This is a genomic window from Shewanella sp. 10B, from assembly GCF_023475885.1.
Lineage (GTDB): Bacteria > Pseudomonadota > Gammaproteobacteria > Enterobacterales > Shewanellaceae > Shewanella > Shewanella mangrovisoli.
Genome location: NZ_JAMDJO010000002.1, coordinates 1038084 through 1089182 on the forward strand (window position 1 = coordinate 1038084; position 51099 = coordinate 1089182).

Annotated in this window: 52 protein-coding genes (1 of these 52 cut by a window edge); 33 read left to right on the top strand and 19 right to left on the bottom strand. The window is 46.7% G+C overall.

Annotated features, from left to right (window positions below; all coding sequences use genetic code 11):
* From pilB to M0415_RS12085, 8 genes are all read left to right on the top strand, one after another.
* Nucleotides 1–1120 carry the 3' portion of a type IV-A pilus assembly ATPase PilB gene (pilB, locus tag M0415_RS12050; RefSeq protein ID WP_249553358.1) on the top strand. 590 nt of this gene lie to the left of the window's left edge, so the window shows 1120 of its 1710 coding nt (coding positions 591–1710); the start codon falls outside the window, past its left edge; it ends in the stop codon at nucleotides 1118–1120.
* Between the two features lie 129 nt (nucleotides 1121–1249).
* Nucleotides 1250–2515 carry a type II secretion system F family protein gene (locus M0415_RS12055; protein ID WP_249553356.1) on the top strand — a complete coding sequence of 422 codons (1266 nt, stop codon included), beginning with the start codon at nucleotides 1250–1252 and terminating at the stop codon, nucleotides 2513–2515.
* Between the two features lie 59 nt (nucleotides 2516–2574).
* Nucleotides 2575–3501, top strand: coding sequence for a prepilin peptidase (locus tag M0415_RS12060; RefSeq protein WP_126512317.1), 927 nt, complete (start codon nucleotides 2575–2577; stop codon nucleotides 3499–3501).
* A 90-nt stretch (nucleotides 3502–3591) separates the two neighbouring features.
* Nucleotides 3592–4209 carry a dephospho-CoA kinase gene (gene coaE, locus M0415_RS12065; protein WP_249553355.1) on the top strand — a complete coding sequence of 206 codons (618 nt, stop codon included), beginning with the start codon at nucleotides 3592–3594 and terminating at the stop codon, nucleotides 4207–4209.
* Complete coding sequence (zapD, locus tag M0415_RS12070) at nucleotides 4202–4936, top strand: cell division protein ZapD (RefSeq protein WP_249553353.1); 735 nt, start codon at nucleotides 4202–4204, stop codon at nucleotides 4934–4936. Before coaE ends, zapD begins: the two co-directional genes overlap by 8 nt.
* Nucleotides 4937–5059: 123 nt before the next feature.
* Complete coding sequence (gene yacG / locus M0415_RS12075) at nucleotides 5060–5269, top strand: DNA gyrase inhibitor YacG (protein WP_249553352.1); 210 nt, start codon at nucleotides 5060–5062, stop codon at nucleotides 5267–5269.
* Between the two features lie 34 nt (nucleotides 5270–5303).
* Nucleotides 5304–5702: an 8-oxo-dGTP diphosphatase MutT gene (gene mutT, locus M0415_RS12080; protein WP_011715628.1), complete on the top strand. Its 399-nt coding sequence runs from the start codon at nucleotides 5304–5306 to the stop codon at nucleotides 5700–5702.
* Nucleotides 5703–5849: 147 nt separating this feature from the next.
* Nucleotides 5850–6386 carry a thioredoxin family protein gene (locus tag M0415_RS12085; protein WP_089068631.1) on the top strand — a complete coding sequence of 179 codons (537 nt, stop codon included), beginning with the start codon at nucleotides 5850–5852 and terminating at the stop codon, nucleotides 6384–6386.
* A 74-nt stretch (nucleotides 6387–6460) separates the two neighbouring features.
* Here the strand turns inward: M0415_RS12085 and M0415_RS12090 are convergent, their stop codons facing one another.
* Together M0415_RS12090 and rhlB are read right to left on the bottom strand one after the other, a co-directional pair.
* Nucleotides 6461–7387: a Ppx/GppA phosphatase family protein gene (locus M0415_RS12090; RefSeq protein ID WP_089068632.1), complete on the bottom strand. Its 927-nt coding sequence runs from the start codon at nucleotides 7385–7387 to the stop codon at nucleotides 6461–6463.
* Nucleotides 7388–8707 (bottom strand): ATP-dependent RNA helicase RhlB, encoded by a 1320-nt coding sequence (gene rhlB / locus M0415_RS12095; RefSeq protein WP_086903875.1) that lies wholly within the window; start codon nucleotides 8705–8707, stop codon nucleotides 7388–7390.
* 152 nt (nucleotides 8708–8859) lie between these two features.
* Here rhlB and trxA point away from each other — a divergent pair, with 152 nt between their 5' ends.
* Both trxA and rho read left to right on the top strand, forming a co-directional pair.
* Complete coding sequence (gene trxA, locus M0415_RS12100) at nucleotides 8860–9186, top strand: thioredoxin TrxA (RefSeq protein WP_011070766.1); 327 nt, start codon at nucleotides 8860–8862, stop codon at nucleotides 9184–9186.
* A gap of 211 nt (nucleotides 9187–9397) precedes the next feature.
* Complete coding sequence (gene rho / locus M0415_RS12105) at nucleotides 9398–10663, top strand: transcription termination factor Rho (protein WP_011621213.1); 1266 nt, start codon at nucleotides 9398–9400, stop codon at nucleotides 10661–10663.
* A gap of 174 nt (nucleotides 10664–10837) precedes the next feature.
* Here rho and M0415_RS12110 read toward each other — a convergent pair whose 3' ends face one another.
* Nucleotides 10838–11770, bottom strand: coding sequence for a LysR family transcriptional regulator (locus M0415_RS12110; protein WP_249553346.1), 933 nt, complete (start codon nucleotides 11768–11770; stop codon nucleotides 10838–10840).
* A gap of 119 nt (nucleotides 11771–11889) precedes the next feature.
* Between M0415_RS12110 and M0415_RS12115 the strand changes: the two genes are divergently transcribed.
* Nucleotides 11890–12912 carry a zinc-binding alcohol dehydrogenase family protein gene (locus M0415_RS12115; protein ID WP_249553344.1) on the top strand — a complete coding sequence of 341 codons (1023 nt, stop codon included), beginning with the start codon at nucleotides 11890–11892 and terminating at the stop codon, nucleotides 12910–12912.
* Nucleotides 12909–13193 carry a putative quinol monooxygenase gene (locus M0415_RS12120; RefSeq protein ID WP_249553342.1) on the top strand — a complete coding sequence of 95 codons (285 nt, stop codon included), beginning with the start codon at nucleotides 12909–12911 and terminating at the stop codon, nucleotides 13191–13193. The genes M0415_RS12115 and M0415_RS12120 overlap by 4 nt, the downstream gene beginning before the upstream one ends.
* A gap of 60 nt (nucleotides 13194–13253) precedes the next feature.
* Here M0415_RS12120 and M0415_RS12125 read toward each other — a convergent pair whose 3' ends face one another.
* From M0415_RS12125 to M0415_RS12140, 4 genes are all read right to left on the bottom strand, one after another.
* The gene (locus tag M0415_RS12125; RefSeq protein WP_086903871.1) at nucleotides 13254–13985 is read right to left on the bottom strand and encodes a fumarate reductase iron-sulfur subunit; all 732 of its coding nucleotides are present in this window, start codon (nucleotides 13983–13985) and stop codon (nucleotides 13254–13256) included.
* Nucleotides 13985–15991, bottom strand: coding sequence for a fumarate reductase flavoprotein subunit (locus M0415_RS12130; RefSeq protein ID WP_249553340.1), 2007 nt, complete (start codon nucleotides 15989–15991; stop codon nucleotides 13985–13987). The genes M0415_RS12125 and M0415_RS12130 overlap by 1 nt, the downstream gene beginning before the upstream one ends.
* 63 nt (nucleotides 15992–16054) lie before the next feature.
* Nucleotides 16055–16726 carry a fumarate reductase cytochrome b subunit gene (locus tag M0415_RS12135; RefSeq protein WP_249553339.1) on the bottom strand — a complete coding sequence of 224 codons (672 nt, stop codon included), beginning with the start codon at nucleotides 16724–16726 and terminating at the stop codon, nucleotides 16055–16057.
* Nucleotides 16727–16930: 204 nt separating this feature from the next.
* Nucleotides 16931–17656, bottom strand: coding sequence for a fumarate reductase cytochrome b subunit (locus tag M0415_RS12140; RefSeq protein ID WP_249553337.1), 726 nt, complete (start codon nucleotides 17654–17656; stop codon nucleotides 16931–16933).
* Between the two features lie 442 nt (nucleotides 17657–18098).
* On the opposite strand from M0415_RS12140, the gene prmA reads away from it, so the two are divergent.
* From prmA to M0415_RS12190, 11 genes are all read left to right on the top strand, one after another.
* Nucleotides 18099–18980 (top strand): 50S ribosomal protein L11 methyltransferase, encoded by an 882-nt coding sequence (gene prmA, locus M0415_RS12145; protein ID WP_023268963.1) that lies wholly within the window; start codon nucleotides 18099–18101, stop codon nucleotides 18978–18980.
* A gap of 174 nt (nucleotides 18981–19154) precedes the next feature.
* Nucleotides 19155–20123, top strand: coding sequence for a tRNA dihydrouridine synthase DusB (dusB, locus tag M0415_RS12150; RefSeq protein ID WP_088211921.1), 969 nt, complete (start codon nucleotides 19155–19157; stop codon nucleotides 20121–20123).
* A 16-nt stretch (nucleotides 20124–20139) separates the two neighbouring features.
* The gene (fis, locus tag M0415_RS12155) at nucleotides 20140–20445 is read left to right on the top strand and encodes a DNA-binding transcriptional regulator Fis (RefSeq protein ID WP_006083371.1); all 306 of its coding nucleotides are present in this window, start codon (nucleotides 20140–20142) and stop codon (nucleotides 20443–20445) included.
* 115 nt (nucleotides 20446–20560) lie between these two features.
* Nucleotides 20561–21385 (top strand): DUF6387 family protein, encoded by an 825-nt coding sequence (locus tag M0415_RS12160; protein WP_249553335.1) that lies wholly within the window; start codon nucleotides 20561–20563, stop codon nucleotides 21383–21385.
* A 107-nt stretch (nucleotides 21386–21492) separates the two neighbouring features.
* Complete coding sequence (locus tag M0415_RS12165) at nucleotides 21493–21741, top strand: AlpA family phage regulatory protein (RefSeq protein ID WP_011070746.1); 249 nt, start codon at nucleotides 21493–21495, stop codon at nucleotides 21739–21741.
* A gap of 40 nt (nucleotides 21742–21781) precedes the next feature.
* On the top strand, nucleotides 21782–21952 hold the full coding sequence (locus M0415_RS21525; protein ID WP_446694962.1) for a helix-turn-helix transcriptional regulator: 171 nt from the start codon (nucleotides 21782–21784) through the stop codon (nucleotides 21950–21952).
* 83 nt (nucleotides 21953–22035) lie between these two features.
* The gene (locus tag M0415_RS12170) at nucleotides 22036–22731 is read left to right on the top strand and encodes a YagK/YfjJ domain-containing protein (RefSeq protein WP_249553333.1); all 696 of its coding nucleotides are present in this window, start codon (nucleotides 22036–22038) and stop codon (nucleotides 22729–22731) included.
* Between the two features lie 429 nt (nucleotides 22732–23160).
* A complete protein-coding gene (locus M0415_RS12175) occupies nucleotides 23161–24897 on the top strand; it encodes a type I restriction-modification system subunit M (protein WP_220054500.1) in 1737 nt (578 codons plus the stop codon).
* A complete protein-coding gene (locus tag M0415_RS12180; protein ID WP_249553331.1) occupies nucleotides 24890–26170 on the top strand; it encodes a restriction endonuclease subunit S in 1281 nt (426 codons plus the stop codon). The genes M0415_RS12175 and M0415_RS12180 overlap by 8 nt, the downstream gene beginning before the upstream one ends.
* Nucleotides 26171–26256: 86 nt before the next feature.
* Nucleotides 26257–27249 carry a virulence RhuM family protein/type II toxin-antitoxin system death-on-curing family toxin gene (locus M0415_RS12185; protein ID WP_249553329.1) on the top strand — a complete coding sequence of 331 codons (993 nt, stop codon included), beginning with the start codon at nucleotides 26257–26259 and terminating at the stop codon, nucleotides 27247–27249.
* Nucleotides 27250–27363: 114 nt separating this feature from the next.
* Nucleotides 27364–28557 (top strand): hypothetical protein, encoded by a 1194-nt coding sequence (locus tag M0415_RS12190; RefSeq protein WP_249553327.1) that lies wholly within the window; start codon nucleotides 27364–27366, stop codon nucleotides 28555–28557.
* Nucleotides 28558–28673: 116 nt separating this feature from the next.
* Here the strand turns inward: M0415_RS12190 and M0415_RS21465 are convergent, their stop codons facing one another.
* Nucleotides 28674–28796 carry a hypothetical protein gene (locus M0415_RS21465; protein WP_258405884.1) on the bottom strand — a complete coding sequence of 41 codons (123 nt, stop codon included), beginning with the start codon at nucleotides 28794–28796 and terminating at the stop codon, nucleotides 28674–28676.
* A 2-nt stretch (nucleotides 28797–28798) separates the two neighbouring features.
* Nucleotides 28799–28957 carry a hypothetical protein gene (locus tag M0415_RS12195; protein ID WP_249553325.1) on the bottom strand — a complete coding sequence of 53 codons (159 nt, stop codon included), beginning with the start codon at nucleotides 28955–28957 and terminating at the stop codon, nucleotides 28799–28801.
* Between the two features lie 253 nt (nucleotides 28958–29210).
* Between M0415_RS12195 and M0415_RS12200 the strand changes: the two genes are divergently transcribed.
* Complete coding sequence (locus tag M0415_RS12200; protein WP_249560478.1) at nucleotides 29211–32318, top strand: type I restriction endonuclease subunit R; 3108 nt, start codon at nucleotides 29211–29213, stop codon at nucleotides 32316–32318.
* A gap of 8 nt (nucleotides 32319–32326) precedes the next feature.
* The gene (locus M0415_RS12205; RefSeq protein WP_249553321.1) at nucleotides 32327–33034 is read left to right on the top strand and encodes a M48 family metallopeptidase; all 708 of its coding nucleotides are present in this window, start codon (nucleotides 32327–32329) and stop codon (nucleotides 33032–33034) included.
* Nucleotides 33035–33080: 46 nt separating this feature from the next.
* On the opposite strand, the gene M0415_RS12210 is transcribed toward M0415_RS12205, so the two are convergent.
* Together M0415_RS12210 and M0415_RS12215 are read right to left on the bottom strand one after the other, a co-directional pair.
* Entirely contained in the window at nucleotides 33081–33374 is a 294-nt protein-coding gene (locus M0415_RS12210; protein ID WP_249553319.1) for a hypothetical protein, read from the bottom strand.
* A 396-nt stretch (nucleotides 33375–33770) separates the two neighbouring features.
* Nucleotides 33771–34994 carry a tyrosine-type recombinase/integrase gene (locus tag M0415_RS12215; RefSeq protein WP_220054491.1) on the bottom strand — a complete coding sequence of 408 codons (1224 nt, stop codon included), beginning with the start codon at nucleotides 34992–34994 and terminating at the stop codon, nucleotides 33771–33773.
* Between the two features lie 551 nt (nucleotides 34995–35545).
* Between M0415_RS12215 and ric the strand changes: the two genes are divergently transcribed.
* Together ric and M0415_RS12225 are read left to right on the top strand one after the other, a co-directional pair.
* Nucleotides 35546–36292 (top strand): iron-sulfur cluster repair di-iron protein, encoded by a 747-nt coding sequence (gene ric, locus M0415_RS12220; RefSeq protein ID WP_249553317.1) that lies wholly within the window; start codon nucleotides 35546–35548, stop codon nucleotides 36290–36292.
* Nucleotides 36293–36390: 98 nt separating this feature from the next.
* Nucleotides 36391–36894, top strand: a complete 504-nt coding sequence (locus tag M0415_RS12225; protein WP_249553315.1) for an AlbA family DNA-binding domain-containing protein — start codon at nucleotides 36391–36393, stop codon at nucleotides 36892–36894.
* A gap of 4 nt (nucleotides 36895–36898) precedes the next feature.
* Here M0415_RS12225 and M0415_RS12230 read toward each other — a convergent pair whose 3' ends face one another.
* The 7 genes from M0415_RS12230 to lptM form a co-directional block, all read right to left on the bottom strand.
* Complete coding sequence (locus M0415_RS12230) at nucleotides 36899–37477, bottom strand: HupE/UreJ family protein (protein ID WP_088211934.1); 579 nt, start codon at nucleotides 37475–37477, stop codon at nucleotides 36899–36901.
* A 146-nt stretch (nucleotides 37478–37623) separates the two neighbouring features.
* Complete coding sequence (locus M0415_RS12235; RefSeq protein WP_249553313.1) at nucleotides 37624–38346, bottom strand: HAD-IA family hydrolase; 723 nt, start codon at nucleotides 38344–38346, stop codon at nucleotides 37624–37626.
* Nucleotides 38346–39245, bottom strand: coding sequence for a tyrosine recombinase XerC (xerC, locus tag M0415_RS12240; RefSeq protein ID WP_011621200.1), 900 nt, complete (start codon nucleotides 39243–39245; stop codon nucleotides 38346–38348). Before xerC ends, M0415_RS12235 begins: the two co-directional genes overlap by 1 nt.
* A gap of 48 nt (nucleotides 39246–39293) precedes the next feature.
* The gene (locus M0415_RS12245) at nucleotides 39294–39929 is read right to left on the bottom strand and encodes a DUF484 family protein (RefSeq protein ID WP_011627404.1); all 636 of its coding nucleotides are present in this window, start codon (nucleotides 39927–39929) and stop codon (nucleotides 39294–39296) included.
* Nucleotides 39926–40753: a diaminopimelate epimerase gene (gene dapF / locus M0415_RS12250; RefSeq protein ID WP_011715615.1), complete on the bottom strand. Its 828-nt coding sequence runs from the start codon at nucleotides 40751–40753 to the stop codon at nucleotides 39926–39928. Before dapF ends, M0415_RS12245 begins: the two co-directional genes overlap by 4 nt.
* A gap of 70 nt (nucleotides 40754–40823) precedes the next feature.
* Nucleotides 40824–42068: a diaminopimelate decarboxylase gene (lysA, locus tag M0415_RS12255; protein WP_249553311.1), complete on the bottom strand. Its 1245-nt coding sequence runs from the start codon at nucleotides 42066–42068 to the stop codon at nucleotides 40824–40826.
* Between the two features lie 42 nt (nucleotides 42069–42110).
* Nucleotides 42111–42305, bottom strand: a complete 195-nt coding sequence (gene lptM / locus M0415_RS12260; protein WP_088211940.1) for an LPS translocon maturation chaperone LptM — start codon at nucleotides 42303–42305, stop codon at nucleotides 42111–42113.
* A gap of 67 nt (nucleotides 42306–42372) precedes the next feature.
* On the opposite strand from lptM, the gene cyaY reads away from it, so the two are divergent.
* Nucleotides 42373–42702: an iron donor protein CyaY gene (gene cyaY / locus M0415_RS12265; protein WP_249553309.1), complete on the top strand. Its 330-nt coding sequence runs from the start codon at nucleotides 42373–42375 to the stop codon at nucleotides 42700–42702.
* Between the two features lie 39 nt (nucleotides 42703–42741).
* Here cyaY and M0415_RS12270 read toward each other — a convergent pair whose 3' ends face one another.
* The gene (locus M0415_RS12270; RefSeq protein ID WP_249553307.1) at nucleotides 42742–45156 is read right to left on the bottom strand and encodes a class I adenylate cyclase; all 2415 of its coding nucleotides are present in this window, start codon (nucleotides 45154–45156) and stop codon (nucleotides 42742–42744) included.
* Between the two features lie 202 nt (nucleotides 45157–45358).
* On the opposite strand from M0415_RS12270, the gene hemC reads away from it, so the two are divergent.
* From hemC to M0415_RS12295, 5 genes are all read left to right on the top strand, one after another.
* Complete coding sequence (hemC, locus tag M0415_RS12275; protein ID WP_088211942.1) at nucleotides 45359–46291, top strand: hydroxymethylbilane synthase; 933 nt, start codon at nucleotides 45359–45361, stop codon at nucleotides 46289–46291.
* Nucleotides 46292–46295: 4 nt separating this feature from the next.
* Entirely contained in the window at nucleotides 46296–47036 is a 741-nt protein-coding gene (locus M0415_RS12280) for a uroporphyrinogen-III synthase (protein ID WP_249553305.1), read from the top strand.
* 60 nt (nucleotides 47037–47096) lie between these two features.
* On the top strand, nucleotides 47097–48326 hold the full coding sequence (locus M0415_RS12285) for a uroporphyrinogen-III C-methyltransferase (RefSeq protein WP_249553303.1): 1230 nt from the start codon (nucleotides 47097–47099) through the stop codon (nucleotides 48324–48326).
* Complete coding sequence (locus tag M0415_RS12290) at nucleotides 48323–49489, top strand: heme biosynthesis HemY N-terminal domain-containing protein (RefSeq protein WP_249553301.1); 1167 nt, start codon at nucleotides 48323–48325, stop codon at nucleotides 49487–49489. The genes M0415_RS12285 and M0415_RS12290 overlap by 4 nt, the downstream gene beginning before the upstream one ends.
* Nucleotides 49490–49877: 388 nt before the next feature.
* The coding region (locus M0415_RS12295; protein ID WP_249560480.1) for a retention module-containing protein at nucleotides 49878–51099 on the top strand (1222 nt) is incomplete at its 3' end.

The following is a 51099-nucleotide window of genomic DNA, read 5'->3' on the forward strand; positions in this document are numbered from 1 at the left end:
CATTCGTAAAGGGGCCTCAGACTTACATTTTGAGCCCTATGAAAAACGCTACCGCATTCGTTTTCGTATCGACGGTATTTTACATGAAGTCTCCGAACCACCAATTAGCCTTTCGGGACGTCTATCTGCTCGTTTAAAGGTGATGTCAAAACTCGATATTGCCGAGCGCCGCGTCCCTCAGGATGGTCGGATTAAAATGAAGCTTTCCCGCACTAAGTCCATCGACTTTCGGGTAAGCACCCTGCCGACTCTGTGGGGCGAGAAGATTGTAATGCGGATATTAGACTCCTCCTCCGCACAGCTCGGTATTGAAAAACTAGGATATGAACCTGACCAAGAAAAGCTCTACCTTGAGATGCTGGCAAAACCCCAAGGGATGATCTTAGTCACAGGTCCTACAGGTTCAGGTAAAACGGTTTCACTTTACACAGGGTTAAATATCCTCAATACCGCCGAGCGCAATATCTCTACCGCTGAAGACCCGGTAGAAATTAACCTTGAGGGTGTAAACCAAGTCCATATTAATTTAAAAGCGGGTTTAACCTTCGCCTCTGCACTACGCTCCTTCTTGCGTCAAGACCCTGATGTGGTAATGGTGGGAGAGATCCGCGATCTTGAAACCGCCGAAATAGCCATTAAAGCCGCACAAACTGGCCATTTAGTATTATCCACCCTGCACACCAACTCTGCAGCGGAAACTTTAACCCGTTTAATTAATATGGGCGTGCCTGGCTATAATATCGCCAGCTCTGTTAATCTTATTATTGCTCAGCGACTTGCGCGGCGGCTTTGCACTGATTGTAAGGAGGCAGAGCATATTCCCGAGCATGAATTACAGCGTCTAGGGTTTACTGAGCAGCAAATAACCCAGGGCTTTACCACTTACAAGCCTGTGGGCTGTGAGCATTGTTCTGGCGGATATAAAGGACGGGTCGGTATTTACGAAGTGATGAAAATGTCCGATGAAATCGCCCGCACTATTATGGAAGGCGGCAATTCATTACAAATTGCCGAGCAAGCCAAAGCACAGGGGATGCGTGACCTTCGTCAATCAGGCCTACTTAAAGTTATCCAAGGGGTTACCAGTGTTGCCGAAGTAAACCGAGTCACAAGCTTTTAAAACACATAGTTTTTAGGCTACGCTACATAGCTCGCTTAACGGTTTTATATAACCACTTTTTGTTTCGCTATATATACTAATCTAGTGATAATAAACTTATAGCTAATTAATGCCTAATAGGGACTATCTATGGCGACGGCAACGACAGTAAAAAAGCCTCGTGCCAAAAAGAACGAGCAAAAAAGCCAACCTAAGATCTATACCTTTGAATGGAAAGGCTTAAACCGCGACGGCAAAAAAACCGGTGGCGAATTAAAAGGCGCCAGTGTCGCCGAGGTTAAAAGCCAACTAAAACTCCAAGGGGTTAATCCTAAAGTTGTCCGCAAAAAGGCATCTCCTCTTTTCGCTCGAAATCCCGATATCAAACCTATGGATATCGCCATGGTGACCCGCCAAATTGCAACTATGCTGGCAGCAGGTGTCCCCTTAGTGACCACTATAGAAATGCTCGGTCGTGGCCATGAAAAGCAAAAAATGCGCGAGCTACTCGGTACTATATTGTCAGAAGTACAATCGGGTATTCCATTGTCAGACTCACTACGCCCCCATAGACGCTATTTCGATGATCTCTATGTAGACTTAGTCGCAGCTGGTGAGCATTCAGGTTCCCTCGATGCAGTATTTGATCGAATTGCAACCTATAGAGAAAAGGCAGAAGCCTTAAAGTCCAAAATTAAAAAGGCGATGTTTTATCCTGCTGCCGTTGTTGTGGTGGCAATATTAGTAACAACACTGTTACTCCTATTTGTTGTTCCCCAATTCGAAGATATTTTTAAAAGCTTTGGTGCAGAACTGCCCGCTTTTACCCAATTAATTATTGGTATTTCACGCTTTTTGCAAAGCTCTTGGTATATTTTCTTCGCTGCAATAGTTATAGGTATTTGGTTGTTTGTCCGCGCCCACCGCAATTCGCAAATGTTTAGGGATCGAATAGACGAGCTTGTACTTAAAATTCCCGTTATCGGCGAGATATTGCATAAAGCAGCGATGGCACGATTTTCCCGTACTTTAGCCACTACCTTTGCCGCAGGGGTGCCTTTAATTGATGGTATGGAGTCAGCTGCTGGAGCCTCTGGTAATGCGGTTTATCGGGCGGCATTGCTAAAAGTGCGTCAAGAAGTGATGGCGGGGATGCAGATGAACGTCGCCATGCGCACCACAGGGCTTTTCCCCGATATGCTGATCCAAATGGTGATGATCGGTGAAGAATCTGGCTCACTCGATAATATGCTCAACAAAGTAGCCAATATTTATGAAATGCAGGTCGATGATGCCGTTGACGGCTTATCAAGTCTTATCGAGCCCATTATGATGGTAGTCATTGGCACCTTGGTCGGCGGTTTAATTGTTGGTATGTATCTGCCGATTTTCCAAATGGGCAATGTCGTGGGTTAAGCCTCACATTGTGAACCCAACTAACTGATTGATTAAATCATTAAGAATAAGAACTACCAATGTCAGACTTTATTTCTCTTTTAAGCCACTCTCTTGCTCAGAGTCCTTGGCTGTTTATTACGTTAAGTTTTGTGTTTGCCGCCACTATTGGCAGCTTCTTAAATGTCGTCATTCATCGCCTTCCGGTGATGATGAAGCGCGAATGGCAACAGGAATGTAATCAGTATCTTCAGGAATACCATGCAGAAGTGGTACAACAGATTGGCATCGAAAAGCTCAACAAGCCTATAGATACTTACCCTGAAAAATATAATCTCGTGGTGCCAGGTTCCGCCTGTCCTAAATGTAAGACCGCAATCAAGCCTTGGCATAATTTGCCGATTGTGGGCTGGTTAATGCTCAGGGGAAAATGCGCCGCCTGCAATACAGCAATCTCCTCACGCTATCCAATTGTTGAGTTAGTAACAGGATTATTAGTTGCAACAATAGCTTGGCATTTTGGTCCTAGCTGGCAATTTGTGTTTGCAGCGATATTAACCTTCGTATTGATTGCATTAACGGGTATCGATCTGGATGAGATGCTACTTCCCGACCAGATGACCCTTCCACTCCTATGGCTTGGATTAGTCATTAACCTCAACCATACCTTTACCACTCCAACCGATGCCGTTATAGGCGCTGCAGCGGGCTATTTGAGCCTCTGGTCGGTGTTTTGGCTGTTTAAGCTACTCACAGGTAAGGAAGGCATGGGTTATGGCGACTTTAAACTGCTCGCCGTATTTGGCGCATGGCTAGGTTGGCAAATGCTCCCCCTAGTCATTTTACTGTCCTCTTTAGTTGGCGCCCTTGTTGGCATCACGCTCATCGTACTCAAACGTAATCAGCTAGCTAATCCAATCCCCTTTGGGCCTTATATTGCCGCCGCTGGTTGGATAGCCCTGATATGGGGACAACCTATAGTCGATTGGTATCTAAGTACGCTATAGAAACACTGTCAGTATCTTTCTTCAGTGTTTAGCTCAATATCGTGCAGAATAGCCCAAATCGATTAAGTGCCTTATCTAGATGGGAATCTTATGTCCAAGTTTGTCGTAGGTCTAACGGGTGGTATTGGTAGCGGTAAAACTACCGTTGCCAATTTATTTGCCGAAGAAGGTGTCGATTTAGTCGATGCCGACATAGTGGCTCGCGAAGTGGTAGCAAAAGGCTCAAAAGGACTAGAAGCCATTATCGCTAACTTCGGCCCTGAAGTATTAACTGAAGCTGGCGAGCTTGACCGAGCACAACTGCGGCAGCGGGTATTTAGCGATGAACAACAGCGCCAATGGTTGAATCAGTTGCTCCACCCTATGATCCGCCAAGAAATGTTGTCACAAGTCGAAAATGCGACCTCTGACTATGTAATTATGGTTGTACCCTTGCTATTTGAGAACGGGTTAGATAGGTTAGTCAATCGGACTTTAGTGGTGGATATTTCGCCGGAGTTGCAAATCAGTCGTACCGTAAAACGGGACAATGTGGACGCCACTCAGGTAAATAACATCATTAATAGCCAATGTAGTCGCAGTGAAAAACTCGCCAGAGCCGACGACATTATTGATAATCAGGGAGAGATATCAACACTAAAACAAGAGGTGCAAGCATTGCACCAGCGCTATTTACAATTATCCGGTAATCACGACGCCCATGACTGACTTAGTTTATGAACAGCCTTTAAATGAGAAAATCCGTAGCTACTTGCGGCTCGAATATCTCAATAAACAGCTCAGTAATAACCTAAATCACGACCACCAGCATAGATGTTTCTACCCTCTTTTCTCCCTGTGTGAATTATCGGAACGTTGCGACTATCGCAATGAAGTCCTTAAAGATATCGAGCGCAATCTGCTGCAACTGAGTAAATGGCAAGAGCTCGACCATGTCGATAGCGAACAGATTGAGTTTTACATTCAAGCATTAATGCAAGCCAGGGAGCCACTACAACGTCCCGAGCGCTGCGGCAGCCAGCTCAAACAAGACCGTTTTTTATCGGCTCTGCGACAGCGTTTTGGTATGCCAGGCGCCTGCTGCAACTTCGACCTTCCCCAACTGCATTTTTGGCTCGCCAAACCTTGGGAAGAAAGACAGCAAGATTACCAAGCTTGGATCAGCCATTTTGATCCCCTTCTCACTCCCATCATGCTTTTGCTTCAGTTAACTCGTAGTGCCGCCCATTTCGATAACGCCACCGCCCATGCCGGTTTTTACCAAGGTGATAGTGCTCAAGCGCTCTCATTAGTGCGCGTCAAAGTCGATGCCGCCCACGGCTGCTACCCCACCATCAGTGGTCATCGCAATCGCTACGCCATCCACTTTGTCCAATTCGACCAACAGCGCCACTCAGACCGCAGCATCGAATTCCTACTAGCGACCTGTGCCTGAAGCCTTTACACTAACGACCTCTAAGCTGCTGCCGAGTTAAAAGCCAATTTTGCCTACTAGGCATATTTGCGATTCTCAGCGCTCCCCTTGTTATCTCAGTCGACTGCTAAGGAGAAGTCTATTATGCCGTTAACCGTCAACTGTCCAATTTGTAAAACCCCAGTGGAATGGGTTCCTCAATCGGAATTCAAACCCTTTTGTAGCGAACGCTGCAAGATGATTGACCTCGGCGATTGGGGCTCCGAAAAACATGCTATTCCGGTCAAATCTGAGTTTGACCTCGACGCATTAGATGAACTCGGTTACGACGAAGAAAGCTTTTTCAAAGAGTAATACTCAATAATCAGCCCTTTATAAGCAGAATTTTATGACAAAACGCATTCATGTTGCCGTCGGCATTATCCTCAACCCTAACGGACAAATCCTACTCGCTAAGCGCCCCGAGCATTTACATCAAGGCGGTAAGTGGGAATTCCCAGGAGGCAAAGTCGAACAGGGCGAAACCGTCACCCAAGCCTTGATTCGTGAGCTAAAAGAGGAAGTCGCGCTAATCGTCAGCGCAAGCGAGCCTTATATGGCGCTAAGCTACGATTATCCCGATAAACAAGTGCTACTCGATATTCACACTGTGAGTGAATTTACGGGAGAGGCGCAAGGGCTTGAAGGGCAACAGATTGCTTGGGTCAATAAACATGAGCTAAGCCATTACGATTTCCCCGAGGCCAATAAACCCATTCTCAGTAAATTATTGGCACAAACCGAGTAACAAAACCGCTATTTTGCAGGCAAGATTCAGGTTTTACATTAGCGTTACGTGATCTGGGTTGCAGCAAATTCATCCGCAACTTTTAGAAAGCGCAAATTAGTGTTTGAATGCAAACTCATTATTCTTCTTCGATTTCGAGGGCATATCATGCACAATAACGTCAAAGCATTACTCGCCACGACCGCGTTATTTTTTAGTTGCCAAGTACTAGCAAATGGCGGCTGTGGCTTTGAAGAGCAACAACAGGGCTTGATTGCCACCTGCAGCGAGGAGAAACAAGAAGTGATTTTAACCGGTGTAGTTGAAGCGCAACATTTAGTAAAAGATCTCAATGAGTTTGCAGAGGGCTACAAGAGCTATCAGGTGGATACCGCATCCTTAGCCCCTCTTAAAAATATCGCTGAGCCAACCGAAATCGTGGTCATCATCGGCACTTGGTGCCCAGACTGCCATCGCGAAACCCCACGCTTTATTCGCATTATGGAAGAAGTGGCTAACCCCAATATCAAAGTGACATATATTGGCGTTGATCGCAGCAAGCAAGATCCCGAAGGACTGGCGGCAAAATACGAATTCAAACGTATTCCAACCTTTATCGTGCTACAACAGGGTAAAGAAATTGGCCGCATCGTTGAACGTCCAACCGTTTCACTCGAAAAAGATTTAGTCGAGATTTTAAAGTAATCTCGAGTCGCTAAATAATAAAGGCCGCTAAGTGTACACTTGGCGGCCTTTATCTTTTTAAAATGGAGCTGAGGTTAAATCGCTTCTTCTAAAATTCGCTGTGCCAGCATCACTAACACGCCCTCACGCAGTGCGCCGCCCGATAGTGACAAATGTTCAATGCCCAAGAATTCAAAGAGCGCGAGTAAGATCGCCACTCCAGCGGCAAATGTCGGTGCGCGTTCGGCACTTAGGCCGATAATCCCCATAAGGCTGGCATGTTCTTCAGCAAGGATTTCCGCTTTAAGCTGATTCAGCACAGCTAAGGTAATGATTTCAGACTGCTTACGGTGCATTAAGACTTCGACCACAGATTGCACCGCGCCAGAAGCCCCCACCACACAGTGCCATCCTAAGTCTTTTAACCTTTGCCTATGTTCACCTAATACTTCCAACACTTCCTGCTTGGCATCGTCAAAATCGAGCTCTTGCAACGGGGCATTGTTAAAGAAGCGACGGTTAAAGGTCACGCTACCCATGGGTAAGCTGGTCTTAAACTGAACTTGGTGGCCATCACCAATAATAAACTCGGTACTGGCGCCACCAATATCGATCACTAAACGTCGACCTTGGCCGCAAGTAGTCGCCACCATACCTTGATAAATCAGCTCAGCTTCACGCATACCTGAGATAATCTCAATCGGATGACCCAAAAGCGGAATCGCCTTCTGATTAAACTCATCGGCATTATGGATACAGCGCAGTGTCGCGGTGGCAATCACAGCGACATGATTAGGATGGATTTTATGCAGCGCTAACATCTGGGCAAACATCGCTAGACAATCTAGGCCACGCTGCATCACTTCTGCGGTTAAATGACCATCTTCGCCAATGCCTTCGGCTAACCTTACTTTACGTTTGTATTTAGCAATAATCTGTGGCTGACCGCCTTTTGTCTTAGCGATCAGCATATTAAAGCTATTAGAGCCTAAAGTAATGGCGGCATAAGCGGGTGTTGGCATTTAAGGCTGTCTACGCGTCCTGTCATGGCGAGGTGGACGTCCACCACTACGATGGGCACCTTGTGGTCGCCCTGCACCTGAGCGTTCGCGTAAATTACGTGCTCCCGCAGGGTGCTTGCGATGAATTTTGACTGGCGGCGGAATATCTTCCAGCAAGGCATCACGGTCATAATTACTCACAGGAATAGAGTGATTGATGTAGGTTTCAATCGCAGGCAAATTCAGAGCGTATTCTTCACAGGCAAAACTGACCGATACACCTTTGTTACCCGCACGCCCAGTACGACCAATACGGTGGACATAATCTTCACAATCATCAGGTAAATCATAATTGTAGACGTGAGAAACATCAGAGATATGCAGCCCGCGCGCGGCAACGTCGGTCGCGACCAGAATATCCAATTGGCCTTGGGTAAATTGCTCAAGAATACGAATACGCTTCTTCTGCGGCACATCGCCCGTCAGCAAGCCCACGCGGTGGCCGTCTCCTTCAAGCCAAGACCATAGGTTTTCACAGCTGTGCTTAGTGTTTGAAAAAACAATGGCTTTTTCTGGCCAATCTTCTTCAATCAGCGTCAGCAGCAAACGCATTTTGTCTTCTTGGGAAGGATAGAAAATTTCTTCTTTGATGTTCTTGGAGGTTTTTTCTTCGGGGGCTATTTCGACTTTCACAGGATCATTCATATGATCGTAGGCGAGTTCTTGCACTTTCATCGAAAGTGTCGCCGAAAACAGCATATTCAGACGCTGATCGGCACTGGGCATACGTCGGAAGAGGAAACGAATATCCTTGATAAAACCGAGATCGAACATGCGATCGGCTTCATCCAGCACAACCGCTTGAATACCGCCGAGATTGATAATGCCTTGGCGCACGTAGTCGATAATACGACCTGTGGTACCAATCAGAATGTCTACACCTTGATCGAGCGTCTTGCGCTGCACATCATAGCTTTCACCGCCATAGACAATGCCGACTTTTAAGTGGCTGTGTTTGGCGAGGAGAATTGCGTCTTTGGCGATTTGAATCGCCAGCTCGCGGGTAGGAGCCATAATGATGGCGCGCGGCTGATTTAGCTGACGGTTCTCAGGAACAGGCGTCGATAATAAATGGTTAAATGTGGCAACCAAAAACGCCATTGTCTTACCCGTGCCCGTTTGGGCTTGGCCGGCGATATCTTTTGATTGAAGTAATACGGGTAATGATAACGCCTGGATCGGCGTACAAAATTCGAAGCCGTTCTCGGCAAGTGCCTGTTTAACCTCTGGATGTAGAGGAAGGTCGGCAAATTTTTGATTAGATAAATGTGTTTGGCTCATAGCGCAAGCATACCATTTGGGGTTGCAATAAGATACTCGATCGTTTGAAATAGCCACATTGTAAAAAGGTAACTTGAAAAGCTATTTTTCAGCCCCAATATACATGGTAAGCCATTAACAAACCAGCAATGGCAACCAAACTGGAGAACATCATGAGCGATAAAATTATATACCTGAGCGACGACAGCTTCGAAAACGACGTGTTAAAGGCCGATTTACCAGTATTGGTAGACTTTTGGGCTGAATGGTGTGGTCCATGCAAAATGATCGCTCCAATTCTTGACGACGTTGCCGAAGAGTACGCAGGTCGTGTGACTATCGCTAAATTAAACGTTGACCAAAACAACGTTTCTCCAGCGAAATATGGCGTTCGTGGTATCCCAACTTTACTGTTATTCAAGAACGGTGAATTAGCGGCGACTAAAGTTGGCGCACTGTCTAAAACTCAATTAAAAGAGTTCATCGACGCACAAATCTAATTTGTTGTCGCTATGAGTGACCTCCGGCACAAGCTTTAATTAATTGTGCCGGAATCCCCCTAAATTTCTGGACGCCCCGCTTTGTTAGTGCTACTTTAATAACCAGATTCTTTCTAACTAAACCACTTCTCGCTCGTCAATCACTATCCTGAATCACAAACTTTACTGATTGATTGCGGTAAGCTTTGTCGCGTAACACAAGATCCCCAACATGAACTTAACTGAATTAAAAGACACGCCGATATCCGACCTAGTCTCGCTAGCCGAAAACATGAAACTCGAAAATATGGCCCGCGCTCGCAAGCAGGACATTATTTTCTCTATTCTTAAAGCCCATGCCAAAAGCGGCGAAGACATTTTCGGTGGCGGTGTATTAGAAATCCTCCAAGACGGATTCGGTTTCTTACGTAGTGCAGATGGATCTTACTTAGCTGGCCCGGATGATATTTATGTATCACCAAGCCAAATTCGCCGCTTTAACATGCGAACGGGCGACACCATTTTTGGCAAAATTCGCCCACCAAAAGAAGGTGAACGTTATTTTGCCCTGCTAAAAGTTAACGAAGTTAACTTCGATAAACCTGAAAACTCTCGCAACAAAATCCTCTTTGAAAACTTAACTCCACTCCACGCAGAAGAACGTATGCGTATGGAGCGTGGTAATGGCTCTACCGAAGATATCACAGCCCGTATTCTGGATTTATGCTCTCCTATCGGTAAGGGTCAACGTGGTCTGATCGTCGCGCCACCAAAAGCGGGTAAAACCTTATTACTGCAAAATATTGCTCAGTCAATCACCTACAACAACCCTGAAGTCGTGTTGATGGTACTGCTGATCGATGAACGTCCTGAAGAAGTGACCGAGATGCAACGCCTCGTTCAAGGCGAAGTGATTGCATCAACCTTCGACGAACCAGCCAGCCGTCACGTACAAGTGGCTGAAATGGTCATTGAAAAAGCCAAGCGTTTAGTTGAGCACAAGAAAGATGTTGTGATCTTACTCGACTCTATCACCCGCTTGGCTCGCGCCTACAACACTGTTATCCCATCATCGGGCAAAGTGTTAACTGGTGGTGTGGACGCAAACGCCCTGCACCGTCCTAAGCGCTTCTTCGGTGCTGCTCGTAACATCGAAAACGGCGGCAGTTTAACCATTATTGCTACCGCACTGGTTGATACCGGCTCGAAAATGGACGAAGTAATTTACGAAGAGTTCAAAGGTACTGGTAACCAAGAACTGCATCTGTCACGCAAGGCCGCAGAAAAACGCGTCTTCCCTGCGATTGACTTTAACCGCAGTGGTACTCGTCGTGAAGAAAAACTGACCACGCCTGATGAGCTGCAAAAGATGTGGATCCTGCGTAAGATCTTAAATCCAATGGATGAAGTCAGTGCAATGGAGTTCCTGATCGATAAACTGGCGATGACTAAGACCAACGAAGAATTCTTCACCGCGATGAAACGCGCTAAGTCTTAATCCTAGATTAGGGTCAATCTTCCAAAAAAGCCGCTTAATGCGGCTTTTTTATTGCGCCGAATTTGGCAGCACAATATTCCATCACAAATCGATGAACCGCCTTTCGAATGGAATGGCACATACAGTCGACTCACCAAGACTGAGCGAGTTCTCCTAGATTACCGCATTCAATGGTTATTTAAACTGCGTTTCAGATTTAAGGTATGTCGCCAAGGCGCGGCTTAAGGTTTGAGTCTGTTGCCTAAGCATTTCACGAAGCAACAGCACCACGGGCGTGACATGCTCGCGCCCTGGGCACACTAAGTATAAATTAACTGGCTCGCCCCGATATTCGGGCAGCAAAGGCACAAGGCGCCCCGCCATTATATCCTCAGCGAGATCTAAGCTCGACTTAAACACTAAGCCCTTACCAGCCACGGCCCAGCGACGTGCAATTTCCGCATCGTTAGCGCTGCGATTGCCCGTCACGCGGATTTTATATTCCTGACCATCACGCTCAAATTGCCATTGGTCGTGAGTTCTCTCATCTAATTTATAAAACAAGCAATTATGTTGTGTTAGCTGCTCTAAGGTTTCGGGTTTGCCAAATTTGGCAAGATATTCAGGCGAGGCACATAACACTCTGTCCGCAGTACAAATCGGGAAGGCGACCTGATTAGAATCCTGCGGCTTACCGTAACGTACCGCCACATCAATTTTGTCGTGGTAAAAGCTGCTGATATTGTCGCCCAAATGCAGCCGTACCTGCAGCTGCGGAAAATCAAGGAGGAAGTCATCGAGCCAAGGGACGAATAAGTTACGCCCAAAGTCAGATGAAACCGACAGGCTCAACGTGCCAGAGACTTTACCTTTATCACTGGCGATCGCTTGCTCTCCGAGGGCGAGATCACTCAAGGCGCGCCGGCAATGAATAAGATAGCGCTCACCTTGAGCGGTTAATCTCAGACTTCGAGTCGTACGCACAAACAAACTAGTATCAAGTTGTTTTTCAAGGCGTTTAATCGCAGCACTCGCCGATGCTGCCGAGAGCTCCATCTCGGCGGCAGCCGCAGAAATGCTGCCGCAATCGGCAACGCGAACAAATAATGCGAGATCATTCAGCAGCATGATTATCAAATTTCCTTTGAAAAAATTACAAACTTTACCCCGTTTATCTCGGAATTAATATTTCACACAATGGCATTCAATGACAAGTGACAGACACGAGTCGCCAGTGAGGAATAAATATGAGAGCCATAGGTTATCAAGCCGCGGGGGCAATCAACGCTCCAAATGCATTAGAAAACATTACACTAGCCGAACCCACACCACAGGGTTTTGACCTGTTGGTCGAGGTGAAAGCCATATCCGTTAACCCCGTAGATACCAAAATCCGCGCATCCAGTTCTGCAGCCGCAGGGGAATATAAAATCCTCGGTTGGGACGCGGTCGGAGTCGTTAAAGCCGTGGGTGATAAGGTGAGTCTGTTTAAAGTAGGTGATGAGGTCTGGTACGCCGGCGATATTAGCCGCAGCGGTAGCTATGCCGAGTATCAGTTAGTCGATGAGCGTATCGTTGGCCGTAAACCTCAAACCTTAAGCAATGCACAAGCAGCAGCCCTCCCCTTAACCAGCATCACGGCTTGGGAATTGCTGTTTGACCGTTTAGGTCTCCCGCAGGATGGCTCAGCCACGAATGCGCGAATTTTGATTATCGGTGCCGCTGGCGGCGTAGGTTCTATCATCACTCAACTTGCGGTCAAGCTGACTGGCGCCGAGGTGATTGGCACTGCATCACGTACTGAATCAGCAACTTGGGTTAAAAACTTGGGTGCCGATGCGGTCATAAATCACAACAAGCCACTCTCGGAAGAACTAGCGCAGTTGGATATTGCCGACGTTACCCATGTGATTAGCCTAACCCAAACCGATAAGCACTTTGACGAAATCGTAAAAGTGCTTAGACCGCAAGGAAAACTGGCGCTGATTGACGATCCTGTCGGCCCTTTAGATGTGATGAAGCTTAAACGTAAAAGCCTGTCGCTACATTGGGAACTTATGTTCACCCGCAGCCTCTTTCAAACCGAAGACATGATTGCCCAGCACCATCTGCTCAACCGTATCGCCGAGCTGATTGATGCAGGCACAGTGCAAAGTACTTTTGGTGAGCATTACGGCACTATCAATGCACAAAACTTGCTTAAAGCGCATGCACAAATTGAGTCGGGTAAGGCCATAGGTAAAATTGTGTTGGAAGGATTTAGCCAATGAAAGTGACGGTTTTTGCGCAAATCCAAGCGCATCCTGGCCAAACAGATTCGCTGTTTAACTTGCTCAAACAATTAGTGAGGGACACCCACACAGAAGCTGGTTGCATTGAATATACGCTGCATCGCTCTTTAGATAATGCAAATCAGTTTTGGATGTATGAAGTGTGGCAATCTCAAGCAGCGCTGGAGGCACATATGGCAAGTCCACACTTTAGTGCTTTTGTAACCGCCTCAGAAGAACTCGTTAAGCAGGTTGATATTCATAAGACCTATGCCTGTTAACGACCAAAAGTAAAGCGCCTAAAAAGGCGCTTTACTTTTTTAATCAAACAGCTAACAGAATTACACTAAGGTCATCGCCATTTTGCGGCGCAGATAAGCAATCTGCTGCATATGAGGCAAATCCTTCGGACAATTGTCTTGGCAGCCGAGCAGGGTCATACAACCAAATACCCCGTCCTGATTACCAATCACATGGTAAAAATCTTCAGCCGTACGCGCATCGCGACTATCGAGTTCAAAGCGGGCGATTTTCATCATCCCCACAGCGCCGACAAAAGTTTCACGCATTTGTTTAGTGGCACAGGCAGACACACAAACCCCACACTCGACGCAGCGCTCTAACTCATAGAGCCGCGCCGCTTCCTCCGGCGCCATCGGCTCCTCGAGGCGATGGATACTGATATCATTCGCTTTTGGGTGTAACCATAGCTTTAAGCGCTCGGCGAGTTCGCGCATAAACTTACCCGTGTTAACCGATAAATCACCAATCAATTCAAAACCCGGTAATGGCATCAGAGTGATTTCACCTTTGGGATATTTGGCGGTGAGCGTTCGGCATGCCAAAGTCGGGAAGCCATTAATCACCATGGCGCAACTGCCGCAAATCCCAGCACGACAGACAAAGTCAAACTGCAACGACGTATCTTGCTCTTCCCTTAGCTTATTGAGGGCGATAAACACCGTCATGCCCGGCGTTTCGGTGAGATGATAACGCACCATCTTCGGCTTATCGTTTGGCTCCTGCGGATCATAACGAAAAATATTAAAGGTTAACTGGCGACCTTGGCTCATTATGATTTTTCTCCTAGCGCATTGGCAGATGGTCTTTGTAAGGTATCACTTAAACGTTCATTTTTAGCTTGTAGGCTCGGCGGCAGCTCAAAGGGCATCAGCGCCGCCTGGCGTTGATAACGATCAGCATCGTCGCCCAGCCCTGCCAAAATCTCGGCAATTTGCTGCTCGCGTTTGGCGGTATCGGGGTGAGCAATGGCATTGTCGATACCGTAACCCCGGTATCCCGGCGGCAGCTCCATCTTCATCACATCCAGCGGCTCGTAGCTTAAAACGGGGGCCAACGCCTGGGCATCGGGCCAACTGGCGAGAGTACGGTTGAGCCAATCTCTGTCATTACGCTGCGGATAATCCTCTCGGGCGTGGGCTCCACGGCTTTCGGTACGCGCCGCAGCGCCGCAAGCAACGGTCAGCGCAACCTTGAGCATGCGCTTCACCCTTAGCGCTTCTACTAGCTCTGGGTTGGCGTGACGTTTCTTGCACTTAATCCCGAGTTTGCGTGAGCGTTCAAGCAGGGCTTTTAGCTCAGTTACCGCTTTATCAAGCTCTGGGCCGTTACGGAAAATCCCCACGTAGTCCATCATAATCCGCTGCATTTCGCGCTTAAGCTCGAAGGGGCTTTCGTGACCTTCACCATCGACTAAGGTATCGATTTCAGTCTGCACCTGTTGCATAAACTTTTCGGCAAGCTGAGTGTCGATTTCGAGGCTATTATTTTCACAAAAATCAGCCACATATTTGCCGATTATCATGCCGCCAACTACGGTTTCGGCGAGCGAGTTACCGCCCAAGCGGTTAAAGCCATGCATGTCCCAACAGGCGGCCTCACCCACGCTGAATAAGCCCTTAAGCTGCGGACTCTCGCCCGTCGCCTTAGTGCGAATACCGCCCATGGAATAATGCTGGGTTGGACGCACGGGGATCCAATCCTTCGCAGGGTCGATCCCGAGGAAATTCTCGCAAATCTCCTGCACTTCACGCAGGTTGGTTTCGATATGTTTGCGCCCTAGCAGGGTGATATCGAGCCATAAATGTGGGCCATAGGGGCTATCGACACCCTTACCTTTACGCATATGCTCGGTCATGCGGCGAGACACCACGTCCCGCGACGCTAGCTCTTTCTTCTCTGGCTCATAGTCCGGCATAAAACGATAACCGTCTTTATCCCGCAGCAAGCCACCGTCACCGCGGCAACCTTCTGTGGTTAAAATCCCTACGGGCACAATCGCCGTGGGGTGGAATTGCACGGCCTCCATATTACCAAGGGTAGCAACGCCCGTTTCAAGCGCCAGCGCCTGACCTATACCCTCGCAGATAATCGCATTGGTTGAGACTTCATAAATGCGGCCATAGCCTCCGGTGGCTATGGTGGTCGATTTCGCGACGTAGGCACGCAACTCACCCGTGATTAAACAGCGGGCAATCACCCCGTGACAGCGTTGACCGTCGTGGATAATCGCCAGCGCTTCGACGCGTTCATGGACGGGAATATCCATCGAAATCGCTTTATTATCCATGGCATAGAGTAAAGAGTGGCCGGTACCGTCGGCGGTGTAGCAGGTGCGCCACTTTTTAGTGCCGCCAAAGTCGCGGGCATTGATCAGCCCGTGGGCTTCTTCCGCTTCCTGCAGAGTGACTTTTTGCGCGTTAACAATCACTTCTCGAGGCCCTGCACTCACGCGTGACCAAGGCACACCCCAGTTGGCTAACTCGCGTACAGCCTTGGGTGCACAATGGGCAAACATCCTGGCGACTTCTTGATCGCAGCCCCAGTCCGAACCTTTCACCGTGTCTTGAAAGTGCACGTCTTCATCATCGCCCATGCCTTTAACTGCGTTGCCAAGGCTTGCCTGCATTCCCCCCTGCGCAGCGGCGGAATGAGAACGTTTGGCAGGAATAAGCGAAAGCACTAAGGTATCCAGCCCACGCTCTTTAGAGGCAATGGCCACCCTCAGGCCTGCCAATCCGGCACCAACCACTAATGAATCGGTATAAATCAGTTTCACGCCTGCTCCTTAACGGGTACTGCTGTTATTGTTTTAGGACAACACTCTTTTGTTATATTTCGCTTAACTCGCGTGGGGTAAAAATGCCAATAAGGAGGCAATCCCTACAGTGACAAACGCGATGCTCACAATGGTTTTAATCTTACGTAAACGGCTGCGACTATTGAGATCCCGCGCCGCGCCCCATTTTAGTGCCACGCGGTAAATCCCGATGGCCGCATGTAACTCAACCGTCAGCAATAGCGGCAGATACACCATCCACACGCCTTGGTTCCAAATCCGCTCGGCGCTACCCTGCGGGCCAATGGTTTCTGGCGCCGAGCCGATAAGCCACAGATGCACTGGCAGCAATAACAGGATCACCACGCCCGTAATGCCCTGCCAACGCCAGAGGCGAGTATCGCTGTGATTGATCACTTGCATCTGTTGTTGCAGCGCCCTTTGTTGACGCAAACTCATGGGTAACTTTTGCAGTGCCACAATCACATGCACTAGCGCTAGGGCGGCAATACCGACGGCAATACAAGTCACCACCCAGGGATAGCCATGGCCATCACTGGAGAGGAAACTCAGCTCCATAGTGCGAGCCACCCAGTTCATGGCATCGCCACCCAATAAAATGGACGACACCAATACTAAGTGGGTCCACAAAAACACCGCCAGAATGACACCCGACAAACTCTGGCTTAAATCCAGCCACGCACTCCATTTTTTTATACTTAGTTTGATTGCCATTACTTTCGCCTCGCGCCACAGGCTCCGTGAGCCCTGCTCATTAAGTTGTCCTCGAAAATTAATATCGCTCACAAATCCATCAAAAAACCTGAGTTAGATCAAGTAGGAGGCGAATAATTAATCGAATGCTTAAATATTAGCAGCGAAACAAAATCCTGCTGCGCCCAATTCCTCATGGGATAACGCAGCAGTATTGGGTTTCAATCAATGGGGTACGTAGGGCTGCACGGGCACACTTAGCTCGCTACCGATAAACATGTAGGAGACTAAGCTCGCGCTACCTAGGCATAACAAGTAGATAATCAATACCTTAGCAAGTTTACGTAGGCCGGAGCGCTGGGTCGTGATGCCCCACTTCACTGCCACTCGGTATAAGCCAATCATGGCGTGGATAACCACAGCCGGTAGCAACAAGGCATAGAGCAACCAGGCGTTATCGTGATACACGCGCTCGGCCGATAAATGTGGGCCAATTTCAGGATTTAAGATCATGGTAAAGAGGTGCACTGGCACGAGGAAAAACAGAATAAAACCCGTGATCAACTGCCAAAACCACGCATGGGTATCGCGGTGTTTAATGCCACCTAAGTGTGAGCGCAACGCTCGCCACTGCCCAAGCTGCGCCGGAAATCGTCTAAGGGCAACGGCGGCGTGCAAGATGACGACGAATAGCATAAAGACTGAGAAGACTTTAGTGACTATCGGAAAGCCGTGGCCTGTACTGCTAAACATACCGCCTTCGAGCAACTGCACCACATGGTAAAAGGCCTCTTTACCTAGCAAAATGCTCGACTCGAAGTGCATATGTAACAACAGAAAGCATCCCAGCATAATACCAGTCGCGCTCTGTAATCTATCGGCCTTAGCCGACCAAGGGTGACCTATCCCCTGTGTTTTCACGCTAGTGTGAACGCGCGTTACGCTTGTCATCTTGCTTTTACCCTTTAATGGTTTGTTGACGCCTCTTTGCAAACTACACCATAGCAGCAACAAAAAACGCGGCTGAGTGTCACAGATTTAAAGCGTGAGGCAACTCACGGGATAAGCGTCAACTCTTAGAAGAGGATCACAAAAAAGCCGTAAAAACCAAACAAAGGTAAAACCAATTAACCATTATATTTCATGGCTTTATATTAAAAATCGAAACAAGCGGTTCGATTTTGCGTACAACCAAAAGATGACAAGCTAACTCCTTGTCCATGCTGAAATAAACCTCAATTCCTACCGCAAATCCCTCAGATTGTTAGTGCGAATTCCTCAGCGCACCAAAACACAGTTACTGGTGTTAAATTGCCACCGAATTCTGCAAATTAGCGCGGTTTGGGTATACAATAGCGCGATATTTTTTAAACCTAGCCACAGGATTTTACCCATGCCTTGGATCCAACTTCGCATTAACACCAACAGTGATGATGCTGAAACCATCAGCGACTTACTTATGGAAGAAGGCGCCGTTTCTATTACCTTTGAAGATGGTAAAGACACCCCGATTTTTGAGCCTAAACTGGGCGAAACCCCTCTGTGGCAAGATACCGTAGTTGTTGCCCTGTTCGAGGCTGACACGGATTTAGCACCGACTATTGAGATGCTGAAAACCCTGCCGTTTTTAGGTGAAAGCTTCAGCCACAAAATCGAGCAAATTGAAGACAAAGACTGGGTTCGTGAGTGGATGGATAACTACCACCCAATCCAATTCGGTAAACGCCTATGGATTTGCCCAAGCTGGCGTGAAGTCCCCGATCCAAGCGCAGTAAACGTGATCTTAGATCCGGGTCTGGCCTTCGGCACAGGCACCCACCCTACAACGGCGCTGTGTTTAGAATGGCTAGATAGCTTAGATCTCAGCAACGAAGAAGTGATCGACTTTGGCTGCGGCTCAGGTATTCTCGCCGTAGCGGCGCTGAAACTGGGCGCGAAAAAAGTCACAGGTATCGATATCGACTATCAAGCCATCGAAGCCTCTAAAGCCAATGCCGAGCGTAACGATGTTGCCGACCAATTGGCACTTTATCTGCCAGAAGATCAACCCGCCGATCTTAAGGCCGATGTGTTAGTTGCCAATATTCTCGCTGGCCCACTGCGAGAACTTGCCCCCCTTATCGCCGAGCGCGTCAAATCTGGTGGTAAATTAGCCCTTTCTGGACTGCTTAAAGAGCAAGCGCAAGAAATCTCTGACTTCTATAGCCAATGGTTCGACATGGACGAAGCGGCTCACAAAGAAGATTGGAGCCGCTTGACAGGTAAGCGCAAATAACGCTAAAGGGTGGCGCAACATGCGCCACCACTGGCTTAGGCTTATTTTGTCGATGACTTCTCAAGGCTAAAAAGTCAAGAAAAAAAATTGCTCCTAGGTCATTTATTGACCTTTTCACGGCCAATAAAAAGGGCTACTATAGCGCCCCTTTGAAGAGCTAAGGTGAAACAGTAAATGCAGATTGGACCCTATCAACTGAAGAATCAGCTGATCGTGGCACCAATGGCAGGTGTCACCGATCAAGCTTTCCGTAATCTCTGTCTTCGTTATGGCGCAGCCTTAGCGGTGTCGGAGATGCTTTCATCGAATCCTGAGGTCTGGGACACAGATAAGAGCCGCCAGCGTATGACGCATTCCGGCGAGGAAGGTATTCGCTCAGTGCAAATTGCAGGTGCAGATCCAGAGTTAATGGCGCAGGCCGCCCAGTTCAACGTCGAACAAGGTGCCCACATCATTGATATCAACATGGGATGCCCGGCAAAAAAAGTGAATAAAAAGCTGGCCGGTTCTGCCCTAATGCAAAACCCACCCTTAGTGAAAGAAATTTTACAAGCTGTGGTCGCTGCAGTAACGGTACCTGTCACGTTAAAGATTCGCACAGGCTGGGAGCCTGAACACAGGAACGGTGTTCAAATCGCCCAGATTGCTGAGGATTGTGGTATCGCCTCGCTCGCCGTTCACGGCCGCACGAGACAATGCATGTACAGAGGCAACGCCGAGTACGACACCATCAAAGCAATTAAACAGAATGTCTCGATTCCTGTTGTCGCGAATGGGGATATCGACAGTCCGGAGAAAGCCCGCTTCGTGCTGGACTATACCGGTGTCGATGCTCTGATGATAGGACGGGGTGCTCAAGGACGGCCTTGGATTTTCAGAGAAATCCAGCACTACTTGGACACGGGTAATAAGCTAGCGCCCATTGAGGTGGCTGAACAGCGTCAAGTGATGCTGGAACACCTCACCAAACTTTATGATTTGTATGGTGAATATAAGGGTATCCGCTTCGCCAGAAAGCATATTGGATGGTACCTAGACCAAGAGGATCAGCGCCAGTTTCGGGCTGACTTTAATCAGCTGGAAACCGCTGCAGAACAGTATTCCCTAGTGGAATATTATTTTGATGAATTAGTACAGAATTAATAAAGAGCAGAATAGAATGTTTGATCAGACAACTAACACAGAAGTTCACCAGCTTACCGTTGGCAAAATCGAAACCGCAAACGGCACTATCAAGCCCCAGTTATTACGTGACGCCGTTAAGCGTGCCGTAACTAACTTCTTCGCACAGTTGGACGGTCAGGAAGCACAAGAAGTGTACGAAATGGTGCTAAGTGAAGTTGAAGCACCTCTGCTTGACATCATCATGCAACACACTCGCGGCAACCAAACCCGCGCAGCAAACATGCTAGGTATCAACCGTGGTACTCTGCGTAAAAAATTAAAGAAATACGGCATGAACTAATCATTTCGATTAAGTGATTGTTGGGAAAGGGGTTAACCTGCACAGGTTAGCCCCTTTTCGCATTATATGTACCCCCATATGTACCCCGAGATAATTCCTTGCCGAGTTTATATCGATGAAAACATCCACAGCTAACTCAATACGAATTAAGACATCAGACCATCCCAAATGGCCTAATTGGTTTTCAATTAAGAACTATGATTGCCTTGCTGATCTCACTGCTGCGCAATTTCTTAACGAGCTAGAACTCAGGTTGACCCTTCACAACACACCGACTTTTCCTAATGGTAGAAAACTGACTGACAGTAGACGGTGGCAACTGATCCAGCAGGGTTATGTCATCATCAATTCGAATCCGGTTACACAACCAGACCTTCCGACAGTCATCGCATTGAACCATGTTGATCTTCTAGGGATAACTGAAGAGATTAAACTCCGCAGTGGTGATGACTACTTAGACTTAGAGCCGCAACTACTCGTGCCTTTGCTGGGGCAGGTTCGAGACTTAACCGTGTTAGGTATAGACTTAACTAAACCCAATAAAGCGATATTGGGTGACTGTGAGTTCCTGATTAATCAGCTGCGCAAAACCCTATCAATCCCAGAACCCAAAACGCCTGACAATTTTCAAGCAAATGAGAAAACCTTCAAAAAGCTGCTGACTTATAAGTTGATCCCCTACCTTGATCTCATGATGTATTGCTATAACCATATCCCTTTTTATGAAGATAATTGGCAAAAGCTGGAATTTACACAAAATGTATTGAGTGAATTACTGCTTGGGGAAGAATCTAAACAAGAGCTTAGAATGGAGCTATATAAAAAAACCTATGCACCGTTTTATCGCAAGATTCTCAGCAACGAATCTCATCTAATGCAACTATTTGCGAATATCAGGCAAAATACGTGGGCGTTAGGCACTAAAATGCAGGATATTTAAGGGATTAAATTTGGGGTAAAAATCAAATTTCGTTTTTACCCCGAAATCACAATTGCAAACAGGCAAGATACTCCTAAGCCAAACAGAGACAATCTATAGGAGCATCTATGTCACTCTTTAGTATCGAAAAATCAGCCATTCAAGACCGTATAGTACGAGAAACAGAGCGTAAACTAATTACCTCTATCAGTCGCTCACAAGCTTTTCAGCTAGAAAGACTTAACCGTTTCCCTAAACGCATAAAACTTGGGAATCGTTCTGTCGGTTGGCGTCTTTCAGAACTGATGCAATGGGTTCACTCTGGCGGAGAACTATCCGAACAAGTTACTGAGGGGGCAAGGTATGAAACCGAGTAAAAGAACTCAATTTGCCCAATTGCTCCACCAGCAGCGACCGATGGAGCGAATAATCCGAATCACTGAAATGTGCCAATTACTCGGCATAGATAGAACAACACTCTACAGACGAGTAAAAAGAAAGGTCTTTATTCAACCCATCAAAAGCCAAAATCGAACTATTGGTTGGTCAGAATCAAGTTATATCAACTGGCTAAACGGCACTAAGTAATAGCTAACCAAGGCGGCACTTGCCGCCTTCTTTTGGCCTGTAAACGCAACAAACTGCGACAAAGCTCAACCGAGTGCGATTAAATGCTGACGAATGCAGGCTCTAAATCACGTTTAACCAGCAGAAAAATACAATCTACGCATCTGCAATACTATGGTAGGTCTCGCTTTACGCCACTTTACAACTCTCACTACAAGCAGGTTATTTATAATATTTCCGCTCTTCGCTTTCCCTTAGAAGATTTTCTATATCAAGAAACCTTATTTAAAGTGATGAGCTTTGAACACGGCATCAGCTCCAGCATTATGAGTGCAGCAATTGATCAACTGCTAACTGCACTGAGTCACTATTCTAAAATCCTACTCGTCAGATTCGATCTACGAGTCTATACCGAAACACCCAATAACAGCCTAATCAGCAAATACCGCAAAACCCTGTTGAGATACCTAGATAAGAAGTACCAATCTAAAGCATGGTTATTTTGGGTTCGAGAACAAACACCAAGAAGCGACAAAGCGCATTATCACTGCTTCATTCTACTCAATGGGCATAAAGCTAAGTCAGGCTGGGGTGCATTTCAACAGGTTCAGAAAGCATGCTATATGCATCCAGACACTTCTGCATGGTTACCTGAGTCGGCAAGCTACAAAATTGAACGCAGCGGGCTTAAAGGTGTTGAGTCTGCAATTCACAGGATCAGCTACCTTGCCAAGCATTACAGCAAAGAACAGACACCGAATGGAATAAAACGCTTTCAAACTAGCGCTAGCCGAAGCTAGTCAAACTTAACAAGTTTACAGCAATTAGATAAGGGGGAAAGTGGATCACTCATGCCTACGTTATTCCACTAAAATTGGATCAAAATAATGTTAGCCATGAGTCAAAATCAAGAGTAAAACCATTACTAAACAATAGATTATACTCATATAGAATGAGCTTACACCGATAACCAAATGCCAAAGATCCAAAACATAAATACGGTTGACATTTCATTAACAATTTGTGTTAAAAAAATGTTTCTTAAATTTCTTGTATCTAAAAGACACTACTAAACATCTACCTCCGACTATGACTTAACGCGCATATTTACCCGCCATAGCGTTGTACCCTCCCCCCCTTATCAGTACACTTTGGCGCATCAATGCACAGGGTACTTTTATCAGCATCACTTAACCCACAGTGCTTACCAAATTCATTAGAGAAAACCAGTGCCAAATCAAATCACTCTCCAACAATTAGAATCGTTCTTATGGGAAACGGCGGATATTCTCCGTGGCAATATGGATGCGTCAGAGTTCAAAGACTACATCTTCGGCATGATGTTCCTTAAGCGTCTATCGGATTCATTTGATGAAGCCCGTGAGCAGGTGATCGAATACTATCTTGCCAAAGGTAAAACCCAAGTTGAGGCCGAAGCCTTAGCCAGTGATGAAGATGAGTACGACAGCACCTTCTATATTCCTGAAGTTGCCCGCTGGTCAGCGCTTAAAGACTTAAAGCACAACATAGGTGAGGCGCTCAATACCGCCGCTGAAGCCATTGAAGAACACAATCCAAACCTTGAGGGCGTATTAGTCTCTATCGACTTCAATATTAAAAACAAGCTCTCCGATAATAAGCTGCGCGACCTACTCAGCCACTTTAACAAGTACCGTCTGCGCAATAGTGATTTCGAACGCCCCGACTTACTCGGCACCGCCTACGAATATTTGATTAAAATGTTTGCCGATAGCGCGGGTAAAAAAGGTGGTGAGTTCTATACCCCGAGCGAAGTGGTGCAATTGCTGGTGGCATTGCTCAAACCCCATGCAGGCATGCGAATTTACGACCCTACAGTGGGTTCGGGCGGCATGCTGATCCAAATGCGTAATTATCTTGCGACCCATAATGAAAACGCCGCAAACCTGTCACTATACGGCCAAGAGATGAACCTCAATACATGGGCAATCTGTAAGATGAACATGTTTTTGCACGGGGTACAAAGTGCCGACATTCGCAAGGGCGATACCCTGCGCGAACCTAAGCATACTATTGATGGCAGCCTAATGACGTTTGATCGCGTGATTGCCAATCCGCCGTTTTCGTTATCAAAATGGGGCAAAGAAGACTGCGATAAGGATAAATTTGGCCGCTTCCCCTATGGTACACCGCCAAAAGATGCAGGTGACCTCGCCTTTGTGCAGCACATGATAGCCAGCACCAATGATGATGGCATGGTCGGCGTTGTGATGCCCCATGGCGTGCTGTTCCGAGGTTCCAGCGAAAAAGACATTCGTAAAGGCATACTCGAAGACGACTTATTAGAAGCCGTAATCGGCCTGCCCTCAGGCCTATTCTATGGCACAGGCATCCCCGCCTGTTTGTTGATTATCAACAAACAAAAGCCGAGCGAGCGCCAAGGCAAGGTACTGTTTATTAATGCTGAACTCGAATATCAAGAAGGCAAAAACCAAAACAGTTTACGTCTGCAAGATATCAATAAAATCGTCGCAACCTTCGACAACTACAGCGAAATCAAACGCTACTCAGCCATAGTCAAACTAAAAGATATCCGCGATAACGACTACAACCTCAATATTCGCCGCTATGCCGATACCTCGCCACCCGCAGAGATTTTTGATGTGCGCGCTATTCTCCACGGCGGTATTCCACTACGTGAAGTGCAAGACGATTATATTCAAGAAGAAATTCTTAAAGGTTTTGATGTCAGCTGTGTATTTGAGCCTAAGGGCGAAGACTATTATCAATTCAGAGCAGAAATCGAAACCAAAGAGCAGATCCGTGAACATGTGAACCATGCTGATACAGTGGTTGCAGTCAGCATCATCGCGCAACTAGAGCGCTGGTGGGATAAGTACCAAATATCATTGAAACAGCTTGACGATGAAGTCGCTACCGCCGAGGGCGTGATGAAGGGTTATCTTAAGGAGCTGGGTTATGAGTAATCAGGTTCCTGCTGATTGGATTGTGTCTTCTCTGGCTGATATATCTAAATTTCGGAGGGGGAGCTTCCCACAGCCATACGGGAATCCAGAATGGTTTGATGACAATGGGTTTCCATTTGTTCAAGTGTTCGATTTAGGGTTCGGCAACCTTTTAAAAGCATCAACTAAGGTTAGGATTTCAGATCTAGCAGCTAAAAAAAGTGTGTTTGCCCCAAAAGGGACAGTCTTAGTTTCCATCCAAGGTTCTATAGGCCGAGTAGTTGTCACTCAATATGATGCCTATGTAGATCGTACAATTCTGATATTTGAGGAGATTGCGTCACACATAGATAAGGATTTTTTTGCGCTGATGGTACGAGAGATCTTTAGCGTAAAGAAAAACGAGGCTGATGGTGGTGTAATCCTGACAATAACAAAAGAGACACTTAAGAATTTCTTGATGGTATTGCCGCCTCTCCCAGAACAACAAAAAATTGCTGCGATTTTGACTTCTGTGGATGAGGTAATTGAAAAAACACAGGCACAAATCGACAAGCTCAAAGATTTAAAAAGCGGCATGATGCAGGAGCTGCTCACCAAAGGTGTTGGCATCAAGCAAGGTGATAAATATGAGCCCCACACCGAATTTAAAGACTCCCCCGTTGGCAGAATCCCCAAGAGCTGGGAGGTTGTTAAACTTGGTGATACCGGTAAATGGAGAGGTGGCGGTACACCGAGTAAGGCAAATAAAGAATTTTGGTCAGGCTCAATTCCTTGGGTTTCCCCTAAAGACATGAAATTTGATTTAATTAGTCGGACACAGGATCATGTGTCAGCTAAAGCGATTACAGAGTCTTCAACAAATTTTATACCTAAAGGCTCTCTCCTTATGGTCGTAAGAAGTGGTATTTTGCAACATACTTTGCCTGTAGCTATCGCAGGATGTGATTTAACGGTGAACCAAGATATGAAAGCATTAACTGTTTCTGAGCGATATGACACACGTTTTATTTTTCATTATTTAAAGGCTCACAACCATAAGGTCTTACGCGCAACATTAAAAGCTGGAAACACAGTAGAGAGCATTGATTTTAATGAGTTCAGTAAGTTTGTTATTCCTTCGCCTCCATTTGAAGAGCAGGTTAAAATTGCTGATTTAGTTGATTCTGTGGCTAATAAAATTAGCAGTAAGGTTTCAAAGCTAAATCAAACTTCAAATCTCAAAAAAGCCCTTATGCAGGATCTATTGACGGGTAAAGTGCGAGTTAAGGTCGATAACGATTTAATTAGCTAATCCCTAGGGACGGCAAAGCATTGACCGCTACAGCAAAGATACGCAGCATAAGCGCTGTACAGCCCCTTGAGTAAAGAGGATAAATAGTGGATCACCAACTATCACAACATGATATTTTTATCAGTCAAGATGGTCAGCTACAGCTTACTGTGGCTGTCGATACCGAGACAGTTTGGTTAACCCAAGCGGAAATTTGTGTATTGTTCGACCGTGAGCGTTCAGTGATCACTAAGCATATCAACAACGTCTTTAAAGAGGGCGAACTTGAGCGGGATTCAGTATGTGCAATATTTGCACGTACTGCGGATGACGGCAAAACCTACCAAACTCAATACTTTAACCTTGATGTGATTATTTCTGTTGGCTATAGGGTAAAGTCCAAACGGGGCGTGCAATTCCGCCAATGGGCAACCAATACCTTAAAACAGCATTTACTCCAAGGATACACCCTAAACCAGCAACGCCTTGTACAACGCGGTATTGAGTTTAACCAAGCATTAGCCCTCCTTTCAAAGACCTTAACCAACCAAGCCCTGATCAATCCAGACGGTCAAGCGGTTGTGAACGTAATTGCCGAGTACGCCCGCTCTTGGTCGCTACTACAAGGCTATGATGAGCAAAGCCTGACGGAAATCACCCACAAACAGCAACAGATGCAGCCTTTGGCGCTTGATGAGGTATTAGCCGCAATTGCAGCCTTAAAAACAAATCTGATAGCAAAAGGTGAAGCGACTGACTTGTTTGCTCAGCTACGGGGCAATGGCTTAGCTTCCAGCATTGCGACCATTGAACAAGGGTTTGGTGGCGAATGGTTTTACCCGAATGTGGCTAGCCGCGCCGCCCATCTATTGTATTTCATCATCAAAAATCATCCCTTTGCCGATGGTAATAAGCGCACAGGCTCGTTTCTCTTTTTATGGTACTTACAGCAAAATCAGCACCTGTTAGCTAAACCCGTGAGCGAGCAAATTAATGATACAACCTTGGTGGCTTTAGCTTTGCTGGTGGCCGAAAGTTTGCCTGACCAAAAAGAACTGATGATCCGCTTGATTGAACACTTTATTTTATTGAAAGAGTAAGCCTATCTAGTTCATATTAATCCCTATCACAGGCGACAGTATCATCAAGTAGTCTTGCCCATTCAACTTGGGCGCAAACCGCTCGTATAACCCGTAATAAGCTAAAGGAAGAGTATGTTTAAGCCAAACAAGGATGGTAAATATGTGCTTAAATCCATAAAGTTTGAGAGTGTGTTTCTCCCTTCGCCAACTACCGTTACAGGGTTACTTAAGCTACCCAATAACTTTGTAAAAGTAGTCCCAATCATTGAAAAACAAAGCGGCATACTTTTAAACATTGGCAGAAGCTCACGTTCAAATTTGGCTACTGAAGGCGTAGCAAAACCCAGCATTAACAAGCTCACTTCTTGGGTTAAAAAATTACCAATACCATATCAAAAACTTCAATCATTCTCGTTGCTTTTAAAAACAATCAAAGCCGGAAAAGTAGGCTCAAACGCTTGCATTTGGTGGCCTTTGGTGAATGGTTTTAAACAATCAACCTATGATACAGAACTGAATACCTTGCTTGATTTTCTGCAATTACGGGCAGATGCCGATTACTGTATGATGAAAGAAATAAAGCAACAGATTAAACAAGGGAAAATGAACAAGGACGATAGCAATGCCATTTGGCAAGCTCAGCAAACTACATGGCAACACCAAAGCTTAGTTTCAGTTGAAACACTCAATATTTATAGCGAATTCGCAGCCACCCCAGACAACCCCAAGTATCTACAAAATGAAAATGCGACATTACTCATAGGAGCTGTTTATCACCTGATATTTGACTTTTATCTTAGCGCAATTGCCCACTTTGAAATAGGAATTGCTCTGTATGAGCACAGACACGATGGAAATATTGAGCTTAATAATTATAAAGGAATTTTTTCAACAACATTAGACATTTACTCGCATGAAAGTTATGCCTATACCTGTTTCAGTGCCATGCTGGAGGCAATAAAACAGCGGTTAGCTGATCATGGCACTGTTTTAGGCTGGCGAGAAATAGCTACCTTTATTTATATAGAAGATTCAGGAGAAAGTGATGAACTGCTCAACGACCGACAATACAATCGGCTCAAAGATTGGCGAAAAGGCATCAACATACCATCCAATGAAAAAATGAGGCTGTTTGTTGAAGCTTTAGTAATATCATTAGGTGATTATAACCCTGAGCCAATCATTGACTATTTTCGAATTGCTAGAGCTGTAGATGATTTTTTAGCATTACAACCAGATAAACAGGTTATTCCAATAATAAAGAGTGTGCTTGCTAACTACCCTACATACTTTGAACACTATCATTCAGCACTTATCAAAAAATAAAAGGCCATTTCATCCCCATGGCCTTTTACCTATTAACTTTGGAGACGCCACCTTTTGGTTGAACGCTGTAATGTCGTTAACTTTATTGGTGATTTAGCGTCAACAACTTGCTCCTCTCATTCATCATCAAGCTGTTCTTGCCAATCGTCTGGACGCTCATCTTCACCGCGACTCTGCCAGTAAGCGTCATTGTTGGGATTAAGCTGATTGCTATGATTATCGTCATCATGTTTAGACATAATTACTTACCTCCCTGCTTACCATTGCCAGAATTCTTTGCCGCTGCACTCTGCGCTTTTGCAGCAAAACTACCCTTAGCTACAGTTCCTCCGTTTTGAGTTGCAGTTGAGCTTTGAATACGAGCGGCTGCTTGTGGGGTCATTGGGGTTTTATTACTCATGTTATTTCTCCAATTTAGGGTTACGTTGGCAGGAGCCCCTACCAACAAAAGAGATTGTGCCTGAGCTTTTGGGGCTTGCAGTGGGGGGGAAATCGTCCAAATTTACATATTTTTGAATTTGCCCCGTATTCAATTGATTTTGTTAGCTGTTATTTGTGCTATGCCTCTGTAATATAAGAGCCTGCATGATTGCATCAAAATCAATCGTATAAAAATCAGATACAAAAGATGTCTTTAATCATCTGGTAAAGGGATGGATATGGATCAGGATGAGCTACATAAGGTCGAGTTACCCGCTATTGCCCAATTATCGCTATTAGGTTGGCAGTACATTGCGGGAGCTAAACTCACACCTGAATACCATGAAAGACCCTATCTACGGGATGTCGTGCTGATGGGACGGCTCGAAGCCGCCATTAAAAGAATTAACCCTTGGATCAACGATGAAAACCTGCGCAAGGTTTGCCGTGATATCACCCATCCAAACTTTGTCGGCTTGATGGAATACAATCAGGCCATCTATCAAACCTTAGTGAATTATCTTTCAGTAGAGCAAGACGTTGGTAAAGGGCGTAAAGGCCAAACCGTTAAGTTGATTGATTTTGATAACCTTGCAGCCAATGAGTTTATCTGTACTTCACAGTTTAAAGTAGAAGGCGTAAACCAAAATATCATCCCTGATATTGTTTGCTTTATTAATGGCTTACCGCTGGCAGTGATCGAATGTAAATCCCCCTACATCTCAGCACCAATAAGCGAAGGGATTAACCAATTACGCAGATATGCCAACCTACGTAATAGCGTCGATGATGAAGGCGCACAGCGGCTTTTTTGGTATAACCAGCTGATGGTATCGACCTGTCGCGATCAGGCCAAAGTGGGCACAATTAGTTCCAATGCATCCCACTATGCTGATTGGAAAGATGCCTATCCCTTTACCGATATCACATTAAGCGAACAAAATTTATCTCAGGCTTTTAGCCGTAATAGCCTCGACGATATGCAGGTTAACGATAACCCTGCACTGTACACCGCCACCAGCTCAAACTACGATGCAATCACTGCGGTAACAGCACAACAACGCTTGATTGCAGGTATATTCAGCCCTGCTAGCTTTCTCGATATATTGCAAAACTTCATTATATTTGAGCCAGTAGAAGGCAAGCTAATCAAGAAGGTTGCACGTTACCAGCAATATCGAGCTGTCAATAAAGTCATTGAGCGCCTTAAAACAGGCCAAGACCGCAAAGAGAAGTCGGGCGTGGTATGGCATACCCAAGGCAGCGGCAAATCACTAACCATGGTTATGCTTGCTGTTAAAATGCGCCGAGATCCTGTGCTTAAGCAATACAAACTTGTGTTTATTACTGATCGTACTCAGTTAGATGAACAACTATCTAGCACCTTCCGCGCCGCCCAAGACGAAACAATTTATAACGCGGGTTCAGTTGCGGAGCTAAAAGCACTGCTGAAAAAAGACTGCTCGGATCTTGTGACTGCAATGGTGCAAAAATTCTTAGACCTAGAGAAAGAGCTGAGTACTAACAATGAAAACGAAGGTTTTGTTAACTTAAACCCGAGTGACAAAATTATCGTTCTTGCCGATGAAGCCCATAGAACTCACTTTGGCGGCCTTGCCATGACCATTAACGCTGCCCTACCTAACGCTCCTAAAATTGGGTTTACAGGCACACCACTACTAAAAAACCAAAAAATGGATAAAGCTTTTGGGGGCTATATTGATGAATACAAGATCAATCAAGCGGTGGATGATGGCGCAACAGTTCGCATTTTGTATGAAGGCCGCCAAGTAAAGACCGAAGTCGCTGGAGAGTCATTAGACAAACTGTTTGAGGCTTACTTTGGTAGCTATAGCAAAGAAGAACAGCGGGAGATTAAACAAAAATACGGTGTTGAGCGCGCAGTTCGCGAAGCACCTGCCCGCATTCGCTGGGTTTGCATGGACTTACTTGAACACTACCGAAAGCACATACAACCAGACGGTTTTAAAGCCATGATAGTGGTGGGTAGTCGCCATGCGGCCACCATATTTAAAAAGACCTTAGATGAGTTAGGTGCGCCACCTAGTGAAGTGATTATCTCGGGTGATCACAACGATGAAGCTTATATTGCTGTTCATACCGACAAGACAAAGCAAAAGAAGATTATCCAAGACTTTACTAAACCATTATCGGAAAACCCTGTCGCATTCTTAATCGTGAAAGACATGCTACTGACAGGGTTTGACGCACCGATAGCACAGGTGATGTACATCGATCGTAAACTACAAGACCATACGCTGATGCAGGCCATTGCTAGAGTGAACCGTACCTATGCAAAGAAAGAATGCGGCTTTATTGTCGATTACTTTGGGCTGTCGAACCACCTTATCGAAGCGATGGAAATGTTCAGCAGTGATGATGTAGAAGGCACGTATCAAAGCCTTAAAGATGAAATTCCCAAGCTAAAAGCTACACACACCCTCGCCATTTCATTTTTTAGACATATCAAGAATAAAGACGTTGATAGTTATGTACTGGCACTCAAAGAGGAAACTGTTCGAGCACAGTTTGATATGGCATTTAAGCGATTTGCAAGGCAAATGAACATCATTCTGCCCGATGTTGCCGCCGCACCATTTTTAGCCGATATGAAACTGTTGGGCAAAGTCCATAATTCCGCGCGAAACCAGTACCGTGATGCTGGTTTAGATATGACTGATATCGGCGCTAAAGTCCGTAAGCTGGTGGACGAACATATTTTAAGTACAGGCGTTGATCCCAAAATACCGCCTATTGACCTACTTGCCGCAAATTTTAAAGAAAGTATTCGACCAGAAAAATCGACTGAATCTAAAGCTTCTGAAATTGAAAGCGCGATTAAGCACCATATTACCGTCAAGCTTGAGGAAGATCCCGAGTATTACAAATCACTCAGCATAAGACTCAGAGACATTATCGAGAAGACCGCAGGGCAATGGGAACAGCAATTAGAGCTGTTATTGGCTATGGTCGACACTATTGAGATAGACCGTCGTAGAGCCGCAAAAGATGCAGGACTTTCCGAAACTGAGTTTGCCTTCTACAACATACTTACTGCTGAAGTGACCCAAACAAGCGACATTGAAGTCATAGACGAGCACCAGTTAATTGAGATAAAGACGATTACTCAAAACCTTGTCGCAATGTTTGATGAAGCTACGCAGATAGTCGACTTTTTCAACAAGGGGGATGAGATAAAGCGGTTGAAAAAAGAGATAAAACGCGCCGTTATTGATGCATCATTTAGTAACGTAGAGTTGATATCTAATCTGCAAGATAGATTTATGGAATTGGCAAAACACAAGTTTAATAAACAGTGACCATCAGTATGAAACCAGCCGAATTCATTCAAGCTAAAGGTTATCAAGCACGCGTTACCCGAACCTCGAGAGCCAAAACTGCCTCCATAAAAGTTGAAGAAGGTATGGTTAGCGTGGTCGTACCCAAGGCATTACCCATAGAACGAATCGAGCGAATATTACAAGAAAAACACCAATGGATTATCGATAAGATTGCCCTGCACAAGGTACTAATTACCTCATCAGAAAAGCAGTTTGTCTCTGGTGAGGCTATGCCATACCTTGGCCGCAATTATCGCTTAAAGGTACATGCAGGCAGTTTTGAGCCAGTAAAGCTGGTGCAAGGACGATTAGTCGTTATTGTCCCCGAAGGTTCAGTCCGTTCAAACTTAGTAAGGGAAGCACTTATAGGCTGGTATAAACGCAGTGCATTACTCAAACTCAGGGAAAAGGTTCGACGTTATGCAAAAGTTATGGGAGTTACCCCTAAATCTGTCAATATCAAAACCTTCAAAAGCCGTTGGGGTAGCTGCAATCCTAAAGGTGATTTAGATTTTAACTGGATTATTGTTATGGCTCCTAACCGCATTGTCGACTACGTGGTTGTCCATGAATTGTGCCATTTAAAGCAACTCGATCACTCCCCACTCTTTTGGAAGGAGGTTGAACGAGTAATGCCTGATTACGCGGAATGTAAAGAATGGCTCAAGAATAACGCCCCAAAACTAACATTCTAGTACCACTCAAAAAGACCACTGCAAAGTGGTCTTCATTCAATCTTAACTAAAACACGACTCCTTTAGGCAACTCATCATCTTCATCTATTATGGGCTCTACGTATCCCTGAGCTTCAACATCATAACCAAGCTCACGTAATCGATTGATAATTGCCCATGGTGAGGCTTTACCGTTGCCAGTCATGCTTATACCGTAAACATCACAGCCACCAATCATAACTCGCTTTAACATAGCGTCTATCTTAGGATCTTGCGCTCGATATGGCGCAATCTTAAATGCCTCTTCAGTATCTACAGTTATAATGATGTGCTCTGTTAAACCTAGCGCGTCAATGATCATGTGTTCACCTCTTAAATTGATAACTTACTGCTGGCATAAAAGCTTACGTTATGAATACTTTAGTTTTTGCCTTTGCTCTTGAAAGCTAGCCCCCCAGTAGTAGCGTTGATTACCGCACATATAGCAGGAGCAAATGCATGGAGTTACCAAACAAATTCCAAGAAATTGGGTTGATTGTTTAGGGCTGCCTCCCCAATAAATAGCCCTATATTTTTTGAGACGCACATTATGATGGCGACGAATTGCACGCTTCGAAATTTTCACTTTCATACTCCCGAACTGGACTAACTATTCGGGTGGTCACTCCTTCGAATGACCACCACATTCGGTATCGGGATTTCGTTAACAAAAACATAAAACCTCTCAATAATAAGTTGGGGCGTAACAGATTAATATTTATGCTTTCCGTTTCAAAATGGACACATTATCAGGCTTATCCACCAGCAATTTTAAACGTTCAACCCACATATCTAAGGCTATCTTTTTCTCGGGGATATATTGGCTGCGATTATAAATAGCCATAACCCCACCCAATTTATGCCCTAATAGCTGCTCAACAACGTAAGGGGCAACGCCTAAGTCATTCATATAGGTTGAGATAACTCGACGTAAATCATGCAAAGTCCACTTTTCAGAATGTCCTAGTTTCTTCCATAAAGAGCCACCATAAGCGCTGACAGTCGCATCTTCTTTAAACTTTCCAAGAATGAGATCACTAGATTTACCATTGCCTTTCAGTTTCACCATGAACTCTTTCAAGTCATCAGGAATTGGCCTAACGATCTTGACCATTTTGTTTTTATTCTCCCGCGAGTGAACAGTCCATAATCCTTCCTCGAAATCCCATTGTGACCAAGTAGACTCCCTAACTTCATGGGTTCTAGCACCAAAAATAACCAATAGTTTAAACAAGTTGCCGTAATACTCTGGTAATACATCGGAATTAAGGAGTTTGATGAAATCAGCTAGTTCACGCTGACTGAGAACTCTATCCCTTTTATTTTGCTTTCTCCCCACATCTTGAATTGTTAAGGAGTCCAACGCAGTAGTGTGCACAAATTGCCTATTTTTACAAAAAATCAAAGCCTGTTTGATGTTCTGCAGAACATAGCCCGAGGCAACCGGTGCCGGACGTTGCTTACTTGGAATACCTTTACTTATACGATCAAAGCATTCAATCCAATGTCTTGTTTCCAAATCTGTTATAGGCAAATGCCCTATATACGGATAGATATGCTTAACAAATTGTGCCCGATGCTTTTCATGGTTTTTCCTACGAGTAACAGCTTGTTCCGTATACCAATACTCAAGCGCATCTTTAACAGTGATGGGATTAAATGATTTTTCTCGTCCAATAGAGCGTTGGATTTTAGGATCTTTTCCATTCGCTAACCATTCACGACATTGATGTGCCATCTCCCTAGCTTTAACTAAAGATAATTCTGGATAGTCTCCTAAATCCATCCTGTAATTTTTGCCATCAATTTTGTACCTATATTGCCAACGAACTTTACCTAAGGGGCTCACTCTCGCCCCTAGCCCTCTACCATCTGAAAGCTCAAATGCTTTGGGGTGATTTTTATTTAAAACCGCTCGAATATTTTTGTCGTAAAGCTTCATCAATGACTCTTACTTATTAGCTTAAATTTCAGGGTAAATATCAGGGTAAATATCAACCTACAAATCTCTTTCGAAAAAAGCTCCTTAAATAGGCTCTATCCGACCAGAATATGCACACCAACACGCACCCAATATGTACCCCCATATGTACCCCTAGTTAACCATAAGAATGAGTCAACACCAATACAAACCCGCACAAAAACCCACCAAACAATCACAATTACACACACTTACAGCTTCAAACCTAACAAACCAAAAACAACAGAAAACGACTATTTAGTTAATACGGCATGAACTAATCCGCAAGGATTAAGCTGTTGTATTAAAAAGGCGAGTCAGCAATGACTCGCCTTTTTGCTTTATTAGCGACAATTCCCCGCCATAGCACAGCAATAGAATGACACTGACCTTGAGGCAACTTAGCTACTCCCTTAGAGATATTTCACTGCATGAAATGTGATATACCCGACTAATTTAGTCAGGATTTATTGCGCCAATATAAAGCCGCAAATATTATGCATGTAAAATTATTCTCGCTTTGGAGTGTTGCTATGTTATCTGCCCATCTCTCATCCGAAAACTCAGTTGAAGCACAGTCAGCCTCAATCACCCCATGGCTTGAACGCAAAGTGGGTGAATTGGTCGCCGAGGATTTTCGCCGCGCCCACGTGTTTAGCCAATTTGGTATCGATTTCTGTTGCGGGGGTGGTCGAGCACTCGCCAATGCCTGCGAGCGAGCAGAAGCCAATCCTGAGCAAGTCGTCGCCGCATTGGAGGCAGTTTCCCACTCGGGCGCCAAAGAAGATGAACTCAATCAGTTGCCACTCGACCAGTTGATTGATTATATCGAGCGCACCCACCATCAATACGTTCGTGCTAAGGCACCGTTATTGCTCGAATATTCAGAGAAAATGGTACGTGCCCATGGCGAGCATTATGCGGAGATTATTCCCTTCGCTGGCTGGGTGCGCGCCTTAATTGAAGACTTAATGCCGCATCTGATGAAGGAAGAAAATATCCTCTTCCCCGCGATCCGCACCATGAGCCAAGGCGAGCAAGTGCAAGGTTGTTTCGGCCATATAGGCAACCCGATCAATGCGATGCAATACGAGCATGAAGAAGCTGGGCAAATTTTGCAAAAGCTGCACGAGTTAACTAACGACTTTACCCCGCCGGAATACGCCTGCACCACATGGCGCGTTTGTTACGCGACTCTGGTCGAATTTGAGGTGGACTTGCACCGACATATCCATTTAGAGAACAACATTCTCTTCCCTAAGGCGCTACAACTCGCCTAGTACAGACTGCTCGTTCACACCCAAGGCCAGCACAACTGCTGGCCTTTGCTATTTTGGCGTGTTACAAAAAGTGGTGTGCTACGCAAGGAGCCGCCGCCATGACATACCCAACATTTGCACTCGATGATATTGGTTCACTGCATGAATCCGCTCAAGTGGAGTTTAAACTCGCGCGGGGACGCGATGGTCAAGGTCAACTCCCCGAAGATATTTGGGCGACCTACAGCTCCTTCGCCAACACCTTAGGGGGCGAGATTATCCTCGGGGTGCGTGAAGAACACGGTCATTTCACCATTGAAGGCATTCCTAACCCTCTGCCCGTGTTGCAAGAGTTTTGGGAAATCCTCGATGATCCAAGCCGCACCAGCCATAATATCCTGGCAATTTCCGATGTGCAGCTGATTGAAATTATGAATAAAAAGCTGATAAGAATTCGTGTACCGCTCGCACCAGAGCATCTTAAGCCGGTGTTTATCGGTACAGATGCTTATACGGGGACTTATTTTCGCGTGGGGGATGCCGACATGCACGCCAGCCGAAAACAGGTCACACAAATGCTGCGCCGCGCCCATCATTGCACTAAGCAACTCAAGGCACGTTAAGCCATTAAAAACCTGCGAGTAAATATCCACCCATAGCGGCAATCGCCACGCCCGATACCCGCATTAAGCTGCGCTGGCCCGTCAGGCGCTGCATACCCAATCCTAACATCACTCCGCCGAGATGAATGACCGCAGTGCCAAACAAGAAACCGAAGGCATAGAGTACGGGGCTGGCGAGTTCAGGCATTTCCATCCCATGGGCATGACCGTGGAAAATCGCAAACACGCCCACAAAGGCCATGGCAAACAACAGCGGAAGTTGGCGGTCGAAGGCTATCGCGAGCCCAAGCAATAAGACAGATAGCGCAATGCCAATTTCGACAAAGGGAACAGGAATCGCATAAAGACCTAAAATGCCACCCACCAACATAAAACACACAAAGGCTAAAGGCACAGTCCAAATAGCGCGGCCGCCCAATTGAGTACTGAGCATACCCACACTCAGCATGGCAAGGAGATGGTCAAAACCGAGGACTGGATGGTTAAAGCCCGCCATAAAACCACCACCGGAGTGGATTTCGTGCGCCGAGGCGGGGGCAATAAAAGATAGACTCAAGAGCAGCAACAGACTTAAACGCACCATACAAATTCCTTGTTAGTGATGGCGTAACAACCGAGTGAAATGATTGTGAACACTCTACGGTAAAGCCGCGAAGCAGTCTTTGATCCTTATCACCTTAAGCTATCGCTTAATTCAATGGATAACATCGCTCCAATACTTAAACCAAGTTAAGGCAGTAACATTTCCAGTAGCGCATCGAGGTTCGCAATTTCCATATGGGGCAAGAGTGCAGCGATAGGTAGCGACGCCACGCGGCCAAAACTCGGGTTGAGCCAAACAGACTGACACCCTGCCAAACGTGCACCGCGAACATCGGCATTCATACTATCGCCAACGTGCAACAGTTCATCTAAGCCGATATCGAGTCTTTCGCAGGCCTGTGAAAACATATCCTTAGCGGGCTTCATCCGTACACCACTGCCAGGATGCAGCACAAATTCGAACACATTACTTAGGCCAATACGCTCTGCGTCCACATTGCCATTGGTGATACCAATCAACCGAAAATGGGCCGATAAGCGTGTGAGTAACGCCAAGACGTCGTCTGAAACCTGAAAATGGCTGCGATGGAAATAAAAACAATCCAAGCCTTCCTGCGCGCCCCGTTTTGCCTCAGGCTCGCTATAACCGAGCAGCGATAAGCCTTTGCACAGGGTCGCAATTCGCGCCGCCGAGGTGTCATGGGCTAGGGCGGGATTTTGCTGTATCAGCTGCAACTTGAGCAATCGCCATTGCTGTGGTTGCCAAGTCTGAGTCAGCGGAAAAGCCTGATGCAAAAACTGCGTGAGCTCGGCTTCGGCATTCAGAATATGAGGCTCGTTATCGTATAGGGTATCGTCGAGATCGAAGCTGATCGCACGGATATTCTGGGGTCTAAGATAACAACGCATTATTTATCCTGTTGTTTTTTCGCTCTAGGATGGGCGTTATCATACACCTTAGCTAAGTGTTGGAAATCTAAACTGGTATAAATTTGCGTGGTCGACAGGTTTTCGTGACCCAATAACTCCTGCACTGCCCGTAAATCGGCACTGGATTCCAGCATATGCGTCGCAAAGGAATGGCGTAACTTATGGGGATGCACCCGCATAGAAAGCGCCTGCTCCTGACCCCACTTGCTCATACGCGCCTGAATGCTGCGATGGGATAAACGCTTGCCCTTCTCGGTGACAAACAATGCGTTATCTTCACAGGAAATTTGTTTGCGACACTTAAGCCAAGCACTGATGGCCTCTATGGCGTAACGCCCAACGGGGACGATGCGCTCTTTGTTGCCTTTGCCTAACACGCGCACTTCATGCTGGTCGTATTGCACACTGGATAAATCCAGCGCCGCCAGTTCTGCCAAACGCAATCCACTGGAGTAGAACAGCTCCATAATGGCTTTATCACGTAGGGTTAGCGGATCATTACCCTCAATCGCAAGCAGATGCGAGATAGAATCGACGTCGATATTCTTAGGTAACGGTTTGGCTTGTTTGGGCGCGCTCAGTCCCTTGGCAGGATTAAGTTCAATCACGCCTGAGCGTAATAAAAACTCTCCCCACTGTTTAATGGCCGACAACCACAATGATAACGAGCGCGGGCTTAAGCCCTTGCGATGCAGCTTAGCAAGCACCTGTTGCCAATGCTCACGACCCACATTGAGCAAATCAACGCCCTCGGGCAGTAACTCGCTCCCCCGCTGCAACTCGTACATATAATTGCGAACCGTATGCGCCGATAACTGACGCTCAGACTGCATATAGGTTTCAAACTGCTGCAAATAGGACTGACACTGCGGGGTCATCTCCAGCTCCTCATCATTAGGGAATTGAGGCAAGGCGAACCATCTACCTTAAAGCTTGGCCAGCATATGTGCGAGTAATCGGCGCAATTGTTCGAGCAACATATTGTCCATATCGGGATGGAAATGCGCCGCATCTTGGCTGGCAACGGCAAAAATCATCGGGATTTCATCGGCTAACTTCACTAACGCGACAGAGCCCACTTCGCTACCAAACAGGCGTTTCGCTTCCTGCTGGGTTAAGCGGCCAAAGTAGTAATCCTTACGCAGACGCTGAGCCCAAATCGCTTGCATCTCCACATCGGCATCTAACACGCTGATCAGACGCACATGGGTAAAATTAAACTGCGTCTTTAAACTGTCGGCCAGTACTTCCTTAAGGGCTTCTAAATTAACGCAATTAAGTAACTTAAAAGACAGCTCGGTATTAAAGAGGAATATCTTTTCATTGCGTGCCGCCATCGCCAGCAGACTGGTAATTTCTTCTTCGAGTTGCCCAACCCGTTGGCGCAGCAACTCTTGACGACGCTCGACCAAGGAAATCGCGCCGCGCTCCGAATGGGGTAAACGCATCGCAAGTAACAGCTCGGGATAACGATTAAAAAAGTCTGGGTTATCGAGTAGGTACTCGCGAATAATCAACTCATCGAAGGGAAGATCGGTCTGCGGCATCAAAGGCTCGGTCATAACTGAATTTGTCCATCGTAAACGTGCTGCGCCGGCCCCGTCATCCACAGGGGTTTGCCTTCGCCTTCCCAATTGATGGTTAAGGTGCCACCCGGCAAGTCGACACGTACCTGTTGATCGAGTTTGCCTTGAATTTGCCCAACCACCACAGCGGCACAAGCGCCAGTACCACAGGCTAAGGTCTCGGCCGCACCACGTTCATAAACTCTAAGCTTGATATGGCCCGAATTTACCACCTGCATAAAGCCGACGTTTACTCCGCGCGGGAAGCGCTCATGCTTAGTGAGCAGCGCACCAATTTCGGCGACATTGGCGTTAGCAACATCTTCGACATCGAGCACGCAATGGGGGTTGCCCATCGAGGCCGCACCACATAAAAAGGTTTGTTGTGGTGTTTGCAGCAAGTAGGTTTTTTCGGCCTTTTTGGCTTTGAAAGGAATTTGGCTTGGGTCGAGCACGGGCACACCCATGTTCACAGTGACGGTGCCGTCACGTTCGAGGCGAAGAGTCATCTTACCCGCAGAGGTGCTCACGCGAATTTTATTCTTATTCGTCAGCCCTTTATTACGAACAAAGCGCGCAAAACAACGGGCGCCATTGCCGCAGTTTTCGACCTCACCACCGTCGGCATTAAAGATACGATAGTGAAAATCCAAATCGGGATCATAGGGCGGCTCAACCAGTAAAAGTTGGTCGAAACCTATGCCAAAGTTACGGTCGGCTAAACGGCGGATCTGCTCAGGCGAAAAGAACACGTTCTGCGTGACACCATCGACCACCATAAAATCGTTGCCCAGTCCGTGCATCTTAGTGAATTGGATCAAGATACTTATCCTTTAAGCCTAGGCGCCGCCATTAACTAGCCAAGCGCCTGAATCAATATAATTTTCTAGTTTACGGCAGGAGTTGCTCACCTTGCCAGAGCTGCGCTAATTTTTCTCGTTCACGCACCAGATAAGCCTTGTCACCATCGACCATCACCTCGGCCGCACGCGGACGGGTGTTATAGTTTGAGGCCATGGCAAAACCGTAGGCACCACTCGAGCGCACAACCAGCAAATCCCCCGCCGCAATCGCGAGTGCTCTGTCTTTACCTAAAAAGTCACCGGTTTCGCACACAGGTCCAACGATATCAAATGCTTGTGCCTGTTCATCCCTTGGATTTACCGGAATGATATTTTGCCAAGCACTATAGAGTGCGGGGCGAATTAAGTCGTTCATCGCACCGTCGACAATCGCAAAACGCTTATCGCTGTTTTCTTTAAGGTACAGAACCTGAGTCACGAAAATCCCCGCGTTAGCGGCAATGGCGCGACCCGGCTCGAAAATTAACTTGAGCTTACGATCGCCTAAACGTGCGAGCAGTGCAGCGGCGTAAACATCGGGATGCGGCGGGGTTTCATCATCATAGGTTACCCCTAAACCACCACCCACATCGAAGTGTTCAATCACAATACCTTGCTCGGCCAGACGGTCGATAAGGGCTAACATTCTGTCCATCGCATCGAGGAAAGGCTGGATCTCGGTCAGCTGTGAACCAATATGGCAATCGACCCCTTTGACCTGCAAATGTGGCAGCGCATGGGCACGGGCGAATACGACTTCGGCCTCATCCATGGCGATACCAAATTTGTTTTCTTTGAGACCCGTCGAGATATATGGATGCGTACCGGCATCGACATCGGGATTCACCCGCAGCGACACGGGAGCAATTTTACCTAAGCGGCCTGCAACGTCGTTAAGTTGTTCAAGCTCGGCGCTCGATTCGACGTTAAAGCAGTAAATACCGAGGTTAAGTGCTTGCTCCATTTCGGCAACGGTTTTACCTACGCCCGAAAACACTACTTTGGCAGGGTCGCCACCGGCTTCAATCACCCGCGCTAACTCACCGCCCGAGACAATATCAAAACCACTGCCTAAACGAGCCAAGACGTTCAGTACGGCTAAGTTCGAGTTGGCTTTCACCGCGTAACACACTAAATGTGGATGGTCGGCCACCGCATTGTTAAATGCATGCCAGTGACGTTCGAGCGTCGCACGGGAATAGATATACAGTGGCGTGCCATACTGCTGGGCTAAATCATTGACCCGACAGCCTTCGGCGTACAGGGTATTGTCTTGGTAGAGAAAGTGATCCAATGTCCGATTCCTTACTGCGCTTTGTTGTAATTATGCTGATTATTATTGTGTTTTTTCAGTTTCAGCTTGAGGCTCCGCCGTGTCGGCTGGGGTTGCCTCACTCTTCGGCGCCTTGATTTTTGTAGGCTGACTCACCTCTGCGGGAGAGGATTTATACAGGGGGCCTTTTTGACCGCATGCTGTAATGAATAGGCTACCAAGCAATAACAATAAAAACAGTCTCATTTTTCTCAACATCTGTGCATCTGGTGACTAATAGCCTTATAATCGCACCCATCTTGACGAAAGCAAAGGACAGAAATGCATGGCCATGACAGATACAGAATTTCACCAGCTCGCCGATGACATGTTCCAAGCGATAGAGAACGCTATCGAAACCGCAATTGATGAACAAGACGCCGATGTCGATATTGATGCCAGCGGTAACGTGTTACAGCTGGAATTTGTCGATGGTTCGAAAATCGTCATCAACAAACAAGAGCCTTTGCATGAGATTTGGGTTGCGACCCGTTTCGGTGGCTATCACTTTGGTTTTGTTGATGGTAAATGGATTGATGGTCGTAACGGTGGCGAGTTTATGCCCTTTGTACAGGACTCGATCCTTCGCCAGAGCGGTATCGCACTGAGCTTCTAATAAGCGCGTGCAGCATTGCTAAGCGGGAGCAACTCCCGCTTAAAACTCCACATTGGCGTTATTGATATCGACCCCAAAGGGCATAACAGTCAACTCGCCCGCTACCCGTACTAGATGGAAAAACTGCGGAATATTAAACCTCGCCTTCGCGGCATAATATTCATCAAACACATAGTGATGACTCACTTTGTTGACCAACTCCACCATATTCGAGCCCGGCTGCACATAATGGCTAAGCTGATTATCTTCATCGAGAATAAACACGTCCAAGCTTTCGGGCCGCTGCCGTAAGAAATATTGAATCGCTCCCTTAGCCGCAAAGTTCTGAATAATTTTCGGCATACTCGAAAAGGGATCGTCGCCCAACTCTGGCCGAGGCAATTGCACTAGATGACTGCGTGACAGCTGCTGATAAAAGGATTTGGCATCGCTCAAGTCCTGATACGCCATCCCCAAGGGATTAAAGAAGATCCCATAACGGGTATGACTGATTTGCAGCGGCTGCACTAAGGTGCTCGATTGTTGCACCTGTTGGCAGAGGCGCACGGTTTGTTTCAGCAGGTTTTTCACCGCTAACTTAAGCTGAGGCCTGAGTTTTTGCGAGCAGCTAATCACATCCATATCCACTGGATGGGTCGCTCGCCTTAATCCTGGGGTGACAAACGATAGCGCTTGCAACACCGCGGTTTCACCCTCAAAACGATGGCATTGCCACTCTCCCCAACTATTGAGACAGATGGCATCGAGGGCGCCGAGCATATTTTCTTTCTTACGGCCCAATGAAAACACGTTGGCATTCATCACATCGACCATCATCTCCTGCCCGTGCCAATGGACGGTAGGGTCGCAGTCGAGATTAAGCACAAAAATAAGCTTTCTAAAATGCCAGGGCTGGCATAGGTCGAGTTTCGATACTCGCCAGTCATGGTCGATAAAATTAAGTAGTCGCCTTGATGCCTCGGTTAGCCGTCGAGACTTAACCTTACTCTGGCCAAACTCATACCATTTAGTTTCTGGCGTCGACACGCCATTCAAACAGGCCCAGATCATCAATGCCGAGGGGGTTTTCCCCTTGCAGATCGCCGATTCACCCAATAGATTTTGCGGCTTTGGCCCCTGGCGATAGAGGTAATATTGGTTTTCCTTGGTGCTAGACACCATGGTCACTTCTGATTCGGCGACCGAGCGGCTCCAAAGCAGGTTTAACTTAGCGATTTGGTCTTCATCTTGGCTGAAGTAAGTGTGCAGCTTGCGGGTGAGCATCCCCAACTCTTCAATCCTGAGCCCCTCGTTCAACTCATGGGTCGAAGCGAAGCGCAGCAGCGTCTGGTAACTCGCCAGCAGCAACTCGTTGAGCTGCTCGTTAAACCAGTTCAATTGTCCGCTATGCCAATGCTCACAGTCATCTAAGGTCGAAATCAAGCTGTCGGGCCACTGCCATTCTTGCACTAGTTTTTGCATTTTGGCGTAGCGCCAGTCTTTGCCTTGATCCGCCACACTCAAATACACGCCACATTTGAGATAAAAACAACGGCGTACAATCTCGAGTCGACGATTATCATTCTGCTTTAACAGGTAAGCTTCGATGACTTCATAAATCGCGTAATAAGCATCGTTAGAGGTGGAGAAATCGCCCGCTAAGGCCTTTTGCCACAACCTGTCACACAACAACTGCGAATGGGGATATTCACTCGCATAGGCTTCCAGTAGCAGTACTTTTATCAAGGCCTTATGGGGTTTATTGAGGCCTTTATAGAGCTGCCACAGCGACGCCCCAAAGTACTCACTCGCCGGCAGCTCGTGCACATTACCTAGGTACAACAGCTCAGGATTGAGCTTGGCATCGGGCCACCATGCGATGGTTTTACCCGCTAACCGAATTTGGCTACGGTAAAACTCCTCAAGCAATAACCAGTGTTGCGTACTGCCGCTGTGTTCATGGGCCATCGACGATTGGCAACCCGAACGCTGCGACATATCGCCACAAAATTGTTGCGGGTGAACCAAGTAAAAGTTCACCTCAAATTGATATTCGGCAAACCAAGCGGTTAAGCGCTCGGTTTTTAATTTAATAGAGGCTAAGTCATCATCACACAGCTGTGCATGGTGCACTAACCATACATCCACATCGCTCTTGGCATTCTGACCAAAACTGGCCGTACTGCCCATGGCATATACCCCTTCAAAAGCCGGATTTTCAGCCTCGCTGGCGCTAAAGGGGAGCTTAAACACATCGCAGGCCTGCGCCTCAAATGAGTCAGGGCTATAGCCTTGAATGCCACTTGGGGTATTGGGGTCAACAAAGCCAGGATACTGAACGCTATTCTGCTGAATAAGAAAGGGGATTAAACGGAACAAATGCTTTTGCAGCGGCGACAACAAGGCTAAAGCTCGTGCGATACGAACTTGATTAAGTCTTTCTGCGATATCAGGAAATTGACCTTGTTGATCCATCCAAGAAAACGACGCTCAAGCACGAGTAAGAAGTGTGCTCATGTTAACACTTTTGCAAAGCTGAGCAACTAAATGATAACTCCATCACACTTTTTAGCTATTTAGAACACCGCCGACTTCAAAGAATCGATACGGCTTCCTTACATTCACGAATAGCCAATGTTAGCATTGGCGCAACTAAGATCTCGGATGGAAACTAGGCATGTCTGAAAACCGCATACGTATCGCTACCCGCAAGAGTCCGCTGGCCATGTGGCAAGCTGAATTTGTTAAAGCAGAATTAGAACGCGTTCACCCAGGTATCGTGGTGGAGCTATTGCCAATGAGCACTAAGGGCGATGTTATCTTAGACACCCCATTAGCTAAGGTTGGCGGTAAAGGCCTGTTCGTGAAAGAACTCGAAGTCGCCATGCTAGAAGACCAAGCCGATATCGCAGTGCACTCAATGAAAGATGTGCCAGTGGATTTCCCCGAAGGCTTAGGGCTGGAAGTGATTTGTGAACGTGAAGATCCTCGCGACGCCTTTGTGTCTAACCTGTATAAGTCAATCAGTGAGCTGCCACTTGGCGCCACAGTCGGCACCTCAAGCCTACGTCGTCAGTGCCAACTGCGCGCATCACGCCCAGACCTGATTATCAAAGATCTGCGCGGTAACGTGGGGACTCGCCTCGCGAAACTCGATAACGGCGAATACGATGCGATTATCCTTGCTGCGGCAGGTTTAATTCGCCTGAAGTTATCAGAGCGTATTGCCAGCTTTATCTCTGCCGAAGAATCCTTACCCGCCAACGGTCAAGGCGCTGTCGGTATCGAGTGCCGCACTAACGATGCACGCGTAAAAGCACTCTTAGCACCTTTAGAACACTTAGAGACTCGCTACCGCGTGATCGCCGAGCGCGCCATGAATACTCGCCTCGAAGGTGGCTGCCAAGTACCTATTGGTGCTTTTGCCGAAATCCACGGTGATGAGATGACACTGCGCGGCCTCGTGGGTAATCCCGATGGTAGCGAAATCATCGAAGGCGTGATCACAGGTCCAAAGACCGAAGCGACGCAACTCGGTGTCGCCCTTGCAGAAGAACTGCTGAGCAAAGGCGCTAAAAGCATCCTCGACGCTGTTTACGCAAAAGCCTAAGACGATGAAAGTCTTACTGACGCGCCCCGAGGGGCGCAATCAGTCCATGGTCGATGCCTTAACTGAAAAAGGTATCGACCACTGCGTTACCCCACTCCTTTGTGTTGAGGCCACACCTCCTCTGCCGCCTGACACTTCGCATCCCCTAACCCATGTCGATATGGTTATCTGTATCAGCGCCAATGCGGTGAGCTTTGCTGATACTGCGTTTAAAGTCGATACAGCCCAAGTTACAGACTGGCCAAGCGTGCCTTATTTCGCCGTGGGTCATGCAACTTGGGAAGCGCTGCAAGAGAAGGGAATTGAGGCTCTCGAAGCACCAGATGATTGCCAGCAAACAGAAGGCTTGCTGACATTGCCTGCACTGCAACATATCCAAGGCAAACATATCACTATCATTCGTGGTGTCGGTGGTCGTGAAGCCCTCGCCGAGCAACTAAGAGCCAGAGGCGCGAAGGTGCGCTATTGGGAAGTCTATCAACGCGCTTGCCCGCCGCTCGATGGCGCTGCGGTTAGCCAACACTGGCGTGACTTAGGGATAGATACTATCGTCGTGACGAGTGGTGAAGTGCTGGATAATCTGATTAATCTAGTGCCAAAAGAGTTATTTGCATGGCTGCGCTCATGTCATATCATAGTCCCCAGTAACCGAGTAGAAGCTCAAGCTCATGCCTTTGGTATAACCCAAGTCACCAATGCCAATGCCGCCAACAGCAAAGCCGTGCTAAACGCCCTTAAACTCTAAGCGCTATTTAGCCCGATTTTACTCGAATTTCGGCAGTAGCATGATTTTAAGGACTGTTAAATGGATAACAACAAGCACGACGCCCAAAGCCCAGAGTCACAGGCTACCCCAGTTCTCGCTCCATCGGGCAATGCCGATGACGCTACATCACAGACCCAAGCTTCTGAACCCCAGATCAATCAGCTCGAAGATAAAGCAGTTAAACCTGCCGACACTAAGCCGCAAGCAAGCAAACCCGAATCGACTCAAGCGGCTCGCCAAATGGTGCAAGTGAATCGCAGCTCTTGGGCGATTCGTTTCGGTGTGTTACTGGCCTTAGGCTTAACCGTTTGCACCATAGGTGGCGGCTATTTGCTGTATCAACAAATGCAGCAACAGCTTCAACTGCAAGAGACGAAAAATCTAGCCCTACAAGATCAGCTGCAGCAGGCTTTACTCGCCCCGAATCAACGCATTGCACAGCTTGAGCAACAACAACTGTCCGATGCCAAAACCTTCCAAGAGCTAGCTAAACTCGCTACAGACCAGAGTCAGTTGCAGGACAGATTAAATAAACTGGCCCAGCGCAGCCCAACTCACTGGATGGCCTCGGAAGCCGAATATTTGGTGAACATGGCGGGGCGTAAGCTTTGGCTCGAAAAAGATCCACGCACGGCGACCGACTTATTAAAGTCCGCCGATGAAACCATTGCCGCGATGAACAACCCAGCCTTACTGCCAATCCGTAAGGCGCTGGCAAAGGATATCGCCGCGACCGCCAATATTAAGAGTGCGGATATTGAAGGCAGTGTGTTAGCAATCGATGCCTTAATCGATCAACTCGACAAATTACCGCTAAACCGTGCCGATGCTGACGCAAGCGCCCCAGAAGATACCGCCATTTCTGGCGATCTGAATGATTGGCAAAGCAATCTAAGTAAAACTTGGAAGGCGTTGACCCAAGATTTTATTACCATTCGCCACAGAACCGCCGATGCGCCAGCCCTGCTCGCGCCGGAGCAACAATGGTATCTGGTTGAGAATGTGCGCCATAAACTGCTGCAAGCGCAACTGGCACTCTATCGCTATGATAGAGCGGCTTATCATCAATCACTGATGATGGCACGCCAGTGGATCCAAACCTATTTTGATGTTCAAGCACACCCAACCACTGAAGCCATTGCCGAAATCGACAAACTGGCGACATTGGAACTTGACCCGATCACGCTGAAATCCTTTGCCGCTAAACCACTGTTATTACAGTTAACCAGCTATGGTGAACTCACCTCTTCAGAGGAACCACAGCTATGATTAAGGCATTGATATTTCTTGGGATCATATTAATAGGCCTGTGCATCAGCCCTTGGATTGTCGGCAATACTGGCTATGTGTATATTGCCGCTGGCGATTATCAGCTTGAGACCAGTTTAGTCTTTGGGATCATCATGTTAATCGTGTTCTACGCCCTATTCCAAGTACTGGAATGGCTAGTGATCACTGTGATTAATCTGCTGCTTCGCAGCCGTTTTATCCCGCAGCATTGGCGTCGCCGCTCTGCCAAGAAAAACACCTTAATCGGCGCACTCGCCATTGCCGAAGAAGATTGGCCAGCGGCAGAACGCGCCATGATTAAAGGGGCCGACAACGGTGAACTGCCCGCATTAAATTTGTTAGCCGCAGCACGAGCCGCGCAACATCAAAATAAAATCGCCGAGCGAGATCAATATCTTGCCCGCGCAGAAGCCCAACCTATGACGGCCAATGCGGTGGCAACCACTCGTACCCGTTACTTGCTCAAGCAAGGGGAATTAGCCTTAGCCAGAGCGGAACTCGATAAGTTAGCGCCGACCAGCAAGAGCAAAGCCCCTGTACTGAAACTCGCCCTAGAGTTGTACCGGGCGCAACAAGATTGGGAAGCGCTTAAGTTATTGCTGCCAATCTTGAAGAAACGCCAAATTCTAGATGATACAAAGTTAACTGCACTAAGCGTTGAAACCCATTGCGCCCTATTAAAAGCAGCGAGTCTTAAAGGGGAAGACGCCCTAGAGCAATGTTGGCAATGGCTTTCACGCGATGAACGTAACCAGTCTGAGTTTTTAGCGATTTACGCCATGGGCTTATGCCGCTTCAATCGCAAAGACCAAGCGCTTAAATTACTCTCGAAAAAGCTGCGTAGTTCGCCAGAGTCGGCACTGTTAGAAGTGATACCACAGATAGTCACCGCTCATGACGAAGAGATCCGCAAACAATTACTCAAGCATGAAATCACCCATGAGAATAATGCTGATTACCAAAAATGCTTAGCGCTGCTGTATCAACAAACCCGCGACATGAAAGAAGCGAAAACCTGCTGGCAGAATGTGTGTCGTCTTGCTCCGAGTAAAGACTCTTGGCTAGCGCTCGCCCGTATTCAAGAGCAATTAGGCGAACAGGGCAACGCTAATCAAAGCTATCGCCAAGCGGTAAACCTCTAGCGTCTTTTTCTATGCCGCAATTCAATAGAGTGAATTGCGGCAATTCCCTTCTGACGCTCCATCTCATCCCCGAACATATACAATTCATAAAATATTAATCTCTATTACCAGAATAATTTGTTATAAATATGTTTCTATATAGAAATCAAAGACACTAAATGCAGTTTGATTTTCACGTTAAGATACAACATCTAGTTATCCAGCCTTAAAGCGCCAATTTTCCGCATCACTCCCCGCCAAACCCAGTTATAGCAAGCGATAAGCCTGTGTCAAAAAATTGACTTGCGCTCAATGCCAAGCTAAAATTTCACCACTTGTATCACAATCCATCACATTTGTTGGATCTGTGCATCTTTGGATTAACACAGTTAGCTGTTGGGAGCTTATTATGGGATCGATCATTACAACAAAGAAAGGTTTGCTCAAACTGGTAAAAGGGCAAATCGAAGTCGAGGTTAATGGTTCAAATCAACCCGCTAAGGACGGCGAACAACTCCCAAAAGGTGCTGTTCTCCATATCGGTGAAAATGCAACCTACGAAATCACCTTCGATGATGGTACTAAGCTGTCTAACGAAGTTGCACCGAGTATTGCTGCCACTCCCAACGCTGGCGATCAAGCGACCCAAGACGAAATCCAAGCACTACAAGATCTGATCGCCTCTGGTGAAGACCCAACTCAAAATCTACCAGAAACCGCCGCAGGTAATGCTCCAGCTGGCAGTGACGGTAACTCAGGTTATGTCACCCTTGCCCGTGATGGCACTGAAGCCTTAGCCACATCAGGTTACTCAACCTCTTCACAAACACTGACAGCAACGACGACTGCGGCTCCTGACCAAACCATAGCAACCGACTCCCCTTCTGTATTAGCAAACGACAGTATTACCGTTGATGAAGATACAGTTGCTTCAGGCAATGTGCTCACGAATGATGTAGATGCAGATACAGTATTAAGTGTGGCGGGTTTTAATATTAATGGTACCGACTTCGCCGCAGGCACGATTGTTACCCTTGAAGGCGGCAGCTTTGTACTCAATGCCGATGGCTCTTACACCTTCACACCAAATGAAAACTGGAACGGCCAAGTACCTGTCATCACTTACACTACTAATACAGGTTCAACTGCAACATTAACCATTAGCGTCACTCCTGTTGATGACCCATCGGTATTAGCAAACGATACCAATACTGTCGATGAAGATACGATTGCTACAGGCAATGTGCTCGACAACGACACCGATGTAGATTCAACCTTAAGTGTTGTTAGCTTTACTGTATCAGGCAGCACTTTTGCCGCGGGTACCACTGTCGCTCTAGACGATGGCAGCTTAGTACTCAATGCCGATGGCTCTTACAGCTTTACTCCAAATGCAGATTGGAACGGCCAGGTTCCTGTTATCTCCTACACCACTAATACAGGTTCAACTGCAACATTAACCATTAACGTCACCCCTGTTGATGACCCATCGGTACTAGCAAACGATACTAATACCGTCAATGAAGATACGGTAGCAACAGGCAATGTACTCGACAACGACACCGATGTAGATTCAATCTTAAGTGTTGTTAGTTTTACAGTATCAGGCAGCACTTTTGCCGCGGGTACCA

What these genes read in the sequence shown, in the direction of transcription:
- M0415_RS12135 (WP_249553339.1), bottom strand. Translation starts at nt 16,726, where the DNA reads ATGGCAATCAAACTAAGTATAAAAAAATGGAGTGCGTGGCTGGATTTA.
- M0415_RS12115 (WP_249553344.1), top strand. Translation starts at nt 11,890, where the DNA reads ATGAGAGCCATAGGTTATCAAGCCGCGGGGGCAATCAACGCTCCAAAT.
- M0415_RS12215 (WP_220054491.1), bottom strand. Translation starts at nt 34,994, where the DNA reads ATGAAGCTTTACGACAAAAATATTCGAGCGGTTTTAAATAAAAATCAC.
- xerC (WP_011621200.1), bottom strand. Translation starts at nt 39,245, where the DNA reads ATGACCCCGCAGTGTCAGTCCTATTTGCAGCAGTTTGAAACCTATATG.
- hemC (WP_088211942.1), top strand. Translation starts at nt 45,359, where the DNA reads ATGTCTGAAAACCGCATACGTATCGCTACCCGCAAGAGTCCGCTGGCC.
- M0415_RS12090 (WP_089068632.1), bottom strand. Translation starts at nt 7,387, where the DNA reads ATGCCAACACCCGCTTATGCCGCCATTACTTTAGGCTCTAATAGCTTT.
- M0415_RS12270 (WP_249553307.1), bottom strand. Translation starts at nt 45,156, where the DNA reads ATGGATCAACAAGGTCAATTTCCTGATATCGCAGAAAGACTTAATCAA.
- M0415_RS12110 (WP_249553346.1), bottom strand. Translation starts at nt 11,770, where the DNA reads ATGCTGCTGAATGATCTCGCATTATTTGTTCGCGTTGCCGATTGCGGC.
- M0415_RS12235 (WP_249553313.1), bottom strand. Translation starts at nt 38,346, where the DNA reads ATGCGTTGTTATCTTAGACCCCAGAATATCCGTGCGATCAGCTTCGAT.
- rho (WP_011621213.1), top strand. Translation starts at nt 9,398, where the DNA reads ATGAACTTAACTGAATTAAAAGACACGCCGATATCCGACCTAGTCTCG.
- M0415_RS12060 (WP_126512317.1), top strand. Translation starts at nt 2,575, where the DNA reads ATGTCAGACTTTATTTCTCTTTTAAGCCACTCTCTTGCTCAGAGTCCT.
- M0415_RS12205 (WP_249553321.1), top strand. Translation starts at nt 32,327, where the DNA reads ATGAAACCAGCCGAATTCATTCAAGCTAAAGGTTATCAAGCACGCGTT.
- M0415_RS12245 (WP_011627404.1), bottom strand. Translation starts at nt 39,929, where the DNA reads ATGACCGAGCCTTTGATGCCGCAGACCGATCTTCCCTTCGATGAGTTG.
- prmA (WP_023268963.1), top strand. Translation starts at nt 18,099, where the DNA reads ATGCCTTGGATCCAACTTCGCATTAACACCAACAGTGATGATGCTGAA.
- M0415_RS12170 (WP_249553333.1), top strand. Translation starts at nt 22,036, where the DNA reads ATGCTGACGAATGCAGGCTCTAAATCACGTTTAACCAGCAGAAAAATA.
- cyaY (WP_249553309.1), top strand. Translation starts at nt 42,373, where the DNA reads ATGGCCATGACAGATACAGAATTTCACCAGCTCGCCGATGACATGTTC.
- ric (WP_249553317.1), top strand. Translation starts at nt 35,546, where the DNA reads ATGTTATCTGCCCATCTCTCATCCGAAAACTCAGTTGAAGCACAGTCA.
- M0415_RS12125 (WP_086903871.1), bottom strand. Translation starts at nt 13,985, where the DNA reads ATGAGCCAAGGTCGCCAGTTAACCTTTAATATTTTTCGTTATGATCCG.
- zapD (WP_249553353.1), top strand. Translation starts at nt 4,202, where the DNA reads ATGACTGACTTAGTTTATGAACAGCCTTTAAATGAGAAAATCCGTAGC.
- M0415_RS12285 (WP_249553303.1), top strand. Translation starts at nt 47,097, where the DNA reads ATGGATAACAACAAGCACGACGCCCAAAGCCCAGAGTCACAGGCTACC.
- M0415_RS12120 (WP_249553342.1), top strand. Translation starts at nt 12,909, where the DNA reads ATGAAAGTGACGGTTTTTGCGCAAATCCAAGCGCATCCTGGCCAAACA.
- M0415_RS21525 (WP_446694962.1), top strand. Translation starts at nt 21,782, where the DNA reads ATGGAGCGAATAATCCGAATCACTGAAATGTGCCAATTACTCGGCATA.
- fis (WP_006083371.1), top strand. Translation starts at nt 20,140, where the DNA reads ATGTTTGATCAGACAACTAACACAGAAGTTCACCAGCTTACCGTTGGC.
- lptM (WP_088211940.1), bottom strand. Translation starts at nt 42,305, where the DNA reads ATGTTGAGAAAAATGAGACTGTTTTTATTGTTATTGCTTGGTAGCCTA.
- M0415_RS12225 (WP_249553315.1), top strand. Translation starts at nt 36,391, where the DNA reads ATGACATACCCAACATTTGCACTCGATGATATTGGTTCACTGCATGAA.
- M0415_RS12160 (WP_249553335.1), top strand. Translation starts at nt 20,561, where the DNA reads ATGAAAACATCCACAGCTAACTCAATACGAATTAAGACATCAGACCAT.
- M0415_RS12085 (WP_089068631.1), top strand. Translation starts at nt 5,850, where the DNA reads ATGCACAATAACGTCAAAGCATTACTCGCCACGACCGCGTTATTTTTT.
- M0415_RS12140 (WP_249553337.1), bottom strand. Translation starts at nt 17,656, where the DNA reads ATGACAAGCGTAACGCGCGTTCACACTAGCGTGAAAACACAGGGGATA.
- M0415_RS12165 (WP_011070746.1), top strand. Translation starts at nt 21,493, where the DNA reads ATGTCACTCTTTAGTATCGAAAAATCAGCCATTCAAGACCGTATAGTA.
- dusB (WP_088211921.1), top strand. Translation starts at nt 19,155, where the DNA reads ATGCAGATTGGACCCTATCAACTGAAGAATCAGCTGATCGTGGCACCA.
- M0415_RS12210 (WP_249553319.1), bottom strand. Translation starts at nt 33,374, where the DNA reads ATGATCATTGACGCGCTAGGTTTAACAGAGCACATCATTATAACTGTA.
- coaE (WP_249553355.1), top strand. Translation starts at nt 3,592, where the DNA reads ATGTCCAAGTTTGTCGTAGGTCTAACGGGTGGTATTGGTAGCGGTAAA.
- M0415_RS12280 (WP_249553305.1), top strand. Translation starts at nt 46,296, where the DNA reads ATGAAAGTCTTACTGACGCGCCCCGAGGGGCGCAATCAGTCCATGGTC.
- M0415_RS12055 (WP_249553356.1), top strand. Translation starts at nt 1,250, where the DNA reads ATGGCGACGGCAACGACAGTAAAAAAGCCTCGTGCCAAAAAGAACGAG.
- M0415_RS12290 (WP_249553301.1), top strand. Translation starts at nt 48,323, where the DNA reads ATGATTAAGGCATTGATATTTCTTGGGATCATATTAATAGGCCTGTGC.
- M0415_RS12190 (WP_249553327.1), top strand. Translation starts at nt 27,364, where the DNA reads ATGTTTAAGCCAAACAAGGATGGTAAATATGTGCTTAAATCCATAAAG.
- M0415_RS12200 (WP_249560478.1), top strand. Translation starts at nt 29,211, where the DNA reads ATGGATATGGATCAGGATGAGCTACATAAGGTCGAGTTACCCGCTATT.
- M0415_RS12195 (WP_249553325.1), bottom strand. Translation starts at nt 28,957, where the DNA reads ATGAGTAATAAAACCCCAATGACCCCACAAGCAGCCGCTCGTATTCAA.
- rhlB (WP_086903875.1), bottom strand. Translation starts at nt 8,707, where the DNA reads ATGAGCCAAACACATTTATCTAATCAAAAATTTGCCGACCTTCCTCTA.
- yacG (WP_249553352.1), top strand. Translation starts at nt 5,060, where the DNA reads ATGCCGTTAACCGTCAACTGTCCAATTTGTAAAACCCCAGTGGAATGG.
- mutT (WP_011715628.1), top strand. Translation starts at nt 5,304, where the DNA reads ATGACAAAACGCATTCATGTTGCCGTCGGCATTATCCTCAACCCTAAC.
- M0415_RS12180 (WP_249553331.1), top strand. Translation starts at nt 24,890, where the DNA reads ATGAGTAATCAGGTTCCTGCTGATTGGATTGTGTCTTCTCTGGCTGAT.
- M0415_RS12230 (WP_088211934.1), bottom strand. Translation starts at nt 37,477, where the DNA reads ATGGTGCGTTTAAGTCTGTTGCTGCTCTTGAGTCTATCTTTTATTGCC.
- trxA (WP_011070766.1), top strand. Translation starts at nt 8,860, where the DNA reads ATGAGCGATAAAATTATATACCTGAGCGACGACAGCTTCGAAAACGAC.
- M0415_RS21465 (WP_258405884.1), bottom strand. Translation starts at nt 28,796, where the DNA reads ATGTCTAAACATGATGACGATAATCATAGCAATCAGCTTAATCCCAAC.